This window comes from Lacinutrix sp. Bg11-31 (genome assembly GCF_002831665.1).
In the GTDB taxonomy this organism is placed as follows: Bacteria; Bacteroidota; Bacteroidia; order Flavobacteriales; family Flavobacteriaceae; genus Lacinutrix.
Genome location: NZ_CP025118.1, coordinates 3171930 through 3229600, shown reverse-complemented (window position 1 = coordinate 3229600; position 57671 = coordinate 3171930). Strand labels below are relative to the sequence as shown.

Sequence of the window (57671 nt, the reverse complement as noted above, 5' to 3'; positions counted from 1 at the left end):
GGTGTCATCATTCCTTTTACTAAAGTTCCTGCTCCACCATGTATGGCAATTGAAAATGTATTCATCTATAACAAATTTTAAGCTGCAAAAATACGTTTAGATTTTTTAATAACTTTCTTAAAAATGAGGTTCTTTAATTTTTAAAGAAATTGTAATTTGCAGATTGCAATTTCAATTAGACTTTTTTCATATATACAATTAAAGACTCTTCGACTGCGCTCTAAGTGACATCACTTTTCAAATTAAAAACAATTACAATGTCAGATAACAAACGTGTATTTCTAGTCGATGCTTTTGCCTTAATTTTTCGTGGCTACTATGCCTTTATAAAAAATCCAAGAATCAATTCTAAAGGCGAAGATACTTCTGCAATAATGGGTTTTATGAATTCATTATTAGACGTCATTAAACGTGAAAGACCAGACCATTTAGCCGTTTGTTTCGATAAAGGCGGAAGTGCAGACAGAGTTGAAATGTTCGAAGCTTATAAAGCCAACAGAGACGAAACTCCCGAAGGCATAAAAACAGCAATACCATATATCATGGATATTTTAAAAGCCATGCATATTCCTATTGTTGTAAAAGCAGGTTTTGAAGCAGATGACATTATTGGAACCTTAGCAAAACAAGCCGAAAAAGAAGGTTACCAAACGTTTATGGTAACACCAGATAAGGATTTTGCGCAATTAGTAAGCGAAAACATTTTTATGTATCGTCCAATGTTTGGTGGTGGTTACGAAACTTGGGGAATTCCAGAAGTACAAAAGAAATTTGCAGTTACCGATCCCTTACAAGTTATCGACTTTTTAGGAATGATGGGAGATGCCAGTGATAATATTCCTGGATTACCAGGCGTTGGAGAAAAAACAGCTAAGAAGTTTTTAGCAGCTTATGGCACCATGGAAAATCTTTTTGCAAATACACATGAGCTTAAAGGTAAAATGAAAGAGAAGATAGAAGCCAATCAAGAATTGGGTTTGCTCTCTAAAAAACTAGCAACAATAATGCTAGACGTTCCTGTGACTTTTGATGCTAAAGATTTTGAATTGGATCAACCAGATATTCCAAAAGTGACTGAAATTTTTCAAAAATTAGAATTTAGAAGACTTATAGATAATTTTAATAAAACATTTACCTCTGGAGCTCCTGCAACTGTAACCGCAGAATCTTCAGTTAAAAAAGAAATAAAAGTAACACCTAAAGAAGCCGAAAGTGCTGGAGCAGGACAATTTAATTTGTTTGGAGGCGAGAGTCCTTCCGCGGAAGCGACAACCGAAGACGCTTTTACAAGAAAAACAATAGAAAACACATCGCACTTTTACCAAAGTGTAGCGCCAGGAATGGCAACCAAGCTTTTTATTAAAAATTTAATGAATCAAACTTCGGTGTGTTTCGATACTGAAACCACAGGCTTAAATCCGTTAACAGCAGAGCTAGTTGGCATTGCATTTTCTTGGGAAGTTGGCAAAGGATTCTATTTACCATTTCCAGAAGACAAAGAAGAAGCACAAGCCATAATCGAAGAATTACGATGCTTTTTTGAAGCAGAAAATATTCAGAAGATTGGTCAGAATTTAAAATACGATATTAAAGTATTAGCCAAATATAACATTCAAGTTAAAGGCGAATTGTTCGATACTATGTTAGCGCATTATCTAATTAATCCAGACATGCGCCACAACATGGATATATTAGCAGAAACATACTTAAACTATACACCAATTTCTATAACAGAATTAATTGGTAAAAAAGGAAAGAATCAATTATCAATGCGCGATGTTCCGTTGGAGAAACAAACAGAATATGCGGTTGAAGATTCGGATATTACACTACAATTAAAAGAACATTTTGAAAAAGAATTAGGCGAAGCCAACACCAAAAAATTATTCACAGATATTGAAGTACCTTTAGTACGTGTACTAGCTGCAATGGAATTGGAAGGTATTAATCTAGATGTTGACTTTTTAAATTCTTTATCGATAGATTTAAACAAAGACATAGACACCTTAGTTGCTAAAATCTACGAAGTTGCTGGCGAGGAATTTAATATTGCCTCTCCAAAGCAATTAGGAATCATCCTTTTCGAAAAATTAAAACTAGTAGACAAGCCTAAAAAGACCAAAACAGGGCAATATAAAACGGGAGAAGATATCTTATCTGCTTTAGCGAAAGAGCACGAGATTATTAGAAATATCTTAGAATACCGTGGATTAGCAAAACTAAAAAGCACGTATGTGGATGCTTTACCACTACAAGTGGAAGAAGCAACCGGTCGTGTACACACAGATTATATGCAAACCGTTGCTGCTACAGGACGTTTAAGTAGTAACAATCCTAACTTACAGAATATCCCAATACGTACAGAACGTGGTCGTCAAGTGCGTAAAGCCTTTATACCGCGTAATGACGACTACATTTTATTAGCTGCCGATTACAGTCAAATAGAACTGCGTATTATTGCTGCGTTAAGTGAAGAGGAAACCATGATAGAAGCCTTTAAAAACGGAGAAGATATTCACGCCTCTACCGCTTCTAAAGTTTTTAATGTGCCTTTAGAAGAAGTTACCAGAGACCAGCGTAGTAATGCCAAAACCGTAAACTTTGGGATTGTATATGGTGTGTCTGCTTTTGGATTAAGTAACCAAACCGATTTATCGCGTGGTGAAGCCAAAGAGCTTATTGATACTTATTACGAAACCTACCCAAAGCTTAAAAAATACATGAGCGCCCAAGTCGAGTTTGCGCGCGATAATGGGTATGTAAAAACCGTTTTAGATCGTAGACGTTATCTAAAAGATATTAATAGTGCTAACGCTATTGTGCGTGGTGCTGCAGAGCGTAATGCGGTTAATGCACCAATACAAGGTAGTGCTGCAGATATTATTAAAATTGCCATGATTAACATCTATAACAAACTAGAAGCTGGTAATTATAAAACTAAAATGCTACTACAAGTACATGATGAATTGGTTTTTGATGTCTTTAAACCTGAATTAGAGGAAATGAAAACATTAATTAAAACCGAAATGGAAAATGCCTTTAAAATGGAAGTGCCTTTGGATGTGGAATTGGATGTTGGTTTGAATTGGTTGGAGGCGCATTAATATTTTATAGATGAAAATCATTCCTGTAACTTGTGCTATTATTCAATTTGATGATAAAATTCTAGCAGTTCAAAGAAGTGAAAAAATGAAACTTCCTTTGAAATGGGAATTTGCAGGTGGTAAAATTGAAGTAGGAGAATCAGAAATTGATTGTATTGAAAGAGAAATCTTTGAAGAATTAAACATTAAAATTGAAGTCAAAGAAAGATTGACTCCTTTTACTCATCAATACCCAAATTTGAAAATAAAATTGATTCCTTTTATTGCTGAATATCTTTCAGGTGAATTAAAACTAAGAGAACATTGTAGATTTTTACTTGCCGATAAAGATGAATTGATTAATTTAGATTGGGCTGAAGCTGACTTACCAATTTTAAAAGAATATTTATCATTATGAATCAAGGAATTTACGAAGAATTAATAACCCAATTAGTATCTGAAAACTTAGACAAACTTGATAAAAATAAATTCTACTTAAAAAAAACTGTCTTAGATAAAGAAGAAGCTTCAATTGTTTTATCTAAACATTTAGCAAAAACTTTGAAGCACGCTTTTCAGCTTATAAAAGGTAAAGCAGAGTTACAGATTGAAATTGCTAACAAAATAATTAAATTACTTAAAGACGAATTAAACAAACAAGAGTTTAATAACGACTTAATTAATGTTGAAGGTGAAATTTTAAAAGCAGTATTTTCTAAAACAGATGCTCATTTTTCAAATATAGATTTAAGACTAAAAGAAATAACTCCATACACAAGATTAACACAAAGCGAATTATTTACAGGAGGTAATGGTGGACTATCATTAGAAAGCGAACTCAAAAAAGAGATTCTTTCTTCAAATGAAATATGCTTGCTAGTCTCTTTTATAAAGTTTAAAGGAATTATAATTCTTGAAAAAGAATTGAGAGAATTCACAGAACGTGGCGGGAAACTAAAAGTAATAACAACCACTTATATTGGAGCAACAGATTATAAAGCAATTCAATTACTTTCGAAGCTTCCAAACACAGAAGTAAAAATATCTTACAACACAAGCAACGAAAGACTACACGCAAAAGCATATCTTTTTTATAGAAACACAGGATTTCACACTGCATATATAGGTTCTTCAAATTTTTCTAGGTCTGCATTAACTGATGGTTTAGAATGGAATTTGAAAGTTACAACGAAAGAAGTCAGTCATATAATTGACAAATTTCAGAAGACATTTGACGCCTATTGGCAAAGTGATGACTTCGAGTTATTTGATGATTCTATTCATAAAGAAAAGCTTCAGGAAGCACTAAAACAAAGTAAGCTTAGTAAACCTTATGCAAATACAGCTACTTTTTTTGACATAAAACCATTTCCTTATCAAAATGAGGTGTTAGAAAAATTAGAAGTAGAAAGAACTGTACATAATAGACATCGCAATCTTGTAGTTGCAGCTACAGGAACTGGAAAAACAGTAATTTCCGCATTCGACTACAAACGTTTCAAGCAAAATAATAAATCAGCAAAACTACTTTTTCTTGCTCACAGAAAAGAAATACTTCAAAAATCACTTTCAACGTTTCAAGGTGTTTTACGAAATAACAACATTGGTGAATTATGGGTTGATGGGATGGTTCCTGATAATTTTGAATTTGTATTTGCTTCAGTTCAATCTGTAAATAACCAATTTAAAAAGCACAATTTAACTCCTGAATATTATGATTACATTATTATTGATGAATGTCATCACCAAACTGCAAATAGTTATAGAGAAATAATAAATTATTTCAAACCAAAAGTTTTACTTGGTTTAACTGCAACTCCTGAAAGAATGGATGGTGGAGATATTTTAGAGGATTTTGACAATAAAATTGCTGCAGAGATTAGATTACCTGAAGCAATGAACAGAAAGCTACTATGTCCATTTCAGTACTTCGGAATTACGGACAGTATCGACTTAACTACTGTTAATTGGGTTAGAGGTAAATATGTTGCTAGTGAGCTAACGAATTTATATACAGAAAGCGACAGAAGAGTTAGAGAAATACTTGATGCGTTAGAAAAATATACAAAAGACATAAATAATGTTAGAGCTTTAGGATATTGCGTGTCTATGGAACATGCCAAATTTATGGCTGAAAAATTTACATTGGCAGGCTCAAAAGCAGACTACCTTACAAGTAAAAACAGTAAAGACAGAGATTTTATTCGTCAGAAATTAGAAAAAAAAGAAATTAATTATCTATTTGTTGTCGACATGTTTAACGAAGGAATTGACATACCTGAAATAGATACAGTCCTGTTTTTAAGACCCACAGAAAGCTTAACAGTATTTCTACAACAATTGGGCAGAGGATTAAGATTACATGAAGACAAAGACTGTTTAACTGTTTTAGACTTTGTTGGAAATTCAAAACCAGAGTATAATTTTGAAAGTAAATTTAGAGCATTAATAGGTAAAACAAACACGACTGTTTTAAAAGAAGTTGAAGATGATTTTCCTCACCTTCCTTTGGGCTGCTCTATTATATTAGAAAAAAAGACAAAAGAAACAATTCTTAAAAATATATCTGCCGCAACATCTTTAAATAAGAACAAATTAATTCAAAAAATTCAACAATTTCAGCATGATACAAACCTACCATTAACACTTAGTAATTTTACTGCTTTTTATAATATTCCATTAGAATCAATATACAAAAGAGGTAGTTGGAAACGCTTATGTCAATTAGCAGGAAGAATAGACGACTTTACTTCAGAAAACGAAAAATCAATTATTTCTGCTATTTCTAAAAAATGGTTCTCTACAAACTCTTTAAGTTACTTTACTTTCATTTTAAAAATTGCTAATCAGAATTTTAAAGTAGTACAATCAGAATTAAATACCAATGAAAAAACTATGCTTTTAATGTTACATTATGATGTTTGGCAAAAAGAAGGTGGTTTTAAATCAATAGAAAAAAGTATAAATCAAATTGGATTAAACACCGTATTAGTTGAAGAAATAAAAGAAGTATTAGAATTATTAATTGAAAAAATAGATTTCAAAGAACTACCTATTCAACTACCATATCAACAACCATTAAAACTACATGCGCGTTACACTAGAGATCAAATACTTTCGGCTTTTAGATTTAGTGATTTTCATAAAAAATCATCAAATAGAGAAGGGACTGCTTTGAATAAAGATTTAAAAACTGAAATATTGTTTATTAATCTTGTGAAATCAGAAGAAAATTTTTCTCCCACGACAATGTACGATGATTACGCAGTAAATGAATTATTATTCCATTGGCAAACACAAAACTCAGCAAGACCTGATAAAGGAAAAGGTTTATCCTATATAAAACATAAAGAGGAAGATAAAAAAATCCTGCTTTTTGTGAGAGAAAAAGCAAAAAATCAATTTGGCAATAGTCTAGGCTATGTATTTATTGGAGATGGTGATATAAAAGATTATTATGGCTCAAAACCAATGAGTATCAATTGGAAGCTAAGCGAACCTATGCCAAATTATTTATGGAAAGATGCTGCCAAACTCTCTGTTGGTTAAATTTTATTATTTCCCTCCCCTAAAATACTCCATACACTTAATTGCAGGATTTGTTTTTCGGTTTTTAAAACTATGCGCAAAACTACTTACTATTAAAATAACAGCGGCAACTAGCGCTGCATAAGCTACAGTGGTATTAGCATCGTTATTAGCTACATAAATAGCAATTAAAGCCCAGGCACCCACAAGCGCAAACTCGCGCATGTTTCGTTTCCAGGTCACTGCTATATTTATTATGGTTGCTATTACTATTAATAAAACGGTCCAAAATGTTGGAGACAATCCAAAACCGTCCCAATTATATTTTACTAAAACAGCAGAGACGTTAGCAATACTTGCTACGGTAATCCAACCACTATAAATTACAAAAGGCCACCATAAAAACACAATTACAGAAATTGGAGCATCAAATAATTCCATTTTATTTCTAAGCACTATTTGTAATAACGAGAGTAGTATAATAAAGATAAATATTGAAGACAGTAATGTGTAACCGTAAATCCAAGTCACAATCCAAGCACAATTAGCAATACAGGATACTAAAAACCACCAACCTGTTGTTAAAATAAAAGCGTCGTCTCTAACCTTTACAAACAAACTACGTCCTTGGTAAACAATAAAACCGGTTAAAAACAGATAGATTAATCCCCAAATTGAAAACGCATAACCTGCTGGAGTAAATAATGTATTATAGTCTTTAGAAACCGCTCCTATGGTTGTGTTATTTAATAAACCCGTGTTAGATAAATAGTTCATTACAATAACACAAACAAATGCAATACCGTTAATTATTTGTAGTAATTTTTTCATACTTATAATATACAAAAAATTAAAAAAATGGTACGTACAAAAAACGAAGTCTAACTTTTAATTATTACCAAAGCCCATAGCAAACAAGATTGCTAAATATAAGTTTAAGCGCCAACCAACTCCCAAAGCTCCACAACTTCCTCAGCACGCCAATTTTTGTCACCCTTTGTTTTATCTTAACAGCAAATTAAACTATCTTTGATACTATCAAATGATAGTATCATGCAAAAACCACCTTACACCATTACTTCTAAAATTCTGAAATTAATTACTTCAATTTCAGAAAAAATTGGTGCTATTAATGCAAACTATATTAATAAACCATCTCCTACTTTAAGAAAACAAAATAAGATAAGAACCATTCATTCTTCATTAAAAATAGAAGGCAATACGCTAAGCGAAATACAAATAACAGCTTTACTTGAAAACAAAAAAGTAGTTGGTCCAAAAAAAGATGTTGAAGAAGTTTTAAATGCAATCGCTGTTTATAATAATTTAGCGCATTACAAACCAAACAGCGAAGTTTCTTTTTTAAAAGCACACAAACAGTTAATGAAAGGCTTGGTTAGCAAAGCTGGAACGTACAGAACAGAAAGTGTTGGTATTGCAAAAAACAACACCATAGAACATATTGCTCCTCCTTTTTCGAATGTGCCTTTTTTAATAAAAAATCTTTTCGAGTATTTAAAAAATGATGACGAGATAGCATTAATAAAATGCTGTGTGTTTCATTATGAGTTGGAATTTATTCATCCTTTTTTAGATGGTAATGGTAGAATGGGACGCTTATGGCAAACCATAATATTAATGCATAAATATCCTGTGTTTGCTTATTTACCGTTTGAAACAGCCATTAGCGAAAACCAAGAAAGCTATTATAATGTTTTAGGCGAATGCGACAAATTAGGCAACTCGACAAAATTTATAGAATACATGTTAGACATCATTAATACATCTATAGATACTTTACTCGATTTTAATAGTAAAATATTTAGTGCTGAAGATAGATTACAGCATTTTCTATCTGTAAACAAAAAAACCTTTTCAAGAAAAGATTATATGTCTGTTTTTAAAGATATTTCTTCTGCAACTGCAAGTCGTGACTTAAAAAAAGGCATCGAAATAAAGTATTTTATAAAGACAGGGGAAAAAAATAAAACAAGGTATCTCCTTTTAGAAAAGTAAAAAAAAGTTACAGCTACTCCTCATGCACTTTGATTAAATTTTGTCAATTCGAGTGAATTTAACGATTGAAATGAGTGAAATTTGTATCGAGAATTAGAATTTTAGTTTCGACATGAGTTCTCGATACTATTTTTATTAAAAAACAACAGGTTAACCAATTATTAATTCTAAGCATTCACCAACTCCCAAAGCTCCACAACTTCTTCAGCACTCCAATTTTGATCGCGTTTTGTTTTATCTGAAGCCAATTTTACTTTACGTGTTAAGCAGTTTTTTTACATCCATTTTTTGATGTAAAATTCTAACAATTTCAATAGTCTCATTATCTGTTTTTCTGTAAAAAATAAGATGTGATTTTATTTTTGTTACACGATAATTTTTACGTGTTTGGTCCACAGATTTTCCACTTAAATAGTTTTTAGATATAAATTCTATTTCATCAATTATTAAGTTGTAATATCTATCTGCCTGTTTTTTAAACCATTTATGTAGTGTATAAACCCAAATACTATTTAAATCTGTAATCGCTTGTTTACTTATGCGATACTTGATTTTACTCATGAGTTTTGAGTATGTAACTTAGCTAAGTTTTCTTTTGGGTTGAAATTGTCTACAAAACCACTTTTTTCACCAACCTCAAGTGCTTTAATGAGTTCTCGCTCTTTTTTTTCTTCGCTTTCTAGTAAACGCAATGCAGAACGAATAACCTCACTAACAGAACTATATCTGCCAGATTTTACTTCATGACTTATAAATTCTTCAAAATAGTCTCCTAAAGATATAGATGTATTTTTTCCCATTGTAATAGTATTTATTCAAATATACCAAATCTTGGTAATTTTTACAAATGACCAAACATGACAACAACAAATCTCTAAGCATTCACCAACTCCCAAAGTTCCACAACTTCTTCAGCACGCCAATTTTGATCGCGTTTTGTTTTATCTGAAGCCAATTTTACTTTACGTGTTAAACAGTTTTCTAATTTAAAACGTCCGCCTTCTGCAAGTTCCTTTTTAATAGGATGCTCTTTTGCAACCTCAGTAATCTCTGCCATATTAGAGAATATAATAACCAACTTACCACCTGGTAATAGTCTTTTTTCAGCTTCAGCAAAAAACTCAGGAAACAACGTGTCTTTATAATAAATAGCTTCGTCATTTTTATCTAAATCGTGAGCAGCAGGTAACCAAGGCGGATTAAAAACAATCAATTCGGTCTGTTTTTCAAACTTTCCAAAAAGAGGCGCAAAATCTAGTTCTATTTTTCTAGACATTTTGGTATCACCTAATGTTTCTGCTAAACCAACAATAGCATTTGGGTTTGTATCTGTACCAAACACTTTTTGAAAACCATGCTTTACCATTTGAAAAGACAACACTCCAGAACCAATACCAACATCTATTGCAGATTTTTTTGGTCCTTCGTAACGTTTTAACCAATTATCGAACAGTATTAAATGATCGAATCGTGTTGGAAAATACACACCATAAAAAGGATGTATTTTGTTTCGTAATACAGGAAGTATAATTCCGTTTTTATGCCATTGCCAAGCACTATTTAATCCTTGGACTTTAGTAAATGGTAATAAAAAATTATCATCTTCTGGATATAATTCTTTTAACCAACCAATAGCAGGTGCTTTTTTAACGGTTAATTTATGGTCAACAATTTTTATATAAATAAGCTTTGCTAACTCTTTATAAGCCAAACGATAATCGCGCTGCTCTTGAAAAGTCTCGTTAGGAAACTTTCCGTTTAAGTGCTTGTGTAACGCTTTAAGCAAATCTAAACCGTTGCTATAAAATTCTGTTATCATTACAGGTTTACCAGCTTCTAATCCTTTAATCGTACGATTAATGTTAATAGAGCGATTAAACTGCACTAATGGCTGTTCTGGTAAAAAAGGTGCTGGTTTGTTTATAATTATATCAGAAATCATAGGTTGTATGCGTTAAATTGAATTGCAGAATAATGCTATTAGCAAGACGAAATATTAAAAATAATTAGTAGCATTTACATGTTAGTAATCGGACATAATTAATATCCACTTGTAAATAATACTGTGGCAAAGGTACTTTTTTAAAAGCCATTATAAATAGTAATAATAAAGTATTATTGTTTCGTACAGAAAGAGTAAACTTAAATTATTCTCACCAAATTATTACATCTAAAAGAACTAGATATTTTCTTAAATTAGCATAGCTAAATAAACCCACTACATGTTAAACACCATTAAAAACTGGTTTGATTTTGAAATAATTGATTTAAAAATACTGAATGGTTATGATAATGTCAATTATCTTTTAAAAACTACTTCCGATAAATACATTTTTAAAACCTACACGTTTACAGAAGACCTATTGGCTTTAATTGAAGCAGAAAATAGCGTTTTAAATGCGCTAAACAAGAACTCTTCTTTTCCACAACCTATTACTTTTAGTGATGGTGAGTTTATAAAAATTACAGAAATTAATGGCGTAAAAACCATCTGTAGATTATTAACTTTTTTAGATGGCACTTTTTTAGGAGATGCACCACATACTCCAGAATTAATAACTTCTATTGGTACTTTTACAGCACAAATGGATATTGAACTTTTAAAGCTAAACAACTACGTTTTAAAAGCGAGACAATGGGAATGGGACTTGCAATACTTGAACCTTAATAAAAAATACATTAAGGATATTGATAATGCAAGCGATAGAAACTTAGTCTCCTATTTCTTTCAGCAATATGAATTTTACGTAACTCCAATTATTTCTGAATTACGAAAATCTATTATTCATAACGATGTTAATGAGTGGAATGTTTTAGTGAAAAACAATAGCATCTCGGGACTCATTGATTTTGGCGATTTAGCACATTCTCCTTTAATAAACGAAGTTGCTATTGCTATAACATATGCTTGTTATGATAAAGACGAGCCTTTAGCATGGGCAATTCATTTTATAAAAGGTTATCATAGTATTCTTCCTTTAGAACAAAAAGAATTAGACATCTTGTACTATCTTATTGCTGGCAGATTATGTACAAGTGTTTGTAATTCGGCACACGCCAAAAAAATAGATCCAGAAAATGTTTACGCTTCAGTTAGTGAAGAAAACGCATGGAATACGCTTAATAAATGGGTAAGAATAAACCCGATTCATGCAAAAAACGAATTTTATAAGGCTGCAGGTTTTAATATTGAAACTCCAAAACCGATAAGCGATTTAATAAAAGAACGTCATAAACTAACGAGTCCAATATTATCGTTAAGTTACGATAATCCTATTTATATGAAAGGTTCTGCTTTTCAATATATGTATGATGGTTACGGAAACACTTTTTTGGATGCGTATAATAATATTCCGCATATTGGTCATGCACATCCTGAAATCACAAAAATAGCTGCGCAACAAATTGGAACATTAAATACAAACACCAGATATTTATTTGATGCTTTTCCGGAATATGCCAAAGCATTACTCTCTAAATTCCCAAAGGAATTAGACACTGTTTTCTTTGTGAATTCTGGTAGTGCAGCAAGCGATTTAGCCATAAGACTTGCCAATACACATACCAAACAAAATACAATAATGGTTATAGAACATGGCTATCATGGCAATACGCAAATGGCCATAGATATTAGTCATTATAAGTACGGAAATAAAAAAGGTCAAGGCGAAAAGAACCACATTATTAAAGCCGAAATTCCAGATACTTATAGAGGTCAATACACAAAAAATGATGGTACTGCTGGTAAACAATATGCTAAAGATGCAATTGTAAAAATTGAAAGTAGCCACTCTAAAATTTCAGCATTTATTACAGAACCTGTAGTTGGCTGTGGAGGACAAGTGCCATTAGCAAAAGGGTATCTGAAAGCTATTTATCCAGCAATTAGAAAACAAGGTGGTGTTTGTATAAGCGACGAAGTACAGACTGGCTTTGGACGTTTAGGAGATTATTTTTGGGGATTTGAAGCGCAAGAGGTTATTCCGGATATTGTGATTCTTGGAAAACCCATTGCTAATGGCCATCCAATGGGTGCTGTTGTTACTACTAAAGCAATTGCAGATTCATTTGGTAAAGGTGTAGAATTTTTTAGTTCTTTTGGAGGCAATCCAGTGTCTTGTAAAATAGCATTAACGGTTTTACAAGAAATTGAAAATAGCCAACTACAACAAAACGCTAAACTGGTTGGTGATTATTATTTATCTCTTTTCAAAAAATTAAAAGAAAAACACACTTGTATTGGAGACGTGCGTGGTTCTGGATTATTTATTGGTGTTGAAATAATAAAAGAAAATAACATAGAACCAAATACTAAACTGGCACATTATATTAAAAATGAATTAAGAAACCGTTTTATTCTTATTAGCACAGATGGTCCTCACGATAGTGTGCTAAAAACGAAACCTCCTTTATGTTTTACAAAAGAGAATGCAAAACAAGTTGTAGACACAATCGATGCTGTATTAAATTTATATTACAAAAAAGAATAACATTAGATTACAACATAACGCTTTCAAATAAGACGAAGCCTAATTAATTTAAGTTAATAATTAAGCTTCGTAATATGTTGTTCAATTAAAACAAAAAAATACTGATACTAAAAACAATGAATAAAACCGAGAAATTAAAAAGCTTACATAGAAAAATTATCTCTTTTTATCCTTACTCTTAAACTTAGCTTTAGTCTTTCGTTTATTAAAAGGAATAGCATCATTATAGGTGTTTTTAGTTTCACCTGTAGGTTTGTTTTTACGCCATTTATCGTCTTTATCAGGAAGTAGTACTTTTAGTAAATCTTCACGGCCTAATTTATTTAAAGTCTTTTTTATCCACGCTTTATTCTCCTCTTTATACCAAAAGAAAAAACGGTGTTGTTCGTCTTTCTCCTTTTGCGAAATAGGTGTATTTACTTTTTTAAGCGTGTATGGATGGTAACCACTATAATAAATTACAGTAGCAACCGTCATTGGTGTTGGTGTAAAACCTTGTACTTGCTCTAACTGGAAACCCATATCTTTAGTTTCGGCAGCTAGGTTTGCCATATCTTCGACCTCGCAAGCAGGATGATTAGATATAAAGTATGGTATTAATTGAAGCTTTAATTTCTTTGCTACATTAATTTTATCGAAACGTTCTTTAAATTTATGGAAGTATTTAAACGATGGTTTACGCATCAATTTTAAAACAGGATCACTAGTGTGTTCTGGTGCTACTTTTAGCCTTCCAGAAACGTGTTTAGTCATTACTTCCTCAGTATAAGCATCTAACTCTTTTGGATCTGCATTTTTATTAAATTCAGGAACCAACATATCATGACGAATACCAGAACCTATAAACGATTTCTTAATTTTTGGATGTTTATCTACCGCTTGATATAAATCGGTTAATGGCTTATGTGAAGTATCTAAATTACTACATATTACTGGTGAAATACAACTAGGTGCAACACACTTATCGCAAATAGATTGTACTTTACCTTTCATTTGATACATGTTGGCACTTGGTCCACCAATATCGGATAAGTAACCTTTAAAATCTGGCATATTTGCTACAGTATCCACTTCACGTAATACAGATTCTTGACTACGAGAGGCAATAAACTTACCTTGATGTGCAGAAATTGTACAAAAACTACAACCACCAAAACAACCACGATGTATGTTTATCGAGAACTTAATCATCTCGTAAGCAGGAATTGGTCCACGCTTATTATACTTTGGATGTGGCATTCTTGTGTAAGGTAACTCGAAAGAGGCATCGATTTCGGCTTCCGTCATTGTAGGACAAGGCGGATTAATCATCAATGTTTTATCTCCTACTTTCTGGAAAATACGTCTCGCTGCTAACTTATTAGATTCTTGCTCTATAACCTTAAAGTTTGCTGCATACTTTTTCTTATCCTCTAAACAAATTTCGTGCGAAGCGATTTCTACATCTTCCCAATTACTATTTTTAGGAATTTTAGCATCTGCATTTAATAAAACAGCAGTTTGTAAAACTGTTGTAATACTAGAAAAAGGCACTCCTTTTTGCAATAAACGTACGACTTCTCGCAATGGTTGTTCTCCCATTCCGTAAACCAACATATCTGCTTTAGAGGTTTCTAAAATAGAAGGCATTAGTTTATCGCTCCAAAAATCGTAATGTGTTACACGACGTAATGACGCTTCAATACCACCTATTAATATAGGAGTATCTGGCCATTTGTCTTTTAAAATATTAGAATATACTGTTGTTGCGTAATCTGGTCTAAAACCAATATCTCCATTTGGAGTGTACGCATCTTTATCTCTTCTTTTTTTATTAGCATTATAATTGCTAAGCATAGGATCCATACAACCACCTGTAACACCAAAAAATAATTTTGGTTTCCCCATTTTTACAAAATCCTGAAGATTATCTTTTACATTAGGTTGTGGTACTATGGCAACACGCAAGCCATAACTTTCTAAAATACGACCAATTACTGCAGGCCCAAATGATGGGTGATCCACATAGGCATCACCACTAAATAGGATAACGTCTAGTTCTTCCCAGCCGCGTATTTTCACCTCTTTGTTAGTGGTAGGTAACCAATCTGATAGTTGTAGTTCTTGCATATTGCTGCAAAAATAGTCAAAAAAAGACTCTTATCTATTATTATAAAAGGCTTTAGCATTTAATTAATTATCCATTTTACAATTAAATTGTAATTAATTGTCAGTTCGAGTGATGCGCCAAAGGAGCATTATATCTAGGACTATAAAAAAAACTTCTCGATACAATTTGCTCATATCTTCACAAATCACTCGAAGTGACATAATATTGACTTATTTAAAATCATAAAAAAGTTTTTTAGTATAAAATGAACAAAAACAGCGATGTTATAAACAGTCAATTTTAAAAATTGAGGCGCTAATTAACAAAGTGACAAAACATATCAACAAAGTTATCAAATAAAATACTGTATACTATTTGGTAATCAAGAAGATTGTCGTAAATTTGCAAACTCTTTTTAAGAGAGGAATGTTTAATAAATAAAATTTAAAAATTGTGGATACAATAAGCTACAAAACCATTTCAGCCAATAAAGCAACTGTCGATAAGCAGTGGGTTTTAATTGATGCTGATGGTCAAACTTTAGGGCGTATGTGCTCTCAAGTCGCAAGACTTTTAAGAGGTAAGCACAAGCCAAGCTTCACACCTCACGTTGATTGTGGAGATAACGTAATCGTTATCAACGCAGAAAAAATCACGTTATCAGGAAACAAGTGGAATGACAAATCGTACATTCGTCACACAGGTTATCCAGGTGGTCAAAGAAGTTTAACTGCTACTGAATTGTTCGGAAAAGATCCGTCAAGATTAGTAGAGAAATCTGTAAAAGGAATGTTACCTAAGAACAAATTAGGAGCAGCACTTTTCAGAAATTTAACTGTTGTTACAGGAACTAAGCACGCTCACGAAGCGCAAAAGCCTACAGTAATTAACTTAAACGAATTCAAGTAATGGAAGTATTACACAAAATTGGTCGTCGTAAAACGGCAGTTGCTCGTGTTTACCTTAAAGAAGGTAAAGGAAATATCACGATTAACAAAAAAGACATTAAAGACTACTTCGATACAGCAACGTTACAGTACAAAGTAAACCAACCGTTAGTATTAACTGACAATGCGGAGACTTTTGACATTAGCGTAAATGTATTTGGTGGTGGTATTACTGGTCAAGCAGAAGCTATCCGTTTAGCAATATCTCGTGCAATGTGCGAAATCAATCCTGAACATAGATTAGTGCTTAAGCCAGAAGGTTTATTAACTAGAGATCCAAGAATGGTGGAACGTAAGAAATTCGGACAGAAGAAAGCCCGTAAGAAATTCCAATTCTCTAAGCGTTAATATTATTGTTGAATTTATTTTCAACACCAAACAAATTTTAAACAGTTATTGTTGTCCTAGTGTCTTTAAAATTAAAACACAGGAATTTAGTATAGCATCTAAATAGTTAAGGCGAATTTTTATAAATGACCACTTAATTATTGCTAATTCAACAGAACGTAAACTAATTACAAAATGGCAGTAGAAGTAAAAGAATTACTTGAAGCAGGTGTACACTTCGGTCACCTTACACGTAAGTGGGACCCAAACATGGCTCCTTACGTATATATGGAGCGTAACGGTATCCATATTATCAATTTATACAAAACAGCAGCTAAGATGGACGAAGCTGGAGATGCGTTAGCAAAAATCGCAGCTTCTGGTCGTAAAATCTTATTTGTAGCTACAAAAAAACAAGCAAAAGACATCGTCGCTGAAAAAGCGGGAGGTATTAATATGCCTTTTATCACAGAAAGATGGCCTGGTGGAATGTTAACTAACTTTATTACTATTAGAAAAGCGATCAAGAAGATGGCTACTATTGATAGAATGAAGAAAGATGGAACATTTTTAACTTTATCTAAAAAAGAACGTTTACAAGTTGATCGTTTAAGAGCTAAGTTAGAAAAGAATTTAGGTTCTATTGTTGACATGACTCGTCTTCCAGCAGCTTTGTTTGTTGTAGATATTAAACGTGAGCATATCGCGATTAAAGAAGCACAGAAATTAAACATTCCAATATTTGCAATGGTAGATACTAACTCTGATCCACGTCAAGTAGATTACGTTATACCATCAAATGATGATGCTTCTAAATCGATCGATAAAATTTTAACGCATGTTACTGAAGCTATTACTGGTGGATTAAATGCGCGTAAAGCTGAAAAAGATGCTAAAGCTGAAGGTAAAACTGAAGCAAAAGTTGAAAAAACTGAAGCTAAAGCTGAACCAGCTAAGACAGTTGAAAAAGCAGCTCCAGCAAAAACTGAAGCAAAAGAAGCAGCTAACGAAGAAGAATAAGACAATAAAATTATTACAAATAAAGTCGTTTAGTTCTTTCCTAACAGAAATTAATTAAGCGACTTTTTTAAATTATATTTACTATGAGTGAAGTAAAAATTTCAGCAGCAGAAGTAAACAAGTTAAGAAAAGCAACTGGTGCAGGTATGATGGATTGTAAAAAAGCCTTAGTGGAAGCTAAAGGTGATTTTGATTTAGCAATCGATGTATTACGTAAAAAAGGACAAAAAGTAGCTGAAAAAAGAGCTGACAGAGATTCTTCTGAAGGTGCTGCTGTAACAAGAATTAATGCTGACAATACAGTTGGTGTTGCCATTGTATTAGGATGTGAAACAGATTTCGTTGGAAAAAACGAATCTTTCTTAGCATTAGCTGGACAGTTTGCAGATATCGCTATCAACTTTGACAACAAAGAAGATTTCTTAGCTGCAAATTTTGGTGATATGACAGTTGCCGAAAAATTAATTGAACAAACTGGTGTTGTTGGTGAAAAATTAGAAATCAACGCTTTCGAGAAATTAGAAGCAGCTTATGTTGGTACTTACGTTCACATTAACAAAATTGGTGCATTAGTTGGTTTATCTCAAGCAGATGAAACAGTTGGTAAAGATGTAGCAATGCAAGTTGCTTCTATGGGAGCATCTTCTTTATCTTACAAAGGTTTTGAAGCTTCTTTTGTAGCTAACGAAACTGAAGCAAGAATTGCAGTTATCGAAAAAGATAATATTGAGTTAGGTCGTTTAGGTAAAACACTTAAAAACGTACCTGAATACATTTCTATGGCACAATTAACTCCTGAAGTTATGGCTAAAGCTGAAGCTGATGCGAAAGCACAATTAGCTGCAGAAGGTAAGCCAGAACAAATTTGGGATAAAATTTTACCAGGAAAATTAGAGCGTTTTGTTAGTGATAACACAACTTTAGATCAAGAACAATGTTTACTTGACCAAAGGTTTATTAAAGACGAAAAGCAAACCGTTGCAGCTTACGTAGCGTCTAAAAACGTTGAAGTAACTGCTTTTAAACGTGTTTCTTTAGGATAGATAGTTTTGCAATTCCGTACTTGATACAGAATCCACAATAATCTAAATATTATAAAAAACCACTACTCTATTTTTAGAGCTAGTGGTTTTTTTATGCTTAATATTCGGCTAAAACTCAACATTTAAAAAATTTTGATTTCAGCAATCTTTATAATTTCAAAAATAAAAAATTTGTGTAATTTTGCGTAACTCATATTTCCGCTTAAGCGAAAATAATACTCAGCTACATTCAACATGAAATATAAAAGAATACTCCTAAAACTATCTGGTGAAGCCTTAATGGGAAATCGCCAATATGGTATTGATCCAGAACGTCTAGCAGAATATGCACAAGACATAAAAGCCGTAACAGAAAAAGGTATTGAAGTTGCCATTGTTATTGGTGGTGGAAATATTTTTAGAGGTGTTGCAGGTGCCATGAATGGTATGGATCGTGTTCAAGGCGACCATATGGGAATGCTAGCAACAGTAATTAACGGTTTAGCTTTACAACAAGCTTTAGAAGATGCAGATGTAAAAACACGTTTGCAAACTGCTATAAAAATTAATGAAGTTGCAGAACCTTTTATTAGAAGAAAAGCAATGAGTCACTTAAGAAAAGGGCGTGTAGTTATTTTTGGAGGAGGAACTGGTAACCCATACTTTACAACAGATTCGGCAGCAGTTTTAAGAGCTATTGAAATTGAAGCAGATGTTATTTTAAAAGGAACTCGTGTTGATGGTATTTACAATACAGATCCTGAAAAAGATAGTACAGCAATTAAATTTGACCATATTACTTTTGACGATGTCTTACGTAAAGGCTTAAAAGTTATGGATACAACAGCTTTTACATTAAGTCAAGAAAACGATTTACCAATTATAGTGTTTGATATGAATACAAGAGGGAACTTAATGAAAGTTGTTTCTGGAGAAAATATTGGAACTCAGGTAAGCTTATTACCTAAACCAAGTAAGTAATATCACACGTTAGAAATTGATAAATTTGTGTCAGTTTCTAAAATTGTTTACTTTAGTATTTGAATTAAGATGTGCGTTACAACTGAACTCAGTTTAACAGTCTAAATAAATTTTGGCTTAATTCTTGAATAAAGTATAGTAGTAATAAAAATTTCAACAATGAACGAAGACATTCAATTTATAATAGATAGCACTAAAGAGTCTATGGACAACGCTATCCAACACCTTATTAAACAATTCTCTAACATACGTGCTGGTAAAGCTAGTCCTGCAATGTTAGGTAGTGTAATGGTAGATTATTATGGTTCTCAAACACCATTAGCACAAGTTGCAAACGTTAACACGCCAGATGGTAGAACAATTACTGTACAACCATGGGAAAAAAACATGATTCAGCCAATTGAGAAAGCAATTCAAATAGCTAATCTAGGTTTTAACCCAATGAATAATGGCGAAATACTTATTATTAGTGTTCCTCCTTTAACTGAAGAACGTAGACGTGATCTTGGAAAGCAGGCAAAATCTGAGGCTGAAGATGCTAAGGTTGGTGTTCGTAATGCAAGAAAAGAAGCTAATAACGATATTAAAAAAGTAGATGGCGTATCTGAAGATTTACAGAAGAATGCTGAAGCAGATATACAAACACTTACTGATATGTGTTCTAAACGCATAGAAGAAATTTTAGCTAGTAAAGACAAAGAAATAATGACGGTTTAAACGTTAAAAGCGACTTAATTGTCGCTTTTTTTTATACCATAACCATTAACTTTATCGTTTATATAATTATGCGCTATATTAAATCCACTTTATTCTTATGTGCACTATTGTTTTATACAATAAGCTTTGCGCAAGATTACAAATTCATTCCTGAAAGTCAACACTTACTCTCTGGTGAGCAAGTGAAAACGATGCAGATAATGATTACTCCTGACATTATGCTTTTTAATGAGCAAGGTAAAATTTTACCTATGTCTAAAATGGAACTTATGGCTAACCCAGATTATAAGCCTCTATTTTATGCTGATGAAAATGGAAAAATAAAATCGTTAGTCTTTCAGAAAAAAAGCAATCACCCAGTTTTAATTAAAAAAAATCCTGAAGCAGAGTACACCAAAGGTGAGAAAGCACTTGACTTTATTGTTACAGACATGGATGGAAAAACCATTAAGCTTTCAGATTTAAAAGGTAAAGTTGTGGTACTAAATTTTTGGTTTACAAAATGTGGTCCTTGCGTTGTTGAAATGCCTAAATTAAATGAACTGGTAAAAGAGTACAAAGGAAAAGATGTGGTTTTTTTAGCCATCACTTTTAACAAAAAAGGTATTGTAGAAAACTTCTTATTCGACACAGCATTCGACTATACAATAGCAGCAAATGCTAACGATGTTATTACAATGTATGGTGTACATAGTTACCCAACAAGTATTGTTATTAATAAAAAAGGTGAAATTGTACTTAAAGAAATTGGATACAGAACAAATATTAAGAGTGTACTATCTAAGGCTATTAAAACTCAATTAAAATAGTTTATGCGCAACCTATGGTTATATACAATTTTCTTTAGCTGTGTGTTTGTATTAAATGCACAGACACCAGAAGAGGACATCGAAAAACCTAAAGATTCTATAAGTTCTAAAACGTTATTAAAACAAATTGGAAATGGATTCTTTCCTACTAAACTATGGAATTTCGATTTACGCTACCTTGTAAAATTCAATCAATACGAAGGTTTTAGAACAGGCTTAGGAGGTGTAACTAATGATAGTTTTTCAAAAAACTTCAGAATAGATTCTTACGGAGTTTACGGTTTTAGAGACCATCGTTTTAAATACAAAATTGGCGGAGGTTATCTTTTAAATAAAAAAGCTAAAGGTTGGCTTAATGTCTCTTACATAGACGATTTAATGGAAACAGGAAGTTCTGATTTCTTAACAGATGGACGCACATTTTCATTTTTCGAACCACGTTTATTAAACATTAGTTTGTTTCATAAACATATTACTTCGGCTGTATCTTATGAGCATGAAGTAAATCCTAAACTTATTACAGAAACCGAAATTGCTATTAGTAATATTCGTCCGACTTACGACTATAATTACGTGCTTGATAATATTGCTTATGGCTCTTTTGAAACCTCAATTGCTAAAATTGCTGTGCAATGGAATCCATTTTTAGAATATGAAACAATAGACGGAAAGACAGAAACTATAGTAGATGGCTATCCTAAATTCACTTTACAGTATAGTAAGAGTTTTAAAAATGTTCTAAATGCAGATTTTAATTTTTCGAAACTAGATTTTAGAACCATACACAAAGTTATCCATAATAAAGACTCTCATACTATTGGAACTTTATCTTTAGGTTTAGCGCATGGAGACACACCTTTAACGCATTTGTACCATGCCTATCCAAATAATATTAATAAAGAAACAATATTAAACCGTTTCTCTGTAGCTGGAATTAATAGTTTTGAAACTATGTTTTTTAATGAGTTTTTCTCAGACAGGTTTGCAACCTTAGTGGTTAAACACTACGTAAAACCATTTCGTTTTAACAACTATTTTAAGCCGCAATTAGTATTAGTAACGCGTTATGCAGTTGGGAATATGAATACTATTTCAAGACACCAAAACGTAAGTTTTGGCACTTTAAAAAGTGGATATACAGAGTCTGGTTTCGAAATAAACAAACTCTTATTAGGTTTCGGTTTAAGTTTCACTTATCGCTATGGTGCTTATCACCTGCCTAAGGAGGAAGATAATATTGCTCTTAAATTCACTTTTAATATTACATTATAAATACTAAACCATTTCTGTTTTGAAATGCTATAAAATCTATAGGTTTTCCATACCTTTGAAGCTCCTTTTAAAGCATCATGGCGAAACAAAAAAAATCTAAATTTTGGGACATAGTAGCTAGACTAATTTTACGTAATAAAATTGGTATCCTCTTAGGTATTATAATCATTACTATTTTATTTAGTACACAATGGAAATACATGCGTTTCACTTATACTGAAGCGAACCTATTACCAGACGATCACGAAGTAAATATTGAGTATAATAATTTCTTAGATATCTTTGGTGAGGAAGGAAATCTAATTGTATTAGGTGTAAAAGACTCCACTCTTTTTACTGTTGAAAAGCTAAATGCTTGGAATGCACTCTCTGATGATTTTAGAGTTGCAAACGAAGTGGAAAGCGTTGTATCTATTAAGGATCTACAAAAACTCGTAAAAAACACAAAAGAACAAAAATTCGATTTAGAACCTTTTATAAAAGATTCGGTTAAAACTCCAGCAGAAATAAAAGTACTTCAAGACGATCTTTTTAATAAATATCCTTTTTACGATAACTTCTTATTTAACAAAAAAACTAAAACAGTACGAACCGCAATTTACCTTAAAAAAGAATTGGTAAATACACCTGCTAGAAAAGATTTTGTTGTTGAAACTTTAATGAAAAAAGTTAAGGTGTTCGAAGATACTTACAATCTAGATGTTCGTGTTTCTGGAATGCCTTACATAAGAACATTAAATGCGCAAAATATTGTAGACGAAATTGGCTTGTTTGTTTTAGCAGCATTGGCAATTACATCGTTTATTTTCTTTTTATTCTTTCGCTCTTTTCGTGCAACCTTTATTTCCTTAATAGTCGTTTGCGTTGGTGTGATGTGGACACTAGGAATACTTGGTCTTTTAAAATATGAAATTACTGTATTAACAGCATTAATTCCACCACTTATTATTGTTATTGGGATTCCTAATTGTATTTTCCTAATTAACAAATATCAGCACGAAGTAAAATTACATGGTAACAAAGTAAAATCGCTGCAACGTGTTATTACAAAAGTTGGTAATGCTACTTTAATGACTAACGTTACAACAGCCTCTGGTTTTGCTACTTTTATTATAACAGAAAGTAAGTTATTAAAAGAATTTGGTATTGTAGCCTCGCTTAGTATTTTAGCCATATTTATATTGTGCTTACTTATTATTCCAATATTATACACCTTTTTACCTTACCCAAAAGAACGCCATTTAGAACATTTAAACAAACGTTGGATTGGTGGTTTTGTAGATTGGACAGTATGTATGGTAAAAGAAAAACGTATTGCTATTTATGCTACCTCTTTAGGCTTAATCATTGTTTGTATTATTGGAATTTATAAAATTAAAGTCTCGGGAAGTTTAATAGAAGACATGCCTAAAAATGCTGAATTCTTTAGTGATATTCGCTTTTTTGAAGAAGAATTTAATGGTATCATGCCAATGGAGATTATGATTGATACCAAGCGTAAAAAAGGAGTCATGAAATCGGCTACCTTAAAACGCATGAATCAACTTGAAGATTTAATTATCGAAATTCCAGAGTTATCGCGTCCTATTTCTGTGGTTAGTCTCGTTAAATATTCTAAGCAAGCTTACTATAATGGCAATCCGAAGTATTACCAACTCCCAACAAAACAGGAAGAAGCTTTTATTTTACCTTATGCTAAAAACTCAACATCTGGTGAAACAAATCTTTTAAATAACTTTGTAGATTCTACAGGACAATACGCTCGAATAACTACGTTTATGAAAGATATTGGAACCGACAAAATGGAACGTATCGAAGAGAATTTAGTCAATAAAATAAATAATGTTTTTCCAAAAGAAAAGTATGATATTACCATAACAGGAAAAGCGTTAGTATTTCAAAAAGGCACAAAATACCTGGTAAAAAATCTAGCACTTTCACTGTCTTTAGCTATTGTACTTATTTCATTGTTTATGGCTTACATGTTTCGTTCCTTTAGAATGATTATTGTTTCGCTAATACCAAATTTATTACCATTAGTAGTAACTGCTGGCTTAATGGGTTATTTAGGTGTCCCAATAAAACCATCGACTATATTAGTGTTTAGTATTGCTTTTGGAATCTCTGTAGATGACACTATTCACTTTTTAGCAAAATATAGACAAGAATTACAAGCCAACAACTGGAAAATTAAAAAATCGGTTTATGCCGCTTTAAGAGAAACTGGTGTAAGTATGTTTTACACCTCTATTGTTTTATTCTTTGGTTTTTCAGTCTTTACAATTTCAAGTTTTGGAGGAACCGTTGCACTTGGAGCATTAGTTTCGGTAACATTATTATTTGCTATGCTATCTAATTTATTATTATTGCCTTCACTTCTACTATCTTTAGAGCGAAGTATTGCTAATAAAGAAACGCTTAAAAAACCTTCAATAAATATTATTCCTGTTGAAAATGATCCTGATGAAAAATCAGAAGAATCAGAATAATAAAACAACGTAAAAATTTATATTTGCTATCTAATAAATACAAAAATGACAAAATTAACTATTGCACAATTATTAAAAGAAACAAAACTACAGCAGGTAGAAGCTAAAGGTTGGGTTCGTACATTCAGAGCTAAAAGATTTATTGCTTTAAATGATGGTTCTACGCTTAATAATATACAATGTGTTGTTGATTTCGAAAATACAGATGAAGAAACATTAAAGCGCATTACAACTGGTGCTGCAGTTCATATTAAAGGTGAGTTAGTAGAAAGCCAAGGTAAAGGACAAAGTGTTGAAATAGTGGTTTCTTCAATTGAAATCTTAGGAGATAGTGATCCAGAAACGTATCCTATTCAGCCTAAAAAGCACTCGTTTGAGTTTTTAAGAGAAAACGCACATTTACGTACACGTACAAACACTTTTAGCGCTGTTATGCGTTTACGTTCTGCATTATCTTTTGCAGTGCACAAGTATTTTAACGATAATGGTTTTAACTATATGCACACGCCTATTATTACAGGAAGTGATGCAGAAGGTGCAGGAGAAATGTTTAGAGTAAGTACTTTAGATCAAAAAAATCCTCCACTAAAAGAAGATGGATCAATAGACCATTCTAAAAACTTTTTTGGAAAAGACACAAACCTTACTGTTTCTGGACAATTAGAAGCAGAAACTTATGCAATGTCTCTTGGTAAAGTTTATACTTTTGGGCCAACATTTAGAGCAGAAAACTCTAACACTTCTCGTCATTTATCAGAATTTTGGATGATTGAACCAGAAGTCGCATTCATGGATTTAGCAGGAAACATGGATTTAGCTGAAGACTTTATGAAATCTGTTATCTCTTATGTTTTACAACACAATGCTGAAGATTTAGAATTTTTAGATCAACGCTTATTTGACGAAGAGAAAACAAAACCACAAGCAGAACGTAGCGAATTACGCTTAATTGAAAAATTAAAATTCGTAACCGATAATAATTTCAAACGTGTAAGCTATACTGAGGCAATAGATATTCTTAAAAACTCTAAGCCTAATAAAAAGAAAAAATTCAATTATATCATTGAAGAATGGGGAGCCGACTTACAGTCTGAACATGAACGTTTTTTAGTAGAAAAGCACTTTAAATGTCCAGTAATCTTGTTCGATTATCCTGCAAATATTAAAGCATTTTACATGCGTTTAAACGAAGATGGTAAAACCGTTCGCGCCATGGATATTCTATTTCCAGGTATTGGAGAAATGGTTGGAGGCTCTCAACGTGAAGAACGTTTAGACGTTTTAAAAGAGAAGATGGCTATTTTAGATATTTCTGAAGAAGAATTATGGTGGTACTTAGACTTACGTAAGTATGGAACTGCAGTGCATTCTGGTTTTGGTTTAGGCTTCGAGCGTTTAGTAATGTTCGCAACAGGAATGGGTAATATTCGCGATGTAATACCTTATCCAAGAACACCACAAAATGCTGAGTTCTAAAAGCAAACAACATAAATAAATTATTAAAACAATCTACTAATATCCATATTGTAGATTGTTTTTTTTATTTTTATACATAATCAACGATTCTATATGCTTAAACAATATTTACAGTTCAAATTATCGCAAAAATTGTCTCCGCAACAAATTCAATTAATGAAATTGATACAGTTGCCTACACAAGCTTTTGAGCAACGTTTAAAGCAAGAACTTGAAGAAAATCCTGCACTCGATACTGGAAAAGAAGAAAAAGAAGATGAGTATGAAGACATGGATAATTCTCAAGATGAGTATGATGACAATGAAAAAATTGAAGCAGAAGATATTAATGTTGACGACTATTTAAGTGATGATGAAATTCCAGATTACAGAACTAGCGTAAATAACTACAGTGCAGATGATGATGAAAAGAGTATTCCATATGCCTCTGGAACATCTTTTACCCAACATTTAAAAACACAATTAAATACGTATCGTTTAAACGATGAAGAACGTGATATCGCAGAGTTTTTAGTTGGTAGTGTTGACGAAAGTGGTTACATACGTCGTGAGCTAAGCGATATTATGGACGACTTAGCCTTTACACAAAACGTATATACAACCGAAGATAAAATTGAATATGTACTTAAAATAGTACACCAATTAGATCCTGCTGGTGTTGGTGCTCGAAATTTACAAGAATGTTTAAGTATTCAACTTAAAAGAAAAGAACAAACTCCAGATATAGCATTAGCTTCAGATATCATAAATAACGCTTTCGAGAAATTCACTAAAAAGCATTATAAAAAATTAATGTCTAAGTTCAATATTAGTGAAATTCAGCTTAAAGATGCTATTCACGAAATAGAACGTTTAAACCCAAAACCTGGAGGTAGTTATTCTGGAAATACCAGAATGATAGAGCACGTTATTCCAGATTTTGCTATTAAAATTGTTAATGGTGAGTTAGAGTTAACTTTAAATGGTAGAAATGCACCAGAATTACATGTATCTCGCGAGTATAACAACATGCTTAAAGGCTACAAAGAATCAAAAGAGAAATCTAAATCTCAAAAGGATGCTGTTATGTTTATTAAACAGAAGCTTGATGCTGCAAAATGGTTTATAGAGGCTATAAAGCAACGTCAACAGACTTTATTCGTAACTATGAGTTCTATTATGCATTACCAAAAAGAATACTTCTTAACTGGTGATGAGCGTAATTTAAGACCTATGATTTTAAAAGATATTGCAGACGAAATAGAAATGGATGTCTCTACCGTTTCCCGTGTTGCAAATAGTAAATATGTAGATACACCTTACGGAACAAAACTGATTAAAGAATTCTTTTCTGAATCTATGACTAACGATCAAGGTGAAGAAGTTTCGACTAGAGAAATTAAAAAAATTTTAGAAACGGTTATAGAAGAAGAAAGCAAAAAGAAACCATATACAGATGAAGCTTTAGCTAAAATATTAAAAGAAAAAGGCTATCCTATTGCTAGAAGAACGGTTGCAAAATATCGCGAGCAATTGGATATTTCTGTGGCTAGACTGCGAAAAGAATTATAATAATATAAAAAAGGCTTCGTGATACGAAGCCTTTTTTATAGAGAATAACTAACCTAGTTTACACCTACATTTTTAACTATAATAAATCAACACAACCACATCGAAACATATTTAACCAACTAAAAAAACATTTTTTTTTAATCTTCGTAGTCCAAAATTAACTTCTATACGTATATACTATCAAATGGCCTTATTTCTTCATAGGAATATTGGTTAATAGCGTAAACTTTTTAAAAGGTCATTTTAAATTTAATTATTTCTAGAAAGCGAAATAGAAATAATTGGTTAGTTTAGTTAGGAGCCAAAATCCTGTTTGATGCTTAATCGAACAGGATTTGGTTTGTTTAATGGTTTCTTAAATTAAGAAAAACTAAAATTTACTAGCTTGTTTTGTCATTCTTAATGAAAATAAGAAATCTGTTTATAGATATTAATTTTCTTTGTGAATAGTGTATTCACAGGTATATAAAAACAAAAAATGCTCGTCTAAGACGAGCATTTTTTATTTAAATAACTACATATATTTATTCTGTATCTGTAGCTTCAGTAGCTTGTTCTGCTTCTTCTGCTGCTTTTTCCTCAGCTTCAGCTTTTGCTTTTGCATTTTCCATTACTTTAATCTTTTTAAGTTTCGCTTTCCAAATTGTTAAACCTTCAGAATGCTTCTTAATATTATCGTGTACAGATTTTACAAGCGGATTCTTTTCATCAGCATGTTTGAAAAACAATAAGTTATTTTCTAACTGGTTTATTTCTCCTTTTATTTCACCAATTTTCTGGCGTATAAAACTGTATTCATTTTCAAGTGCTCTTTGGTCTTGAGCTGAAGATAAATCTTGAAGTCTGTTCTCAAACTTCATCATTTCTACTTCATTTTTATTCATATCTAAAGCACCAAATAAAGTATCTAAAGCTTTATTAAAATCGCTTTCAATTTTACGTTTATTTCCAGGTACACGACCAAGTGTTTTCCAATTTGCTATGTAATCTTTTATGGTAGCTAAATCTGCTTTTTGCTCACCAGATAATTTGGTTTCAGTAACCGTTTTTAAGAATGCTTCTTTTTCTGTGAATGCTTTTTCTTCTTCAGCATTGGCTTCGTTTCTTTTAGAATTAATTCTATCGAAATAATGGTTACAAGCACCTCTAAACTGTTTCCAAATTTTGTCGCTATCCTTTCTTGGTACATGACCAATAGTTTTCCAATCGCCTTGAATTTTCTTCATCAACTGCGTTGTAGCAGTAAAATCTTCACTGTCTTTATTAGCTTCGGCAATTTTTATTAACGCTACCTTTTTGTCTAAATTATCGTATTGATCTTTCTTTAAACTCTTATAGTACGTATTCTTTTTATGATTGAATTCACGAACGGAAACTTTGAATTTTGTCCAAGTCGCTTCATTAACTTTAATAGGTACTTTTCCAGCTTTAAAAAATTCTTCACGAAGCATTTCTACTTCTTTTATTTTCTTTTGCCAATCTTTATGCGAGTTTCCAGGATCGTTAGTCTTTTCTTCAATAATCCCAATAATACCATGTTTAAACTCTAAATTTTTCTCGTAAACTTTGTCTAAATGGTTGTAATATTCTTGACGTTTGTCATTAATAACCTTAGTCGCTTCTTTAAAACGGTCCCAAATTGGTTCTCTATGCTCTCTAGAAACAGGGCCTAATTCTTCTTTCCACATTTTGTGTAAAGCTTGTAATTCTCTAAAAGCACGATTATTATTTTCGTCTTTAGCTAATTCTTCGGCACGTTCAATAATTTTAGTTTTCTTTTCAAGATTATGCTCAAAATCTTTATCGCGTAAATCTCTATCTAAATGTAATAAATCGTAGAAACGCTCAACATTAAAATGATAACTGTTCCAGGCATTATTGTATTTATCTCTTGGTATCGATCCAGCAGCTTTCCACTGGTCTTGTAATTCTTTAAACTGCTTGTATTTTGTATTCATCGTTTCATCAAGATCTGTAAGCGCCTTGATGTCTTCAATAATTTGAAGTCTTGTCGATAAATTATCTTTTAAACCTTTTTCTAAACTCTTATAATGCGTTTTTGTTTTCTGGCGATATTCTTTATAAGCATCATTAAAACTGCGTTTTAAAGGAATAGAGTAATGGAAATCTATTTCGTTACCACCTTCTGCTAAAAATTCTTGCTTTTTTTCTTCTACAAGTGCATTGAATTTGTCGTTAAACTCATTTTTTATAGCTTCTACATGCTTTTTTATAGCTTGCACCTTTTGTGTTTCAACCAGTTTTTCAAGTTCGATAACTAAAGCATCTAAAGACATTTCGCTGTAGTCTTTATCTTCAATATTATGACGATCACTTGTGCCTTCATCCTCAGCATCTTCTGCATTAGAGTCGTCAATTTCATTAATTACAGCATCCTCATCATCCTCATTTTGAGAGTCTTGAGAGTCTGTTGTATTCTCTTCAACTGTTTCTTCAACAGTCTCTTCAACGTTATCAATTGCTGTGTTTTCTAGTGCTTCGTTTTCTTCGTTTCCGTCTGCTTTTGGCAGGTTATCTTGCTCTGACATTTTATAAAATGTTTTTATTAGGTAAAAATTTAGACTTTAAAGATACTAAAACTTGTGTTTTATTAGCCGTTTCAACTTCTTTTTCGATTAAAAGGTGCTTATTATTTATTCCAAATACTCCAAGATTTCTCGGCTTGCAGCTCCAACATCCTTTCTCCATTGATTATGGTCGCATTATTTTGCTTACCTAATCTTAGAAATTTTGTTTCCGAAGGATTGTAAATTAAATCGAATAATATATGTTGTTTAGAAATTTCCTGATAAGGAATATCTGGACACAAATCTATATCTGGAAAAGTGCCTAAAGGTGTGCTGTTAATAATAATTTGATGCGCATTTATAATAGTATCTGTAAGTTCGTTGTATGTGTATTTTACATTTTCTCCAACGTTTCGCGATACAAAATAATACTCGATATCAAGAGATTTTAAAGCATACGCAATTGCTTTACTTGCGCCTCCAGTACCTAGAATTAATGCTTTTTTATGGTGTTTTTTTATAAACGGTTTTAATGTTTTTTTAAATCCGTAATAGTCGGTATTATAACCAACATATTTTCCTTTTTTAGTAATTTTAATGGTGTTTACAGCACCAATAGCTTTGGCTTTTTTATTTAATTTATCTAAAAAAGGCATGACGCTTTCTTTATAGGGAATAGTAACATTGAAACCTTTTATAGTGGTTTCTTGCTTCAGTTTTGTATTAAATAAAGCAATGTTCTCAAGGTCGAAATTCTCGTAGCTTGTGTTTTTTATGTGTTCAGCTTCAAACTTATTTTTAAAATAATTTCTTGAAAATGAATACGAGATGTCTTTTCCTATTAATCCAAATCTACGCATGTATCTGTCGTGTTTTTCTGCCATACCATTCTAAACCTAAAACAATAGCGATGCCTATAATAATGTAAAATATAGCAAGATAAGTTTCTGTATTTAATTCTGGAACTAGTCGTTTGTAGTTTTCAATAATGTGTTTTCCGCGAGAATCTAAAATTTGGGCACCAGAAGTATCTGTTTTAAAAATAGTTTCTTTCCAAGGCCACACCACACCAAGTGAGCCAACAATAAAACCAATTATAGATGCTGTGGTTACGCTTTTATAATGTTTTAAAATATAACTTAATATATGCGAAAAACTAACCAAACCTACTACAGAACCTAAAGTAAATACAACAAGAACTTTAAGCATTCGCATGCGTTCTACATTTTCTGTAAAGCTGAAGTTACCTCCAGTAATTTCGTAAAAAGTATCGAAAAGAGCGTTTACAGAATCTACTAAAAGCAACACATAATTTCCTAATAAAATTAATATGAAAGATCCCGAAAACCCAGGAAGCGTCATCCCAGAAACACTAATAATACCACATAAAAACACAAACCAAAGATTGTCATTTTCCATTGCTGGATCAAGAAAACTAATACTTACACCAAGAATAGCACCTATTAATAGTGCTAAATAGGTAGTCGTTTTCCAATCTTTAAAATCTTTGCTTATATAATAAATTGAACCGATAATCATGCCGAAGAAAATGCTCCAAACATACAGTTCATAATGCTTAATAAAATAGTCTAGTATTTTAGAAATACTAAAATAACTAACAAGCATTCCCAAGAATAGCAGACTTAAAAATTTACCGTTTATGTAATAAAAAAACGACCTAAATCTACCATTAATTAACAGCTTTAAAGCTGTGAAATTCACGCGTTTTAGCGAATGAATAAACTCTTCGTAAAAGCCAGCAACAAAAGCCACAACACCACCAGACACTCCAGGAACCTTATTGGCAGCTCCCATTCCTAATCCTTTTAAGATTAAGAAGAACTTGTCTTTAAATGTTCGCGTGCTTTGCATTATGCTTTTTTTGAACCTACTTTTTCTAAAATAAAAATGGTCAAGAAACCAACAACCATTAATACAATTGAAAGTATTAATTGATGGTTTATACCATTAATTTCTGAATATAAATAAGGCGAAATACTATCTTCTAAAACCGTTTTATAACTATCGAAATTATTAGTGTTTTTTTGAAAAACAGAAAGTGTTCCCAAATCTGAAACCTGAGAAAAATCTAATACCTTTCCAGTTTCATCATCCATTACAGACACTGTTTTTTTCCATGGCCAAACTTTGTTTAGTGAGCCTAGAATAAAACCTGTTAAAAGCGCTAAGGTTGTATTGTGGTAATTTTTAAATAACCATTTTAACAAACGGCTAAAACTTAATAAACCTACTAATGCTCCAACTGCAAAAATGGCGATACGTTTAATGTCGAAATCATGCATAGCATCACTTAACGTTTTGTAAGCTCCTAAAATGACTAAAATAAACGAACCTGAAATTCCCGGTAAAATCATAGCACAAATAGCTATTGCTCCAGCAAAAAATAGGTAATACGGATTAGAATTTGCTGCTAACGATGGCAAACTAGTAATATAGTAAGCTAGAGCTGCACCAGTAATTAGAGCAACAATTGAACCTGCTGTCCATTTAGTAACTTGTTTCCCAACAAAATAGATACTAACAACTATAAGCCCAAAAAAGAACGACCAGATTAAAACAGGATGCTGTTCTATTAAGTATTTTGCTAGCCTCATAAAAGAAGCAAAACTTATTATTATTCCTGTAAGTAGTGCGAGTAGAAAATTACCGTTTGCTTGTGTCCAAAAAGACTTAAAACCTTCTTGTTTTAACGTTTTAAAAAGTGATAGATTTACATTACTTATAGAAGAAATTAATTCTTCGTAAATACCAGATATAAAAGCAATTGTACCTCCAGAAACTCCTGGAACGGCATCTGCAGCTCCCATTGCAACACCTTTAAAGGCAATTATAAAATAATCTTTAATACTTCTTTGCATATCTTAATTTTTCTATCAAATCAAAGGTATGCAATTTTAGTAATTCTGCAAGGTTTTGAAACCCAGTAGGATTAATAATTTTTTTGTTGATTACGAATTGTGCATATGCAGAAACTAAAATAATTGGAACTTCAGTTTTTCTTGTGTCCATAATATTAAATTCCCATTTTACAATTTCAAACTTTTTACAAAAATGGTAGAACCTCTGTCTCCTGTCTTAATAAGATATTCAAGGTCATAAAGGTCTAAGTTAGATTAAAGCTAATTTGTGTTATGCAATATTCTTACAACTATATCCTGTAAAAACAATTTATATAGTAATCAGTTTTTTAAAAAGCAGTGACTCATAAACCTCAGGAAATAGTTCCTCTAGAACAATAATTTGCTCAGCATCAAAACGCATGGCGTTTCTTAAATGGTACGTTGCTTTTTCAGTTTCTAGTAACTGAAAATATAAACCTGCTAATCTAAATTCTATTTCAGCATTTTCTGGAAAAAAATCTTGAGCTTGAATTAAATTAAAAGTTGCAGTTTCCTGCTCTCCTAATTTTGCTAATATATCTGTTCGAATTAACCACGTTTCTAGTTCGTAATTTCCTAAATCTAAAACACGTTTATAACCACGTTCTGCTTCTTCAAGGAAATTTAATCTATGATTAATTTTTGCATAGTATTTCCAATACGAAACATTTTCACTATCAATATTTATAGCTTTATTAGTGTAGTATAATGCTTTTTGATAGTTATTATTCTTGCAGTAAAACTTAGTAATTGCAATCCAGCCTTTATCTAAAAGCGGATCTTCATGAACCGTTTTGTAATAATAATGTACTGCTAAATCGTTGTTGCCTAATTTTTCATGACAACTACCAATTCTAAGCAATGCAAAAGACGTTGGATCTTCTAGAGAGAGTGTTATACTATAGTTCTCGATGGCTTCATTGTATAAATTGAGCTTTTCTAAAACCTTACCTTTTTCAATATAGGCACCAACAAAAGTATCGTCGGAAATAATTGCAAAATCGTAAGCACCTAATGCTTTTTCATACTCTTTTAACTCGTAATATTGACGACCAAGTTGGTGCCAAGCGACCTCACAATATGGGTTTTTATCTAAATAGATATTTAAATAGGTAATGGCTTCTTCATTTTTATCTAAAAAATCGAAGCAATAAATAATATTATAAAGCGACGCATAATCTTCTGGATTAGCATCTAAACATTCCATAAAACTATCTCTAGCCATATCAAATTGGTCTAGAAATAAATATTCCATACCTATTAACGAATGTAAATCTGCAGTATCTTCAGAAAGATCTAAAGCGCGTTTTAAAACATCAATAGCTTCATCATGCTTATCTTCTTTAGATAGAATATTAGCTTTTTGAATATAGATTTCTTCGTTTGAAGGTTCAAGGATATACAATTCGTTTAAAAGTGAATTGGCTTTGCCTAATTCATTTTCAAAAACAAAAATTTCAACTTTAAAAAGTTTTAAACTTGTAGAACTAGGATGCTGTTCTAAACCTAATTTAATTGCTTTTTTTGCAAGCGCAACCTTACCTTGATTAAGGTAATGATGAATAATATTCTCGAACTCACTTGAGTCAAAAAACAACACATTGTTTGTTTTAAGCATGGACTCAAATTTAGTTAGCGATCTGTTACTAGGTTCTTCTTCTTGGCTAAAATCCATAGGCATTAGTTTAGCATTTCTATGTAATAAATGTAATGCCTAAAGCATCATTTTTTGGGTATTACAGACAAATGTTTTTAACAAAGTAATGAACAAGTGCAAGCTGTCATCTTAATTTAATAGGCTTCGTGACTGACAATTAAAAAGTTACAGCTACTTATATCGTATTGCTTTGTATTGTGTTTAATACTTCAACAATAATGCCACAGCCTTTAATAATCTCGTCGTTGCTAATAGTAAGTGGTGGTGTAATTCTAATAGCTCTTGGTTCGAATAATAACCAAAATAGAATTAAACCATTATCTTGAGCGCTTAAAATGAGCTGATTAACTGTTTCTGCGGAAGGTAATATTGCAGCCAACATTAAACCTTTTCCTCTTATTTCTTCTATTAAAGGATGCTTTAAATGGGTTCTTACAAGTTGTTCTTTTTCTAAAGCTTGTGACATTAAGTCACTTTCTGTAATTTCTTTTAATGTCGCTAAAGCTGCCGAAGCAATTACAGGATTCCCACCAAAAGTAGTAATATGTCCCAATTTAGGATTGTCTTGCAACATATCCATTAATTTTGCCGACGCAGTAAACGCTCCAATTGGCAAACCGCCTCCAAGACCTTTTCCTGTTACCAAAATATCTGGAATACAATTGTAATTTTCGAAGCCAAATAATTTTCCTGTTCTACCAATTCCTGGTTGAACATCGTCTAATATTAATAAGGCACCAACGTCGTTACAACGCTGTTTTACCTTTTGTAGATAGTTGTTTTTAGGCTCTATAAAACCTGCTCCACCTTGAATAGTTTCTAAAATAACGCAAGCCGTTTTTGTTGTAATGTGCTTTAAATGTGGTTCGTAATTAAAAGTGATATGACTAATTTCTGGTAGCAATGGCCTAAAAGGCGCTTTGCGTTCTTCAAAATCCATTAAACTAAGCGAACCCATTGTATTGCCATGGTAAGCATTATGCGCAGCAATAATTTGGCTTCTGCCTGTTGCCCTTCTAGCCAATTTTAATGCGCCTTCAATAGCTTCGGTTCCAGAATTTACTAAGTATGTTTTTTCAAGTGAATGTGGTAAGTTTTTAGCTAGTAACGCACACAAATCTACAGCAGGTTTCTGGATGTATTCGCCATAAACCATAACATGTAAATATTGATCTACTTGTTTTTTTATAGCCGAAACAACTCTTGGATGCGAATGCCCTAAACTACAAGCCGAAACACCTGCAACAAAATCTAAATACTCTTTCTTATTGGTATCGTAAATATAAGAACCTTTAGCGTGAGAAATTTCCATAGCCAAAGGATGTGGTGTGGTTTGCGCTTGGTATTTAAAGAATTGATCTTTCATTATTCTTTTTCAACCTTTACTGCCTTACCAAGTGTTGGTTTTAAGTTTTTAGGCTTTCTTTGTTTTGGAAGATTACTTTTTATAACCTCTGGCTTAATTGTTGTTTTAGGAATTTGTCTTGACGCTTTCTGCGGCTTATCGTCACGCGCATCTCCAAAACGAACATTAGGCTTGCTTTCTTTGTCTGCTTTATCTACACGCTTTAATAAGTCTGCATCAAAAAATTCTTCTTCCGGAACAGCTGGCGCTAAGCCTTTTATTATTGGTAACTCTAAAGGTGGATCGTCTTTAAATAAATCGTCTACACTTAATGGTCTTTCGTCTTCTCTCCAATCGAAGTCTTTCAATCTCATAGCTCCTTTTGGAATATCGTCTTCAGGATACGTATTTGCTTCAGCCGAAATTAATCGTTTATACCTATTAATACCACCTGCTTCAAAATACATTTCAATATTTGCAGAACGCGCTTTGTCTAAGCCAACAAACTCATCGTCTTCGTTTCTAATAATAAAAATTGATTCAGCATTTTTAAAGATGTTAACCTGCTTCATTTGGTTTTCGTCATCAAACAAACCAATAAGACGCTTTCCTTTTATTTGGCTGTAATAATCCTCACTTATTGTGTCTTTACTAATAATAAAAGCATTTTCAAAAACGATAAGTGAGTCTATTTTTTCGGTTTCTGGATTAGATTTTAAATGAATAGTATCACCAGTAATTTGGTTTGTTAAATTCCAAAGAATAGGTCTTCTTTTTACTGCAAAGGCATCTTTTAAAGATAAACGCGATAAATTAATAAGCTGTGTTAAACCCGTTTGATGATTAACATGAATGGAATCTGCTTTTCCGCTGATATCAGATTTATACAACTTTGCATTTCTGAAAGCTCTCGTTATTCTATTATCTTCTTTTCCAGTAATCATCAACGTATCTGAATGGATATAAACAGAATCTTTTTCTTGAACCGAAACAGCCAAAGCCCTCTTTGTTACAAAAGCAGAGTCTTTAGACTTGTAAACTTCGGCATAATGACCTGTTATAATACTTTTATTTATGGTATCTGTAATAGTAATGTTATTTGTGGCAGAAGCAAAATCGCGATTTCTATCAAAATACATACTGTCGCCAACAACTACACGATTATCGTAATCTATTCTAGAATTTTTAGTGAAGTAACCTTTGTCGCTGTTAGTGTTGTAAAATCCACGTTCGCAATAAACGGTACTTGTTTCTCCTACAATTTTTGAAGGCCCATACATGTAAGCATGTCCAGTTTCCGAAAAGAAATCTAATTGATTTGTGGTGAGTACATATTCAGGGTTTACTAATTTTACATTATCAAGAAAGCGGTATTTTTTTATAGACATATAATAACGACCAACAGTACTCGTAATGGTTCCAGAAGAATCTCTAACCACCATACCGTCTTCGTTATAAAAAGCCTCTTGCTTGGCACGATCGAAAAAGAGCTTATCTGTAGTTAATGTAGAACTTGGCTCTGTTAAAACCACGTCGCCTTTTGCGTAAGCTAATTGTGTTTTTCCGCTATACTCTGCATATCTGGCTACCATTGTAATGGTATCTCCTTGAATCATTTTTACGTTCCCATAAGCTTCAACAAAGTTTTCTTTACCATATAAAACTGCTTGGTCGCAATACATATCGATACCATCATGATAAACATGTACTTGTCCTGCATCACTACGCGTTAGAATTCTTGCGCCTGGATATTTTTCTTCGTCTATTTCACCAAAAGCACCAGAGTCTTTAATTTCAATATTTTTGCGTTGTTGCGCAAAACCATTAAAAGAAATGAGGCTTAGAAGAAATACTATAAATATGTTTTTAAACATCTTTAAAATATGAGTGTTTGTGCAAAAATAACTATTAATATGAGTTAGCATTATGTATTAGTAAAATTTTAATACCAAAAAGCTTGTCGAAGACTTTTTAGGGTGGTTTAAAAATTATTTTTTTTGTAACAATATAAGTTGTCATTCTTCGACAAAATATTGATTTTAGCGAAGAATATATTTTTAATCTGTAAAAAATGTATAACAACGTGTAAATACGTGTTTTGAAAATTATAACGGTTTTTTTGGTTTATACCAAAAATAAGAACGTTATTTGTGCCGCTATTAATTGAACTTGACCTTAAATCAAAAGCACTAAAAACCAACAGTATATAGTATATACTTCCCTCTCGATTTAAGATTATATCAATTTTTAACATTTTTTTAGCAAATTTTAATTTACAATATTACCTAATCTAACATTAACCAAAACATGATGAAAAGAATTTTACTTTTTGTGGCACTTGCTTTTATGGCCAGTTTTGCTACAGCACAAACATTTAACTATCAGGCAGCTGCAAGAGGTGCAGGTGGAGATTTAATTATTCAAGACGACTTAGGTGTCAAAGTAAGAATCCTTGCAGGATCTAATGCTGGAACAGAAGTTTTCTCAGAAACTTTTAATGTAACTACTAATGACAATGGTGTTTTTAATCTTGCAATAGGAGATGGAGCAAATGTCTCTGGATCTTTAGTAACATTAAATTGGGGAAATGTAGATTATTTCTTAGAAATCGCTATCGATGAAGATGGTGGTATTATCTATCAGGTAGTTGGTACTTCTCAATTAAGAGTCGTTCCAGTTGCAATGACTTCTTTACAGTTTGAGGAACAAGTTGGTACTACAAATGTTATTCAATTAGCAACTACAGTTGCAAACAATTCAGGTAACATTACAGTTTTAAATAACAATGATGCTAATCAAGCTTCTAGGCTTCTTACTTTAGAGAATGCGAATTTAGATGCAAGATTGACAGCTGCGGAAGCTGCTATTGCTCAAAATACAACAGATATTTCTGGTAACAATTCTAATTTACAAGCAAACATAGATGCTGTTCAAACAGATGTTGATCAAAACGAATTAGATGCAGATGCTGCAATTGCAGGAGTTCAAGCAGACGTAGATTCAAACGAAACTAATAGTGACTGATGTAGACGGAAACGAAACTGATAGTGATGCAGCAGATGCAACATTACAAACTAATATCGATGCTGTACAAACTGATGTAGACGGAAACGAGACTGATAGTGATGCAGCAGATGCAACATTACAAACTAATATCGATGCTGTACAAACTGATGTAGACGGAAACGAAACTGATAGTGATGCAGCAGATGCAACATTACAAACTAATATCGATGCTGTACAAACTGATGTAGACGGAAACGAAACTGATAGTGATGCAGCAGATGCAACATTACAAACTAATATCGATGCTGTACAAACTGATGTAGACGGAAACGAAACTAATAGTGATGCAGCAGATGCAACATTACAAACTAATATTGATGCTGTACAAACTGATGTAGACGGAAACGAAACTGATAGTGATGCAGCAGATGCAGCAATTCAAGCAGATGTAGACGGAAACGAAACTAATAGTGATGCAGCAGATGCAACATTACAAACTAATATCGATGCTGTACAAACTGATGTAGACGGAAACGAAACTGATAGTGATGCAGCAGATGCAACATTACAGACTAATATCGATGCTGTACAAACTGATGTAGACGGAAACGAAACAGCTAGTGATGCAGCAGATGTGACATTACAGACTAATATTGATGCTGTACAAACTGATGTAGACGGAAACGAAACTGATAGTGATGCAGCAGATGCAACATTACAAACTAATATCGATGCTGTACAAACTGATGTAGACGGAAACGAAACTGATAGTGATGCAGCAGATGCAACATTACAAACTAATATCGATGCTGTACAAACTGATGTAGACGGAAACGAAACTGATAGTGATGCAGCAGATGCAACATTACAAACTAATATCGATGCTGTACAAACTGATGTAGACGGAAACGAAACTGATAGTGATGCAGCAGATGCAACATTACAAACTAATATCGATGCTGTACAAACTGATGTAGACGGAAACGAAACTAATAGTGATGCAGCAGATGCAACATTACAAACTAATATCGATGCTGTACAAACTGATGTAGACGGAAACGAAACTGATAGTGATGCAGCAGATGCAACATTACAAACTAATATTGATGCTGTACAAACTGATGTAGACGGAAACGAAACTGATAGTGATGCAGCAGATGTGACATTACAGACTAATATTGATGCTGTACAAACTGATGTAGACGGAAACGAAACTGATAGTGATGCAGCAAATGTAACATTACAGACTAATATTGATGCTGTACAAACTGATGTAGACGGAAACGAAACTGATAGTGATGCAGCAGATGCAACATTACAAACTAATATCGATGCTGTACAAACTGATGTAGACGGAAACGAAACTGATAGTGATGCAGCAGATGCAACATTACAAACTAATATCGATGCTGTACAAACTGATGTAGACGGAAACGAAACTGATAGTGATGCAGCAGATGCAACATTACAAACTAATATCGATGCTGTACAAACTGATGTAGACGGAAACGAAACTGATAGTGATGCAGCAGATGTAACATTACAGACTAATATCGATGCTGTACAAACTGATGTAGACGGAAACGAAACTGATAGTGATGCAGCAGATGCAGCATTAGACACTAGAGTTTTAGCAATAGAAAACATGAATGGAGACGCTACATTAAATGGTAGTGATTTTCAATTAAACGCAAATTCTGTAACAACAGATGAGGTAGCTTTAAACTCTTTAACAAATCAAGATTTAGCAAGTAACTCTGTAGGTCAAGATGAATTACAAGACCAATCAGTAGGTGTTGGTGAATTACAAGATGGAGCAGTTTCTACTCCTAAAATGGCTTCTGGAGCAGTAAATAGCTCTATTATTGCTAATGGTCAAGTACATAACGAAGATTTAAATCTTGCAGATATTACACTTAGCAATAACGATGCTTTAGCAGGAACTGTAGGATTAGCTACTAACACTGAAGTGGTAACTGCTATTTCTGGTGTTCAAGCAGATGTTGATCAAAATGCAGCAGATAGTGATGCAGCAGATGCAGCAATTCAAGCAGATGTAGATGGAAACGAAACTGATAGTGATGCAGCAGATGTAACATTACAAACTAATATCGATGCTGTACAAACTGATGTAGACGGAAACGAAACTGATAGTGATGCAGCAGATGCAACATTACAAACTAATATCGATGCTGTACAAACTGATGTAGACGGAAACGAAACTGATAGTGATGCAGCAGATGCAACATTACAAACTAATATCGATGCTGTACAAACTGATGTAGACGGAAACGAGACTGATAGTGATGCAGCAGATGCAACATTACAAACTAATATCGATGCTGTACAAACTGATGTAGACGGAAACGAAACTGATAGTGATGCAGCAGATGCAACATTACAAACTAATATCGATGCTGTACAAACTGATGTAGACGGAAACGAAACTGATAGTGATGCAGCAGATGCAGCAATTCAAGCAGATGTAGATGGAAACGAAACTGATAGTGATGCAGCAGATGCAACATTACAAACTAATATCGATGCTGTACAAACTGATGTAGACGGAAACGAAACTGATAGTGATGCAGCAGATGCAGCAATTCAAGCAGATGTAGATGGAAACGAAACTGATAGTGATGCAGCAGATGTAACATTACAAACTAATATCGATGCTGTACAAACTGATGTAGACGGAAACGAAACTGATAGTGATGCAGCAGATGTAACATTACAAACTAATATCGATGCTGTACAAACTGATGTAGACGGAAACGAAACTGATAGTGATGCAGCAGATGCAACATTACAAACTAATATCGATGCTGTACAAACTGATGTAGACGGAAACGAAACTGATAGTGATGCAGCAGATGCAACATTACAAACTAATATCGATGCTGTACAAACTGATGTAGACGGAAACGAAACTGATAGTGATGCAGCAGATGCAACATTACAAACTAATATCGATGCTGTACAAACTGATGTAGACGGAAACGAAACTAATAGTGATGCAGCAGATGCAACATTACAAACTAATATCGATGCTGTACAAACTGATGTAGACGGAAACGAAACAGCTAGTGATGCAGCAGATGCAGCAATTCAAGCAGATGTAGACGGAAACGAAACTGATAGTGATGCAGCAGATGCAACATTACAAACTAATATCGATGCTGTACAAACTGATGTAGACGGAAACGAAACTGATAGTGATGCAGCAGATGCAACATTACAAACTAATATCGATGCTGTACAAACTGATGTAGACGGAAACGAAACAGCTAGTGATGCAGCAGATACAACATTACAAACTAATATCGATGCTGTACAAACTGATGTAGACGGAAACGAAACTGATAGTGATGCAGCAGATGTAACATTACAGACAAATATCGATGCTGTACAAACTGATGTAGACGGAAACGAAACTGATAGTGATGCAGCAGATGTAACATTACAGACTAATATCGATGCTGTACAAACTGATGTAGACGGAAACGAAACAGCTAGTGATGCAGCAGATGCAACATTACAAACTAATATCGATGCTGTACAAACTGATGTAGACGGAAACGAAACTGATAGTGATGCAGCAAATGTGACATTACAGACTAATATTGATGCTGTACAAACTGATGTAGACGGAAACGAAACTGATAGTGATGCAGCAAATGTAACATTACAGACTAATATTGATGCTGTACAAACTGATGTAGACGGAAACGAAACAGCTAGTGATGCAGCAGATGTAACATTACAAACTAATATTGATGCTGTACAAACTGATGTAGACGGAAACGAAACTGATAGTGATGCAGCAAATGTAACATTACAGACTAATATTGATGCTGTACAAACTGATGTAGACGGAAACGAAACAGCTAGTGATGCAGCAGATGCAACATTACAAACTAATATCGATGCTGTACAAACTGATGTAGACGGAAACGAAACAGCTAGTGATGCAGCAGATGCAACATTACAGACTAATATCGATGCTGTTCAAACAAATGTGGATAATTTAGATACAGATGATGTTGCAGAAGCAACAAACCTTTATTATACAGACGCAAGAGTTTCAACAAAATTAGATGCAACAACAGGAGATGTAACATTCGCTTCTGGAGTTTCTACTATTGGAGCTGGACAAGTTACTAGCACAATGATGGCTGCAAGTTCAGTATCAGGAGGTGTTGCTGGAACTATTGTAGACGATTCTATTATAGCACAAGACATTGCACCAGATGCAATTACAACATCGGAATTAGCTGAGGGTTCTGTTGAAAGTATTGATATTAAAGATGCTACTATTACTTCTAGTGATATTGCAAATAATGCTGTTACAACTAATGCTATTTTAAACAGTACTATTACGGCAGATGATTTAGCACCAGACTCAATAACAACATCTGAAATTACAAATGGAGCAATAGAAACTCAAGATATTAAAAACAGCGCAGTTACTGAAGCTAAACTGTCTCCAAGTGTAAATACAAGTTTGGATTCAGCTGATAGTGCAATACAAACAGAAATTGATCCAGTATTTGTTGCTTCAGCTGCAAACTCTATTACAAATGCAGGTAGTGGTTTAGTTATTACAGATACTGAAAGAACGAAGTTAAATGGTATTGAAACAAGTGCAACTGCAGATCAAGCAGCTTCAGAAGTGGTTTCAACAGTAACTGGAAATATTGCAGCTACGAATGTAGATGCAGCCATTGCAGAATTAGAAGCTGAAAAAGCACCATTAGCAAGCCCTGCATTTACAGGAACTGTTACAGGTGTAACTAAAACAATGGTTGGATTAGCAAATGTTGATAATACTTCAGATGCTAACAAACCAGTTTCAACTGCTACGAGTACGGCTTTAGGATTAAAAGCACCATTAGCAAGCCCTGCATTTACAGGAACTGTTACAGGTGTAACTAAAGCAATGGTTGGATTAGCAAATGTTGATAATACTTCAGATGCTAACAAACCAGTATCAACTGCTACGAGTACGGCTTTAGGATTAAAAGCACCATTAGCAAGTCCTGCATTTACAGGAACTGTTACAGGTGTAACTAAAGCAATGGTTGGATTAGCAAATGTTGATAATACTTCAGATGCTAACAAACCAGTATCAACTGCAACGAGTACGGCTTTAGGATTAAAAGCACCATTAGCAAGCCCTACTTTTACAGGAACGGTTACAGGTGTAACTAAAACAATGGTTGGATTAGCAAATGTTGATAATACTTCAGATGCTAACAAACCAGTATCAACTGCAACGAGTACGGCTTTAGGATTAAAAGCACCATTAGCAAGCCCTGCATTTACAGGAACTGTTACAGGTGTAACTAAAACAATGGTTGGATTAGCAAATGTTGATAATACTTCAGATGCAGACAAACCAGTTTCAACTGCAACGAGTACTGCTTTAGGATTAAAAGCTAACTCAGCTAGTCCTACATTTACAGGTAATGTTACAGCAACCAGTTTAGTTAATAGTTTAAATCCATCACTAAATAATTTGAAGTTTATTGGGAATAATGACACTCGATTATCAGCAGCTACTTTTTTGAGATTAAGGGTTAATAATGCTGATAAGCTTGTTGCTTTAAACGATAAAATATATTCTACAGTTCCTATTGGAATAGGAACTCAATTTCCTTCAGCAGATTTAGACATTGTTGGAAGTTTTCAATATAAAGATGGAAATCAAAGCCTTGGTAAAGTATTAACTTCAGATGCAGATGGAATAGCAAGTTGGGCAGATTCTGCAACAGGAACCGATGACCAAACAGCTGCGGAAGTGGTTTCAACTGCAACAGGAAATATTGCTGCTATAAATGTAAATGCTGCAATTGCTGAGTTAGAAGCAGAGAAAGCACCATTAGCAAACCCTACTTTTACAGGTAATGTAAACATGACTGGTGATTTACATTTAAAATCAACAAAAATAATTACAAATGATGGTACTGGGCGTGTTGAATTTTTTAACACCGCAGGAGTTGAGCTTATTGAATTTAATGGTTCCAACATAAATCTTCAAAATAATGTTGTGTTGATTCAAGAAAAATTAGGAATTGGAATTGGCGATACTTCACCAACGGCAGTTTTAGATGTAGCAGGAACAGTAAAAATAGTAGATGGTACGCAAGGAGCAGGTAAAGTATTAACTTCTGATGCGTCAGGTAATGCAACATGGGCAGCACCAGCAGCAGCATCTGGAACTGGAGCACAGTATAAAGGCTTAACTATATTAAATGTTGGTGGAAATTATAATGTCACGGCTACTGATTATATTATGAGTGTACTCTCAGCTTCAGTAACTGTAACTTTACCTGCAATGCCTGCTCAAGGTCGAGTATTAATTATATCGAATAATACTGGAACTACTTGTACTGTATCTGGACCAATTATTGTTACAGGTGCTTCAACTCCAACTACTATATTAAATTCAGGTGATTCTATTAAAATAATTTATCATTCTGCTATTGCTAAATGGATTGTAGTATCACACTAATGTTATTTGGTCTTATATTTAATAGTTACAGATGTATTTAAATAATGTCTTTAGCATTAAATTTTAATCACACAATTGCCTCTCTTTTAAGAGAGGCAATTATTAAAAAAATAAAAAGAAATGAAAACAACATTAAAAGTAATATTCTGTTTATTCTTTTGTTTTTCTCAAGCACAAAGTATAGAAAGACAAGTTATAGGAGTCTCTGGAGAAACGCTATCTAATGGCACAGTGTCTTTAGATTTTACTGTTGGAGAACTGGCTGTAACTTCTATTACAAATGGTACAACAACTTTAAACCAAGGTTTTCACCAACCAAATATTGTATTAGGTATAAAGGTTAATACAATTGCTTTTTTACAAGGTGCTTTATTAAACAGTACCAATGGTTTAATGCGTGACGATTTACGTGCAGGTTTTTTACCAACAACATCACCATATAGTGATACTTTAACATGTGTACCTTCTGTATTTAATACAGGTGGAACTTCTGGAACAGGTTTAGACACAGACGATATTGTAGATTGGATTTTTGTAGAGCTTCGCGATGAGAACGATAATATTAATGTAATCGCTAACCAATCTGCGTTATTACAAAGAGATGGAGATATAGTAAGCGTAGATGGTATTTCAGATTTAGAATTTAATGTCGCTGCTAAAAACTATTATGTAGTTGTAAAGCATAGAAACCACTTAGGTATCATGACAGCAAACACAGTAGCTTTGTCTAGCACATTGTTAACCGTAGATTTTACAGATGCAAACAATCAAGTTACTTTTGGTACAAATGCACAAACAACATTTGGGATGCCAAGTGGTGTTGTAGCACTATGGGCTGGAGATACTAATGGAGATGGAAGATTAAATTACTCTGGAACATTCTCAGACATACCGTCAATACGTAGTCATGTGTTTAATGATCCAAATAATTCTGTATTTGGAGGACCACCAGCAGCTACCTATCAATCTATAGGTTATTTTGGTACAGATGTTAATATGGAAGGTTTAACAGTGTATTCTGGAGCAAACAGTGATGTTCCAAATATAAGAAATAACATATTTAATAATTCTTCAAATTCAGTATTTGGAGGACCACCAGCAGCTACATACGTTTTTATACAACAATTACCAGGTGGAGCTAACTAAAGACAAACAACAAATATTAAATAATAAAACAATGAAAAGAATATTACTCTTATTAACGCTAGTATTAAGTTTAAGCATACAGGCTCAATCTTATGAATTTACATTAATTCAAAATGACGTAGCTGAATTCTCTGTAGCCGTAGTGCCAGATTTTAATTCTACTGCACCACATCCAATTGTGAATGACCATAATTTCACTATTATGTTACCAGATGGTGCTACAGTAGCAAATGTTTCTGGAATAGGAACCTATACTACAGGTGTTTATACAAACTTAGATGGAGCACCTGCGCCAGGACCTGGAAATGATGCAACTGTATTTAATCTTGTACAAGATATTACTTTGGTTGCCCATACAATAGGAACACCTATAGTCTTAGCTACTTTTGATGTTCTTGGCCCACCTGATACTGGAGCTGTTTCTCTTTTAGAAAATGGTGCATTAACAACTGCATCACAAGATATTTTTAAAAGCTTTTTTATAGCAACTACAAGTGGTAATCTTGCCGATGGATCTTCAAATGGTTATATTGGCCAAACAGGAGATGTTATGTTTGCTTATGATGCAACTACTTTAAGTGCTCCAACTGCAGAATTAGTTGGTGTTTCAATATTTCCTAACCCAGCAATGGACGTTGTTAATATTAAAGGTTTAAAGAACGACTTAAAAAGTATTGAGGTCTATAATATTGCAGGACAAAAAGTTATAACTGCTGCAAACAACTTAGAAACTATTAACGTTAGTGAGTTAGAAGCTGGAGTTTACTTTCTTAACCTATATACAGAAAACGCAAGTAAAACAATTAAATTTATTAAGCAGAAATAAGCTTTTATAGATTACTATTAAATTGAAATTTTAAAACCATTCAAATTACTTTGAATGGTTTTTTTTGTGTCTTATTGTGTCGCTTTCTATTCAAAAAAACAAGTTGAAATCCGTAATGATTTTGCATAAAAAAACCTATCCTCTTAATTAAAAGTTGATAGGTTTTATGTGTTATTTTTTAGAAATTAATTAATCTCTAAAAATAGTTTGCTTTCTATCTGGACCAACAGAAACAATTGTAATAGGAATTTCTAATTCTTTTTCAAGAAACTCTATATACTCGTTTAATGCTTTAGGTAGTTGCGCGTAGGCGTTCATTCCTGTTAAGTCTTCACTCCAACCACTAAATTCGGTATAAACTGGTTCTACGTTTTCTGGCTCGATATTAAACGGTAAGTGTTCGATAGTTTCACCTTTATATTTATAAGCGGTTGCTACTTTTAGGGTTTTAAAACCAGAAAGCACATCACTTTTCATCATCATTAATTGTGTAACACCATTAACACGACATGTGTATTTTAAGGCTACTAAATCTAGCCAACCACAACGTCTTGCTCTACCTGTTACAGCTCCAAATTCTTGACCTACTCTTGCCATTTCTTCACCATCTGCATCAAATAACTCAGTAGGAAAAGGTCCAGAACCAACACGTGTAGTGTAAGCTTTAAAAATACCAAAGACTTCTTTTATTTGGTTTGGTGCAATACCTAACCCTGTACAAGCTCCAGCAGCTGTTGTATTAGAAGATGTAACAAATGGATACGTTCCAAAGTCAATATCTAAAAGAGAGCCTTGAGCACCTTCTGCTAGTATCGTTTTGCCATCTTTTAGCGCTTGGTGTAAATAAGCTTCACTATCTATAAATTGTAATTCTCTTAATCTTTCTACAGACTCGAAAAATTCAACTTCCATTTCTTCTAAATCATATTGCACATCTACATTGTAGAAAGCAATCATTGCTTCATGCTTATTCGCTAAAGCTCTGTATTTTTCTTTCCAATCTGGCATTTCTAAATCCCCAACGCGAATACCGTTTCTACCCGTTTTATCCATGTAAGTTGGACCAATACCTTTTAAAGTAGAACCAATTTTAGCTTTTCCTTTAGAAGCTTCACTTGCAGCATCTAATAAACGATGTGTTGGTAAAATTAAATGCGCTTTACGCGAAACAATTAGTTTTGCTTTATAATCAATATCAAATTGATCTAAACCTTCTAATTCTTTTATAAAAACTACAGGATCGACAACAACGCCATTTCCAATAATATTCATAGACTCTTTATGAAAAATTCCAGAAGGAATCGTTCTAAGCACATGTTTTATACCATCAAATTTAAGAGTATGCCCTGCATTTGGGCCACCTTGAAAGCGTGCGATAATGTTGTAATTCTTGGTTAATACATCAACAATTTTACCTTTGCCTTCGTCTCCCCATTGTAAACCTAGTAGTAAATCTACTGCCATTATAGTAAGTTTTTTTTAGTTGTCTTCTGTTTTATTTTTTGTACCATAAAGATAGAGCGAGTGGTTAGTGATTGTGATATCAAAAACCTCTTCTATTGTTTTTTTTATGGATTGTATTCTTGGATCGCAAAACTCAATAACTTCACCTGTATCTGTTAAAATAACATGATCGTGTTGCTTATCGAAATACGATTTTTCGTAATGTGCTTGGTTTTTTCCAAATTGGTGTTTACGAACCAAACCACAGTCTAAAAGTAATTCTATGGTATTATAAAGCGTAGCACGACTTACACGATACTTTTTATTCTTCATTTTTAAATACAAAGATTCAATATCAAAATGTTCTTTGTTATTGTAAATCTCTTGAAGTATAGCGTAACGTTCAGGTGTTTTTCTGTGACCATTACCTTCTAAAAAAACTGTAAAAACATTTTTTACAATCTCTTGATTTTTAGTATCTGTATTTGTGCTCATAATTTAAGAAACAAATTTACATATTTTTTTGGGGTAATTCTACAATTTTAAGAGATAGAATAACGTGTTATCAAGCAGTTATTAACAAGGATGATTTTATGCTCTTGATACCTTCTCGATACCATTAATTTTCTTCAAGTTATCCATTAATTTTTTAAGTAAAGTTTTGTTTTTAACACTCACATTAATTTTCCCAGAGAAAACACCATGATTACTTTGAAAACTAATACTCGTCATGTTTACATGCATATTTTCTGAAATAATTTTAGTAATATCATTTACTAGCCCTAAGTTATCTATTCCAGAAAGGTTAATATTTGCATAGTATTCTTGTTTAGAAGAGTCTATCCATTTGGCAAGCATAATTCTATATGCATAATTAGATTGCATACTTAACGCATTTGGACAATTTTTCTTATGCACTTTAATGCCTTCATTAATAGTAAGAAAACCAAAAACAGGATCACCAGGAATGGGATTGCAACAAGTTGCTAGTTTATAATCTAAGGTTTCCTCCTCTTTACCAAAAACAAGCATGTCGTAGCTGCTTGTAATTTCGTCTTTTTCGAGATCTTCTTTTGAAATCGAATTTTTTCGATTCATTTTATTCTTAATAAAACTAACCAAAGCATTACTTCGAGAAGCAGCATAATCTTTAAGCATTGGGTTACTAATGGTTCCAATTCCAACACGATAAAATAAGTCTAAACTTGTTTTAAGCTTGAAGTGGCTAACCATTTCGTTAACCGATTTTTCATCGAGCGTAATTTTAAGTTGCTTTAGTTTTCTGCGTAAAATCTCTTTACCATCTTCGGCAACAATCTTTTCATCTTCACGTAATAACGATTTTATTTTACCTCGTGCGCGAGAGGTTGTAGCATAATCCAGCCAATTAGGGTTAGGCTTTATATTCTCACTTGTTAAAATATCTACTTGATCTCCACTATTAAGTTCATGGCTTAAAGGCACAAGCTTACCATTTACTTTGGCTCCTCGTGTTTTCATACCAACTTCTGTATGAATACTAAACGCGAAATCTAAAGGAGTTGCGCCTTTTGGCAACGATTTTAAATCTCCTTTAGGAGTAAAAACAAATATTTCTTTAGAATAAAGATTAAGTTTAAATTGCTCTACAAAATCAACAGCATTTGTAGAGTGGTTTTCTAGCGCTTCTTGAAGCCTATTAATCCACATATCTAAATTATCTTCTTTATCGTCGTTGTTTTTGTACTTATAGTGCGCAGCATAGCCTTTTTCGGCAATCTCGTTCATGCGCTCACTTCTAATTTGTACTTCTACCCAACGTCCTTTAGGTCCCATTACTGTAATATGGAGAGCTTCGTAACCTGTAGATTTAGGCGAAGATATCCAATCTCGTAATCGCGTTGGATTTGGTCTAAAGTGATCTGTTACTACTGAATATATTTTCCAAGCTAGAAATTTTTCGTTTTCCTTATCAGATCTGTAAATAATTCTAACAGCAAATTTATCGTATACCTCATCATAAGAAACGCCTTGTTTTTCCATTTTTCGTTTAATAGAAAAAATAGATTTTGGACGTCCTTTTATTTCATAATTTAATTTTTCTTTATCTAAAGATGTTTTTATAACGCTATTAAACTCCTGAATGTAAGCGTCTTGCTCTTGCTTACTTTCTTTTGTTTTATGTAAAATTTCGTTATAAATCTCTGGCTCTGTATATTTTAAACTTAAATCTTCTAGTTCTGTTTTAATATTATAGAGTCCAATTCTATGTGCTAAAGGCGCATAAATATATAGTGTTTCGCTTGCAATTTTCTCCTGCTTATCTGGACGCATAGAATCCATGGTTTGCATGTTGTGGAGTCTATCGGCAATTTTAATAATAATCACACGTACATCATCATTAAGCGTGAGCAGCATTTTTCTAAAATTCTCTGCTTGAAGCGACACGTCCATGTCTTTCTCCTTACTTAAAGATGAAATTTTTGTTAAACCATCAACAATTCTTGCAACGGTTTTACCAAATAATTCTTCAATGTCCTTTACTGTGTAATCATCACTATCTTCAACAACATCATGAAGTAGAGCAGCAGCAATAGAAGTTGCATCCATTCCTATTTCTGAAGCCACAATGCACGCTACAGCAATAGGATGAAATATATAAGCTTCACCACTTTTTCTACGCTGTGTTTTATGTGCATCTACAGCAACCTCAAAGGCTTTACGAATTAGTTTTTTATCGTCATCAGTTAACGACGTATAACTAACCTTTAATAGGTCTTTATAGGCTTTTGCAATTGCAGCATTTTCTTTTTCGATTTCTACTTCAGTCATATAAATAAAAGTAAGAATTAAATATGAATGGACAAGCCCTTTTTTTTCATTTTTTAAATGAAGAAATAATGGCTATTAGAAAAGCTGTAATTTGAATTAATCTTCTTTGTAAACTTCTAGATTTAAGCCTAATCCGTAATTGTTTAAGCCTGCTTTTAGTAAGTTAGATTTTTCGACATTCTGTTTATCGAAAAGCGTCCATTGCCCACCATTAAGAAAAATACGTCTTACAAACGTTCTTTTTTCTGCAATCTCATCTGTAAAAGGTAAGAGTGGTCTAAACGTAGTGGGTACTTTTACAATACCACGTTTTGTTTTAATTTCTTGGTATTTTTTATTTGGTAGTAGTTTTCCTTTTGCATCTGTATAACCTAATACTTGAAGCGAAACAAATATCCCATTTTTAGGCATGTAAATATCATATTCGGTTACATTGACTTCTAAAATTTTTTCGTTTTTTTCGTTTGCAATAAAAACGACATTCTCGTAAGTTAAAACATGACCTGGTAAGCCATTGTTGTTCTCGTAAAAATTGACTTTAAACACTGTTGAGAATGGTCTTTTTTTAGAGGTCTTTCTTTTGCGTTTATCCCAATCTTTAGCTTCTACTTTTATAGGCACTTGTAAACTAGATAAACGTTGTGTTTTAGTTGAGTTGTTAGGAAAATATACAGCAATTTCACTTTCTATTGTTGGCAACCAACATTTGTAATAATCTTCGTGAACGGTAGGTTTTATTTTTTCAATTTTAAACTTCCCTCTTGGTTTGCTTAAAAAAACTTCATCAAGTGTGTTTATGCTTGACTTCATTTTAATTATAGCAGATAAATCTTGAGTTGCTACTTTTAAATCGTTAAAGCCAATCGCGGAAATAAATAAAGAATCGATATCCTTATATAGCTTTTTTGTAAAATAAAACTGCCCAGCATCATCTGCAAATAAGCCATTACCATTGCCAAATGAAATAGTTGCATACGAAACAGGTTCTTCAGTTTCAGAAACTATAGTTGTGTTTTGTGCTTCAGAAAAAAATGATGCAAAAATAAAACAGGGTATATATAATAACTTTTTCAATGTGTAGTATGTTTTTTTAATTCATTTTAAGAGACATTACAAACCTCTTATTTAGACGCTTCAATCCAATTATCAATCTTAGTTTCTAATAATGCCAATGGTACACAACCAGATTCTAATACTTGATTATGGAATTGTGCTATACTAAATTTGCTACCTAAAGTTTTCTCTGCTTTTGCACGTAATTCTCTAATTTTTAATTGGCCAATTTTATAAGATAAAGCTTGACCAGGATTAGCCATATAACGCTCGATTTCTGAAATAATACTCGCTTCATTTTCTGCTTCGTTTTCTAACGAATACTTAATGGCTTGTTCTCGCGTCCATCCTTTAGTATGTATTCCAGTATCGACAACAAGACGAATGGCACGATGCATTTCCATGCCCAACATCCCAAAATACTGATAAGGATCTGTGTATAGTCCAAGTTCTTTACCTAGAGACTCGCAATACAAAGCCCAACCCTCTCCATAAGCACTATACCATAATGTTTTTCTAAATTTTGGTAAATCTGTATCTTCTTGTTGTAGTGAAATTTGGTAATGGTGCCCAGGAATGGCTTCGTGTAAAAATAAAGCTTCGTCGCTAAATACGTTGTATTTTGTAGCGTCTGGAATTGGTGTGTAAAAAACACCAGGTCTTGTGCCATCTAAAGAACCTTGATTATACTCTGCACTTGCCGATGCTTCTCTAAACTTTTCGGTTTGTCTTACTTCAAAAGCTGTTTTTGGTTTTAAGTCAAACAATTTTTCAATTTGAGGTTTCATGGTTTCATGAATTACATTAAAATTATCGATAATTTCTTTAGGTGTTTTATAAGGCATTAATTCCTTATTGTTCCTAACGTAATCAAAAAACGAAATAATATCACCTTTATAACCTACTTGCGTTTTCACCTTTTCCATTTCTAAAAGGATGCGTTTTACTTCGCTTAAACCTAGGTTATGAATGGCGTCTGCAGTCATTTCTGTAGTCGTGTAAAGCTTGATTTGGTGGTTGTAATATGCATTTCCGTTAGGTGTGTCGTTTATACCACTGGTTGTTCTTCCAGATTGCAAATAATCGCCAGACATAAAATTATAAAGGCTTGCATATACTGGTTTCACTCTCTTTTCAATCATGTTTGAGTACGCTTCTGTTAAGGTTTTCTTATCATCTGCAGAAAAACTCTCAGGTAAACTTTGGATTGGTTGATAGAATAAGTGGTCTTCTAACTTAGTGTCAATTATTGTTTTTAATTGAGGTGTTACTTTAGTAATTAAGCTTTTTGGTAAAACGTGTTTAGCATCGACACCTTCTTTCATTTTTAGCTCGGCAGAAGCTACCCATTCCAGATATTGATCCACACGTTGTAACCAATTTTTGTAATCTCCGACTGTTTTAAATGGTTGCGAACTTTTACCACTTGCCAACTGGCCAATGGTTAATTGCTTTGTCCACATTTGATTGATTGGTGTTAAATCTTCACGAAAATCGAAACGCTCTAAATTAATGTCGCAATCCCAAATTAAGATATCACGACTTAGTTGCTGCGTAGTGTTTAATTGATTGTTACTATAAGATGCTGCCTTGGTTTTAAAATTTTGATAATAGGCTTTTTCTTTAGCTGAAAACGCATCAGAAAGTGTGTTTGGTAATAGATGATTATATCTATTATCACCAGCAGAAGTCGCATTTAATGGATTCAATTTTAAACCTTCTTCATAGAAATTATCTAGCATACTGCTAAAAGCTGTGTTTTTCTCTGAAGTTATTTCGGTGGTTATTTCTATCGTTTTGTCATTTTTACATGAAGCAAATAAAGTGATCATGCAAAATATAGCGATGTAGTGTTTCATAAATAATTAAATTTTGAAACACTAAAATACCGATTTTAAAAATGAATAAAGGTTAATACCAGCGTTTTTTCTTCTTTTTAGACGCCTCACTTTTACGTCCTTTTCTATGTTTAGAGCCTTGTTTTTTGTGCACAGCAGGTTTTGCTTTTGGATCTAAAGGATAAGGATGCTCTTCGACAACATCTAACTGTAAGTTAATAAGTTGCTGGATGTTTTTTACGTATTCTTTTTCATCTGCAGAGCAAAAAGAATAAGCAGTTCCTGTGTTTCCTGCTCTTGCAGTTCTTCCAATTCTGTGTACGTAGGTTTCTGGTACGTTTGGCATATCGAAATTAACAACAGCATCTACATCGTCTACATCAATACCACGAGCAGCAACGTCTGTAGCTATTAGAATATCTACTTTGTTCTTTTTAAAATTACTTAAAGCTTCTTGTCTTAAAGTTTGGCTTTTATCACCATGAATACTATCTACTTTATAATTATTTTTAAGTAGTGTTTGCTCTAATTTATCGACACCATATTTTGTACGACGGAAAATAATAATCCTACCATTTATTGTGTTTCTAAGTAAATGTAAACACAACTCGATTTTCTCTTGTTTTGGCACGTAATACAACGCTTGATTTACATTTTTAGAAGTTGAAGAATTCTGTGATACTTCTATACGATAAGGATTATTTAAAATAGTTTCTGCTAGTTGCTCAACCTTGTAAGGTATAGTTGCAGAAAATAGAAGCGTCTGTTTTTCTTTAGGACATAAGCGTTCAATTTTATTAACATCGTCTATAAAACCCATGTCGAGCATTAAATCTGCCTCATCTAAAACTAATGTTTCAACGTAATCAAGGTTTACAGTATCTTGCTTATGTAAATCGAGTAAACGACCAGGTGTTGCAATTAAAATATCGACACCTTTTCTTAGTATGTCTTTTTGTGGATCTATAGATGCACCTCCAAAAACCACAGCCGATTTTAAACTGGTGTGTGTAGCGTAATCTTCGAAATTTTGTTGAATTTGTATTGCCAATTCGCGTGTTGGACTAATAATAAGCGCACGAATTTTCTTTTGATTCTTTGCAGATTCTTGTTTATCGTACAATAATTGTAAAATAGGCAATGCGAAAGCCGCTGTTTTACCTGTTCCTGTTTGCGCAGAAGCAATCACATCTTTTTTATCTAAAACCAACGGAATCGTACGCTCTTGAATAAGTGTTGGGTTATCGTAGCCTTTCTCTGCAATGGCACGAAGTAATGGTCTGTTTAGTTTTAGGTCTTTAAATGACATGTGAAAAATGTTTGCTGCAAAGGTAGTTTTATAATTTAACTTTTAGTCACCTCAATAGTGTAAGTCGCAACAATATCATTATTAATTTTTAAGTGCACATCGTAAAAGCCTTTTTTGTTAAATTGGTACTTGAATGCTGTTATTCCGTTTTCTATTTTAAGATCAGAAATCTTAAAAGCATGTTCGTTATTTCCTATAAATTGAACCAAAGAAACTTTATCTGTAGTACTCTTTTTTAATGTTTTGAAACTAAAAGTTATTCGGTCTTCTTTTTGTATCGAAATAGCCATCATACTTGGACTAATAGGAATAATACTATGCTTAAATGTTTCGCCATAAACCAATGGAGAAGCAATAAAATTGGACTCCATTAACACCTTATTTAACAACCATTTTTTATTTAATGGATAATGGTTTTTTGCAAATAATATTGGTTCTACTAAAAAGTAACCTTCATTGTATTCGTTTATAAAAATATTTTCGGCAGAAGTATAACCACTAGACCATGTTGCATCGCATAAATACCATTTGTTATTTAATTTTACAGCATTCCAAGAATGATTAGGCTTGTCCAGTTTTTCGATATTCGAAACTATAGAACGTCCATAACCATCTACTATTTCACAATCTATACTAGCAAAAAAGCAAAGCTCTTTTATTAAATATGCGTAACCAGTACACATGGTTTTTTTCTTATTTACTAAAGTCTTAAACGCGGTTTTTTTGTATTCGTTATTCCACTTAGCAAAACCAATACTATCGTTTTTAAACTTTTTGTGCTTTCGGCTAACTTTAGCATGTTGATAATGGTCGCCTTCAATATTATTGCACACCCAAGAGTAAATGGCTCTAAACTTCTCGACCTGAGTTGGTAATTTGTGAGTAAGTTTATAAGCCAATACTGGAAGGTTTTCTAAACTAGCTCCTTTGTTTAGCTTCGCAACATTATCTGCAATAGTAAAATTTACAGTTTTAAAATCTGAAATCTGTGCATTAGCAGTATTGAAGATAAATACGAAAACTAAAAGTAGCGTGTTTTTCATAACGTTTGAGTCTATTTACTTTTATTAGATTTATAAACACCTTTAACTGCAATTTTTCCCATGATTGTAATAGCGTCTAGCTTCATGTTTATAGCTAATGGAATGTTTGATGCTGAATCTCTGTTTTCAATAGTTAGTTTTTTAGATTCTAATCCAACATAACTAAACACAAGAACATCTCCTTTTTTTAATTTTTCTGGAAATTCAAAATTACCATCCATATCTGTTACAGTACCAAACTCTGTATTTTCTAAGACAACATTAACACCAGGAATAGGTTCGAAATCGTCTGACACATTTCCTTTTACAATAAAGCCTTCTTGAGCTATAGAAGTTGAAACCTCTGTAGTATTCGATTGTGTTTTTGTGTCTTGAGCATGCATTGTAGACATAGAAAACAACGCCAAACATGCTAAGCCAACACCACTAAGTATT

Annotated in this window: 41 protein-coding genes (2 of these 41 cut by a window edge); 20 read left to right on the top strand and 21 right to left on the bottom strand. The window is 32.8% G+C overall.

Features of this window, described 5'->3' with window-relative positions; genetic code table 11:
* Positions 1-65, bottom strand: partial view of an isoaspartyl peptidase/L-asparaginase family protein gene (locus CW733_RS14440; RefSeq protein WP_100997912.1) — the 5' end (the start) only. The gene continues 865 nt to the left of window position 1, outside the view; 65 of the gene's 930 nt are visible here — the first part of the coding sequence; its start codon is at positions 63-65; the stop codon falls past the left edge of the window.
* A gap of 192 nt (positions 66-257) precedes the next feature.
* Here CW733_RS14440 and polA point away from each other — a divergent pair, with 192 nt between their 5' ends.
* From polA to CW733_RS14425, 3 genes are read left to right on the top strand one after another with little or no spacing between them, the layout of a single operon-like run.
* Complete coding sequence (polA, locus tag CW733_RS14435; RefSeq protein WP_100997910.1) at positions 258-3104, top strand: DNA polymerase I; 2847 nt, start codon at positions 258-260, stop codon at positions 3102-3104.
* A 10-nt stretch (positions 3105-3114) separates the two neighbouring features.
* Positions 3115-3501: a (deoxy)nucleoside triphosphate pyrophosphohydrolase gene (locus tag CW733_RS14430; protein ID WP_369806614.1), complete on the top strand. Its 387-nt coding sequence runs from the start codon at positions 3115-3117 to the stop codon at positions 3499-3501.
* A complete protein-coding gene (locus tag CW733_RS14425; protein ID WP_100997908.1) occupies positions 3498-6632 on the top strand; it encodes a DUF3427 domain-containing protein in 3135 nt (1044 codons plus the stop codon). Before CW733_RS14430 ends, CW733_RS14425 begins: the two co-directional genes overlap by 4 nt.
* 6 nt (positions 6633-6638) lie before the next feature.
* Here CW733_RS14425 and CW733_RS14420 read toward each other — a convergent pair whose 3' ends face one another.
* Entirely contained in the window at positions 6639-7442 is an 804-nt protein-coding gene (locus CW733_RS14420) for a hypothetical protein (RefSeq protein ID WP_100997906.1), read from the bottom strand.
* Between the two features lie 222 nt (positions 7443-7664).
* Here CW733_RS14420 and CW733_RS14415 point away from each other — a divergent pair, with 222 nt between their 5' ends.
* Positions 7665-8627 (top strand): Fic family protein, encoded by a 963-nt coding sequence (locus CW733_RS14415; RefSeq protein WP_100997904.1) that lies wholly within the window; start codon positions 7665-7667, stop codon positions 8625-8627.
* Positions 8628-8882: 255 nt separating this feature from the next.
* On the opposite strand, the gene CW733_RS14410 is transcribed toward CW733_RS14415, so the two are convergent.
* The 3 genes from CW733_RS14410 to CW733_RS14400 form a co-directional block, all read right to left on the bottom strand.
* The gene (locus tag CW733_RS14410; protein ID WP_100997902.1) at positions 8883-9188 is read right to left on the bottom strand and encodes a type II toxin-antitoxin system RelE/ParE family toxin; all 306 of its coding nucleotides are present in this window, start codon (positions 9186-9188) and stop codon (positions 8883-8885) included.
* Entirely contained in the window at positions 9185-9427 is a 243-nt protein-coding gene (locus tag CW733_RS14405) for a type II toxin-antitoxin system ParD family antitoxin (RefSeq protein WP_100997900.1), read from the bottom strand. Before CW733_RS14405 ends, CW733_RS14410 begins: the two co-directional genes overlap by 4 nt.
* Before the next feature lie 74 nt (positions 9428-9501).
* Positions 9502-10569 (bottom strand): methyltransferase, encoded by a 1068-nt coding sequence (locus CW733_RS14400; RefSeq protein ID WP_100997898.1) that lies wholly within the window; start codon positions 10567-10569, stop codon positions 9502-9504.
* 280 nt (positions 10570-10849) lie between these two features.
* On the opposite strand from CW733_RS14400, the gene CW733_RS14395 reads away from it, so the two are divergent.
* On the top strand, positions 10850-13117 hold the full coding sequence (locus CW733_RS14395) for an aminotransferase class III-fold pyridoxal phosphate-dependent enzyme (protein WP_100997896.1): 2268 nt from the start codon (positions 10850-10852) through the stop codon (positions 13115-13117).
* 156 nt (positions 13118-13273) lie between these two features.
* Here the strand turns inward: CW733_RS14395 and CW733_RS14390 are convergent, their stop codons facing one another.
* Positions 13274-15226, bottom strand: coding sequence for a YgiQ family radical SAM protein (locus tag CW733_RS14390; RefSeq protein ID WP_100997894.1), 1953 nt, complete (start codon positions 15224-15226; stop codon positions 13274-13276).
* Positions 15227-15659: 433 nt separating this feature from the next.
* Between CW733_RS14390 and rplM the strand changes: the two genes are divergently transcribed.
* From rplM to rpoN, 11 genes are all read left to right on the top strand, one after another.
* Complete coding sequence (rplM, locus tag CW733_RS14385; protein WP_100997892.1) at positions 15660-16115, top strand: 50S ribosomal protein L13; 456 nt, start codon at positions 15660-15662, stop codon at positions 16113-16115.
* The gene (rpsI, locus tag CW733_RS14380) at positions 16115-16501 is read left to right on the top strand and encodes a 30S ribosomal protein S9 (protein ID WP_100997890.1); all 387 of its coding nucleotides are present in this window, start codon (positions 16115-16117) and stop codon (positions 16499-16501) included. The genes rplM and rpsI overlap by 1 nt, the downstream gene beginning before the upstream one ends.
* A gap of 174 nt (positions 16502-16675) precedes the next feature.
* Positions 16676-17500: a 30S ribosomal protein S2 gene (rpsB, locus tag CW733_RS14375; protein WP_100997888.1), complete on the top strand. Its 825-nt coding sequence runs from the start codon at positions 16676-16678 to the stop codon at positions 17498-17500.
* 83 nt (positions 17501-17583) lie between these two features.
* Positions 17584-18543, top strand: coding sequence for a translation elongation factor Ts (gene tsf, locus CW733_RS14370; RefSeq protein ID WP_100997886.1), 960 nt, complete (start codon positions 17584-17586; stop codon positions 18541-18543).
* A gap of 234 nt (positions 18544-18777) precedes the next feature.
* The gene (gene pyrH / locus CW733_RS14365) at positions 18778-19503 is read left to right on the top strand and encodes a UMP kinase (RefSeq protein WP_100997884.1); all 726 of its coding nucleotides are present in this window, start codon (positions 18778-18780) and stop codon (positions 19501-19503) included.
* Between the two features lie 159 nt (positions 19504-19662).
* Complete coding sequence (gene frr / locus CW733_RS14360; protein ID WP_100997882.1) at positions 19663-20220, top strand: ribosome recycling factor; 558 nt, start codon at positions 19663-19665, stop codon at positions 20218-20220.
* Between the two features lie 68 nt (positions 20221-20288).
* Positions 20289-21029 carry a TlpA disulfide reductase family protein gene (locus CW733_RS14355; RefSeq protein WP_100997880.1) on the top strand — a complete coding sequence of 247 codons (741 nt, stop codon included), beginning with the start codon at positions 20289-20291 and terminating at the stop codon, positions 21027-21029.
* Between the two features lie 3 nt (positions 21030-21032).
* Positions 21033-22301 carry a DUF5686 family protein gene (locus CW733_RS14350; RefSeq protein ID WP_100997878.1) on the top strand — a complete coding sequence of 423 codons (1269 nt, stop codon included), beginning with the start codon at positions 21033-21035 and terminating at the stop codon, positions 22299-22301.
* A 77-nt stretch (positions 22302-22378) separates the two neighbouring features.
* The gene (locus CW733_RS14345) at positions 22379-24790 is read left to right on the top strand and encodes an RND family transporter (RefSeq protein ID WP_100997876.1); all 2412 of its coding nucleotides are present in this window, start codon (positions 22379-22381) and stop codon (positions 24788-24790) included.
* Between the two features lie 45 nt (positions 24791-24835).
* On the top strand, positions 24836-26266 hold the full coding sequence (gene asnS / locus CW733_RS14340) for an asparagine--tRNA ligase (protein ID WP_100997873.1): 1431 nt from the start codon (positions 24836-24838) through the stop codon (positions 26264-26266).
* A gap of 93 nt (positions 26267-26359) precedes the next feature.
* Positions 26360-27817, top strand: coding sequence for an RNA polymerase factor sigma-54 (rpoN, locus tag CW733_RS14335; RefSeq protein WP_100997871.1), 1458 nt, complete (start codon positions 26360-26362; stop codon positions 27815-27817).
* 524 nt (positions 27818-28341) lie between these two features.
* Here rpoN and CW733_RS14330 read toward each other — a convergent pair.
* The 7 genes from CW733_RS14330 to CW733_RS14300 form a co-directional block, all read right to left on the bottom strand.
* Positions 28342-30366, bottom strand: a complete 2025-nt coding sequence (locus CW733_RS14330) for a DUF349 domain-containing protein (protein WP_100997869.1) — start codon at positions 30364-30366, stop codon at positions 28342-28344.
* Positions 30367-30467: 101 nt separating this feature from the next.
* Positions 30468-31229, bottom strand: a complete 762-nt coding sequence (locus tag CW733_RS14325) for a shikimate dehydrogenase (RefSeq protein ID WP_232730368.1) — start codon at positions 31227-31229, stop codon at positions 30468-30470.
* Positions 31198-32217: a DUF368 domain-containing protein gene (locus CW733_RS14320; RefSeq protein WP_100997865.1), complete on the bottom strand. Its 1020-nt coding sequence runs from the start codon at positions 32215-32217 to the stop codon at positions 31198-31200. Before CW733_RS14320 ends, CW733_RS14325 begins: the two co-directional genes overlap by 32 nt.
* Positions 32217-33224 carry a DUF368 domain-containing protein gene (locus tag CW733_RS14315; RefSeq protein WP_100997863.1) on the bottom strand — a complete coding sequence of 336 codons (1008 nt, stop codon included), beginning with the start codon at positions 33222-33224 and terminating at the stop codon, positions 32217-32219. Before CW733_RS14315 ends, CW733_RS14320 begins: the two co-directional genes overlap by 1 nt.
* A 310-nt stretch (positions 33225-33534) precedes the next feature.
* The gene (locus tag CW733_RS14310; RefSeq protein ID WP_100998861.1) at positions 33535-34920 is read right to left on the bottom strand and encodes a tetratricopeptide repeat protein; all 1386 of its coding nucleotides are present in this window, start codon (positions 34918-34920) and stop codon (positions 33535-33537) included.
* Positions 34921-35077: 157 nt separating this feature from the next.
* On the bottom strand, positions 35078-36268 hold the full coding sequence (locus tag CW733_RS14305) for an aspartate aminotransferase family protein (RefSeq protein WP_100997861.1): 1191 nt from the start codon (positions 36266-36268) through the stop codon (positions 35078-35080).
* Positions 36268-38121, bottom strand: coding sequence for an OstA-like protein (locus CW733_RS14300; RefSeq protein WP_100997859.1), 1854 nt, complete (start codon positions 38119-38121; stop codon positions 36268-36270). Before CW733_RS14300 ends, CW733_RS14305 begins: the two co-directional genes overlap by 1 nt.
* Before the next feature lie 433 nt (positions 38122-38554).
* Here CW733_RS14300 and CW733_RS14295 point away from each other — a divergent pair, with 433 nt between their 5' ends.
* The 4 genes from CW733_RS14295 (at position 38555) to CW733_RS14280 (ending at position 47739) form a co-directional block, all read left to right on the top strand.
* A complete protein-coding gene (locus CW733_RS14295; RefSeq protein ID WP_157811590.1) occupies positions 38555-39271 on the top strand; it encodes a hypothetical protein in 717 nt (238 codons plus the stop codon).
* Positions 39264-45767: a hypothetical protein gene (locus CW733_RS14290; protein WP_100997857.1), complete on the top strand. Its 6504-nt coding sequence runs from the start codon at positions 39264-39266 to the stop codon at positions 45765-45767. Before CW733_RS14295 ends, CW733_RS14290 begins: the two co-directional genes overlap by 8 nt.
* Before the next feature lie 120 nt (positions 45768-45887).
* Entirely contained in the window at positions 45888-46913 is a 1026-nt protein-coding gene (locus tag CW733_RS14285; protein ID WP_100997856.1) for a hemagglutinin protein, read from the top strand.
* Positions 46914-46944: 31 nt separating this feature from the next.
* Complete coding sequence (locus tag CW733_RS14280; RefSeq protein ID WP_157811589.1) at positions 46945-47739, top strand: T9SS type A sorting domain-containing protein; 795 nt, start codon at positions 46945-46947, stop codon at positions 47737-47739.
* 189 nt (positions 47740-47928) lie between these two features.
* Here the strand turns inward: CW733_RS14280 and CW733_RS14275 are convergent, their stop codons facing one another.
* The 8 genes from CW733_RS14275 to CW733_RS14240 form a co-directional block, all read right to left on the bottom strand.
* Entirely contained in the window at positions 47929-49203 is a 1275-nt protein-coding gene (locus tag CW733_RS14275; protein WP_100997854.1) for an adenylosuccinate synthase, read from the bottom strand.
* Positions 49204-49218: 15 nt separating this feature from the next.
* Positions 49219-49677: a Fur family transcriptional regulator gene (locus tag CW733_RS14270; protein WP_100997853.1), complete on the bottom strand. Its 459-nt coding sequence runs from the start codon at positions 49675-49677 to the stop codon at positions 49219-49221.
* A 96-nt stretch (positions 49678-49773) separates the two neighbouring features.
* Complete coding sequence (locus tag CW733_RS14265; RefSeq protein ID WP_100997851.1) at positions 49774-51993, bottom strand: bifunctional (p)ppGpp synthetase/guanosine-3',5'-bis(diphosphate) 3'-pyrophosphohydrolase; 2220 nt, start codon at positions 51991-51993, stop codon at positions 49774-49776.
* A gap of 96 nt (positions 51994-52089) precedes the next feature.
* Positions 52090-53067 carry a carboxypeptidase-like regulatory domain-containing protein gene (locus tag CW733_RS14260; RefSeq protein ID WP_232730367.1) on the bottom strand — a complete coding sequence of 326 codons (978 nt, stop codon included), beginning with the start codon at positions 53065-53067 and terminating at the stop codon, positions 52090-52092.
* A 47-nt stretch (positions 53068-53114) separates the two neighbouring features.
* Positions 53115-54905: a DUF885 family protein gene (locus CW733_RS14255; RefSeq protein ID WP_100997849.1), complete on the bottom strand. Its 1791-nt coding sequence runs from the start codon at positions 54903-54905 to the stop codon at positions 53115-53117.
* Between the two features lie 52 nt (positions 54906-54957).
* Positions 54958-56193: a DEAD/DEAH box helicase gene (locus tag CW733_RS14250; protein WP_100997848.1), complete on the bottom strand. Its 1236-nt coding sequence runs from the start codon at positions 56191-56193 to the stop codon at positions 54958-54960.
* 35 nt (positions 56194-56228) lie between these two features.
* Positions 56229-57236, bottom strand: coding sequence for a transglutaminase domain-containing protein (locus CW733_RS14245; protein WP_100997846.1), 1008 nt, complete (start codon positions 57234-57236; stop codon positions 56229-56231).
* Between the two features lie 11 nt (positions 57237-57247).
* Positions 57248-57671 carry the 3' portion of a carboxypeptidase-like regulatory domain-containing protein gene (locus CW733_RS14240; protein WP_100997844.1) on the bottom strand. 245 nt of this gene lie beyond the right edge of the window, so 424 of the gene's 669 nt are visible here — the last part of the coding sequence; the start codon falls outside the window, past its right edge — the gene reads right to left on this strand; it ends in the stop codon at positions 57248-57250.

Excerpts from the sequence above, each read along its gene's own strand:
- polA (WP_100997910.1), top strand. The coding sequence starts at position 258 with ATGTCAGATAACAAACGTGTATTTCTAGTCGATGCTTTTGCCTTAATT.
- CW733_RS14430 (WP_369806614.1), top strand. The coding sequence starts at position 3,115 with ATGAAAATCATTCCTGTAACTTGTGCTATTATTCAATTTGATGATAAA.
- CW733_RS14425 (WP_100997908.1), top strand. The coding sequence starts at position 3,498 with ATGAATCAAGGAATTTACGAAGAATTAATAACCCAATTAGTATCTGAA.
- CW733_RS14420 (WP_100997906.1), bottom strand. The coding sequence starts at position 7,442 with ATGAAAAAATTACTACAAATAATTAACGGTATTGCATTTGTTTGTGTT.
- CW733_RS14415 (WP_100997904.1), top strand. The coding sequence starts at position 7,665 with ATGCAAAAACCACCTTACACCATTACTTCTAAAATTCTGAAATTAATT.
- CW733_RS14410 (WP_100997902.1), bottom strand. The coding sequence starts at position 9,188 with ATGAGTAAAATCAAGTATCGCATAAGTAAACAAGCGATTACAGATTTA.
- CW733_RS14405 (WP_100997900.1), bottom strand. The coding sequence starts at position 9,427 with ATGGGAAAAAATACATCTATATCTTTAGGAGACTATTTTGAAGAATTT.
- CW733_RS14400 (WP_100997898.1), bottom strand. The coding sequence starts at position 10,569 with ATGATTTCTGATATAATTATAAACAAACCAGCACCTTTTTTACCAGAA.
- CW733_RS14395 (WP_100997896.1), top strand. The coding sequence starts at position 10,850 with ATGTTAAACACCATTAAAAACTGGTTTGATTTTGAAATAATTGATTTA.
- CW733_RS14390 (WP_100997894.1), bottom strand. The coding sequence starts at position 15,226 with ATGCAAGAACTACAACTATCAGATTGGTTACCTACCACTAACAAAGAG.
- rpsI (WP_100997890.1), top strand. The coding sequence starts at position 16,115 with ATGGAAGTATTACACAAAATTGGTCGTCGTAAAACGGCAGTTGCTCGT.
- rpsB (WP_100997888.1), top strand. The coding sequence starts at position 16,676 with ATGGCAGTAGAAGTAAAAGAATTACTTGAAGCAGGTGTACACTTCGGT.
- tsf (WP_100997886.1), top strand. The coding sequence starts at position 17,584 with ATGAGTGAAGTAAAAATTTCAGCAGCAGAAGTAAACAAGTTAAGAAAA.
- pyrH (WP_100997884.1), top strand. The coding sequence starts at position 18,778 with ATGAAATATAAAAGAATACTCCTAAAACTATCTGGTGAAGCCTTAATG.
- frr (WP_100997882.1), top strand. The coding sequence starts at position 19,663 with ATGAACGAAGACATTCAATTTATAATAGATAGCACTAAAGAGTCTATG.
- CW733_RS14355 (WP_100997880.1), top strand. The coding sequence starts at position 20,289 with ATGCGCTATATTAAATCCACTTTATTCTTATGTGCACTATTGTTTTAT.
- CW733_RS14350 (WP_100997878.1), top strand. The coding sequence starts at position 21,033 with ATGCGCAACCTATGGTTATATACAATTTTCTTTAGCTGTGTGTTTGTA.
- CW733_RS14345 (WP_100997876.1), top strand. The coding sequence starts at position 22,379 with ATGGCGAAACAAAAAAAATCTAAATTTTGGGACATAGTAGCTAGACTA.
- asnS (WP_100997873.1), top strand. The coding sequence starts at position 24,836 with ATGACAAAATTAACTATTGCACAATTATTAAAAGAAACAAAACTACAG.
- rpoN (WP_100997871.1), top strand. The coding sequence starts at position 26,360 with ATGCTTAAACAATATTTACAGTTCAAATTATCGCAAAAATTGTCTCCG.
- CW733_RS14330 (WP_100997869.1), bottom strand. The coding sequence starts at position 30,366 with ATGTCAGAGCAAGATAACCTGCCAAAAGCAGACGGAAACGAAGAAAAC.
- CW733_RS14325 (WP_232730368.1), bottom strand. The coding sequence starts at position 31,229 with ATGGCAGAAAAACACGACAGATACATGCGTAGATTTGGATTAATAGGA.
- CW733_RS14320 (WP_100997865.1), bottom strand. The coding sequence starts at position 32,217 with ATGCAAAGCACGCGAACATTTAAAGACAAGTTCTTCTTAATCTTAAAA.
- CW733_RS14315 (WP_100997863.1), bottom strand. The coding sequence starts at position 33,224 with ATGCAAAGAAGTATTAAAGATTATTTTATAATTGCCTTTAAAGGTGTT.
- CW733_RS14310 (WP_100998861.1), bottom strand. The coding sequence starts at position 34,920 with ATGGATTTTAGCCAAGAAGAAGAACCTAGTAACAGATCGCTAACTAAA.
- CW733_RS14305 (WP_100997861.1), bottom strand. The coding sequence starts at position 36,268 with ATGAAAGATCAATTCTTTAAATACCAAGCGCAAACCACACCACATCCT.
- CW733_RS14300 (WP_100997859.1), bottom strand. The coding sequence starts at position 38,121 with ATGTTTAAAAACATATTTATAGTATTTCTTCTAAGCCTCATTTCTTTT.
- CW733_RS14295 (WP_157811590.1), top strand. The coding sequence starts at position 38,555 with ATGATGAAAAGAATTTTACTTTTTGTGGCACTTGCTTTTATGGCCAGT.
- CW733_RS14285 (WP_100997856.1), top strand. The coding sequence starts at position 45,888 with ATGAAAACAACATTAAAAGTAATATTCTGTTTATTCTTTTGTTTTTCT.
- CW733_RS14280 (WP_157811589.1), top strand. The coding sequence starts at position 46,945 with ATGAAAAGAATATTACTCTTATTAACGCTAGTATTAAGTTTAAGCATA.
- CW733_RS14275 (WP_100997854.1), bottom strand. The coding sequence starts at position 49,203 with ATGGCAGTAGATTTACTACTAGGTTTACAATGGGGAGACGAAGGCAAA.
- CW733_RS14270 (WP_100997853.1), bottom strand. The coding sequence starts at position 49,677 with ATGAGCACAAATACAGATACTAAAAATCAAGAGATTGTAAAAAATGTT.
- CW733_RS14265 (WP_100997851.1), bottom strand. The coding sequence starts at position 51,993 with ATGACTGAAGTAGAAATCGAAAAAGAAAATGCTGCAATTGCAAAAGCC.
- CW733_RS14255 (WP_100997849.1), bottom strand. The coding sequence starts at position 54,905 with ATGAAACACTACATCGCTATATTTTGCATGATCACTTTATTTGCTTCA.
- CW733_RS14250 (WP_100997848.1), bottom strand. The coding sequence starts at position 56,193 with ATGTCATTTAAAGACCTAAAACTAAACAGACCATTACTTCGTGCCATT.
- CW733_RS14245 (WP_100997846.1), bottom strand. The coding sequence starts at position 57,236 with ATGAAAAACACGCTACTTTTAGTTTTCGTATTTATCTTCAATACTGCT.